This is a genomic window from Anaerolinea thermolimosa (assembly GCF_001050195.2).
GTDB classification, from domain to species: domain Bacteria; phylum Chloroflexota; class Anaerolineae; order Anaerolineales; family Anaerolineaceae; genus Anaerolinea; species Anaerolinea thermolimosa.
The window spans coordinates 1-57,671 of sequence record NZ_DF967970.1 but is presented as its reverse complement, the minus strand read 5'-3'; the positions used below and the strand labels follow the sequence as shown (position 1 = coordinate 57,671).

The window sequence follows — 57,671 nt, the reverse complement described above, 5'->3', positions numbered from 1 at the left end:
ACAACACGAGCTTTCCTTGCCCCCTCCGCTTTACCGACCCCAGCGGGGAAAACCCCTTCCTGCTGTTAGACGGTTTCGGCGGTTTGCTGGGTGGGGTGGCCTATGGGTATGGCGTTCAGGTCATCCGCAACCTCAACCAGGGGTTGTGCTTCTGGGATGCTCTCTCGTTCAACATTGACGCCGGGCAGGTGGCGCTCTATGCTGTGGTAGGCACGCTGCTCGGAGCCGGCTTGGGGGCAGGAGCCGCTGGCGTTTACCCCCTGCTTGTCCATCTGGGTACAGCAACCACCCTCACCACCACCCTCTCCGCAGATGGAGACCCAACCAATGAAGTGCGAACTGGCGTTAATGTGGTATATAGATTAGTGGAAAATGGTACTACCCGTTATGTCGGAATAACCAATGATTTTATGCGTCGAGCTACTCAACATCTAAGTGAGAGAGGGTGGATTATTCGCCCAATCCAGGGACTTGAGTATCTAAGTCGATTTGATGCCAGGGCTGTAGAACAGGTGCTCATAGAACATTATGGACTTCAAAACTTGTATAACAAAATCAACAGCATTTCCTCTACAAACCCTATTTACAATGCCGCAATACAAAGAGGTAAAGATATTTTGAATACCGTTGGTTTTTTCAAATAATCCTTAGGAGTTCCATGGTTAAGGTCGGCTCGATTTTCGAGATTCCTCTTTCCGGGCAACGCTTTGCGTATGGGCAGTACCTCTGTCGAGATAAAATGGGCCCCATCATTCAAGTTTTCAAGATCATTTCACCACAAAGACCTGGTTTAGAAGAAATTCTCTCTTCTGGTTTAATGTTCCCGCCTATCATTACTGGTTTATCTGCGGCAATAAAATCTGGTTTATGGACTGTTATCGGCTTCAAGAAAATAACCTCTTTTGAGTACCCAGGTTTTATTTCAACCTTTGAGAATGAACAAACTGGGGAAGCCACCATCTGGTATTACTGGGATGGAAAGCAATCCATCCGCCTTGGTCCCGTCTTGCCCGATGAATACAAAACCAAAGAATACCTGATGGTTTGGAGCCCTTATGATGTGGTGCATCGCATTGAAACCGGGGAATATCCTTTCCCTTACAAAGACCTGATCCTTTACAACAGGTTTACTCCCCGAAGTGCCAGGTCATAACTTGCTCCTTGAACAGCTGAAAGAGATGCACGATATGGACGCCATCGTGGACAACGATCCGGAAATATACAAGCACGTTGCCACAAACTGGAGAGAGGGCATCAGGGCTGTCCGTTTCATGTACGGCGCTGGGTAAAGAATCCCTTGAAGGGTTTGCAGGCAGAACAGACTGAAGCATGACAAGGAATGTTTGAAACAACACAAAAAATATCTTTTAGACTAATAGATGCACGAAACGAATAATCGGCAGACTCAAGATGGAAGCCCAGTGGACCAAGGGACACAAAACTACCGCCGGGTTGCTCCGCGGAAGCACGATTGCCTGTCAGTTCTGGGCATGAGCCCTCCTATAATCCCCTCTTCTACCCCGTCTTCTCTCTTCATTCCTTTTTTTGAAAATTCGCCCGCCAATTTTGTTACAGTCTCCAGTCTCAATACGACTTGTACGGCAAATTTTGTTGTTCTATAATCAAAAATGACAATATTTGGGGAATGCAATTTGATTATTGGTGTCAACGTATTTTCCACGCTTGTCATCATAATCATACTGTTACCTTTCCAGTCAAGCAGTTGTGTTGCTTGCGCAAAGTGTTTGCGTATATCAAATTTTGCGAGAGAGCATGCTTTTTTCGGTCAGTTATACGGTAAGAATGCTGTGTATCAGGAATCCGTATAATTATTAGTTGGCCAGCCCGTAAAAAGATAGTCTATGTGAGGATCTATGCAAGTCAATACTATTGCAGAGCAGTTGTTATTTACGACAGTAAGAATCGAGACTACAAACCCTGATGGAACAGGCACGGGGACAGCCTTTATTTTCAATTACCAACAAGAAGAAAAGCAATATCTATTTTTAGTGACGAACAAACACGTTATTCGGGGCGCAATAGATGGACGTTTCTTTTTTACCCTGAGTGATGGACAATCGCCTCAAATTGGTCAACGATTCGATATTCAGATGAACAAATTTGAACAACAGTGGTTCGGACATCCCGACCCAGAAATTGACGTTGCAGTTATGCCACTTGTCCCTGTCTTACAACAAATTCAAAAAAAGGGCAAAACGGTTTTTTACAAGTCAATAACTCACAATCTCATCCCTACCCCCGAGCAAATGAATGATTTAGACGCAATCGAGGAAGTAGTATTTATTGGTTATCCAAACGGGATTTTTGACTCAAAAAATCTAATGCCAGTTGTAAGGAGAGGTACGACAGCAACTCACCTCCAGCTTGACTATGAAGGAAAACCGTTATTTCTAATAGACGCATCCGTATTCCCAGGCTTAAGTGGAAGCCCTGTGCTTATTGTCAATACTGGCGGTTATTCACATAAAGGTGTATTTGAAGTCGGAAATCGAGTTTTATTTTTAGGCATAATTTCTAGCGTTGCGATTAGAGAAGAGCAAGGACAGATTGCATTTATATCTTCCCCTGTTTTCCAAGTCCCAATTGTCAGAACCCAACAAATGATTGATTTGGGAATTGTATATAAAGCATCAACCATCCTAGAGACAGTTAAAATACTGGTAGATAAATGGAGTAAATCTCAATAGCCAAGAGCGGGCTAACACAGCGTGCAGCGGACAGGGCTTCGCCCTGCGGGTACGGGGCGTGTCGCTGGCAGTGGTCCTGGTTTGCAAAGGGCTCTTGCCCGCCCACCCGCAAGTAACATAAACCTTTAGCCCACTTTCAGAAACCAGGAGGAATCTTGGTTAGAATCGAATCGCCCTGGCGCAAAGTCATCGTCTTTATCCTTTTGACATTCGCAATTAGCTCAATCTTCTATACTGCCATGTACCTTACAGGATCAGCGCGTGATGTTGGAGCCTTATGGATGTGGAGTCCAGCTATCGGTGCAATCCTAACGCTATGGTTATCCCGTGGAAGTATTCGCAATTTGGGCTGGGGTTTGGGCGAAAAGAAATATCTCATTTGGGGGCTGATTATCCCTCTAGTCTATACTGGCATCATTTACAGTTTTGCCTGGGCAACGAGCTTGGCTGGATTTCGCGCGCCTACCTTGGCATATATTCTGTTCCTGCCTGTTGGATTGGTTGCGGCTTGCCTTGCAGCATTAGGTGAAGAAATCGGTTGGCGTGGATTCCTGGTTCCAGAATTGTCCAGGGTGACGACATTTACGAAAACTGCGTTATTGACCTGGGCTGTTTGGTCCGTTTGGCATTACCCAGCCATAATCTTTGCCGATTATCATAGCCAAGCACCACGTTGGTTTGATTTAACGAGCTTGACAATTTCTGTTCTTGGCTTGAGTTTTTTTACCGCATGGTTGCGACTCAAATCAGGTAGTCTTTGGCCTGCGGTATTATGGCACGGCGCCCATAATCTGTTTATGCAAGGAGTGTTCATACACATGTCTACTGATACACCCCTTTCCAAATTCATCATTGATGATTTCGGGATCGGGCTGATGCTGTCAGCGCTTATATTAGGGTTTATTTGCTGGAAAAAGCGTTTCGAGTTGCCGAAATCCTTTCGCCCGCATTTGAAAGAAGTGGGCTAACACAGCGTGCACCAGACTGGTGGGAGTCTACGCGTTTTCAGGCAGTTTCTGTGGCTTGAAGTTGGTTCCGGTAAGATGGCGTTACCTCGTCCCACCCACCAGCCGGTAACGCAAGCTGTTAGTCGGGCTACTGACTCAAGTTGTGCAAGAGGAGAGTATGTTTGATTACATTCACCACGTGGCATATGTCGTCAGTGATATGGATGACGCTTTGCGTATCTTCCGTGACATCTTTGAACTTGAATTGAGTGACCGCCGCATGATTGAAGGCGAAACCAGTGTCGAAATGGCTGCATTCCGTTGTGGACCTACCATCATCGAGATACTACGCCCAATCAACCATCCAGCACTTACACAATTTCTAGAGGAGCATGGACCAGGCTTGCACCATGTTGGTTTTGCCATGAAGGATCTTCCAAGACGAGTTGAAGAATTGAAAGAAAAAGGAGTTTTTGTCAACGGTCCTTTTGTGGCGGGAACTGGTTGGAGAATTGCCTATTTTGACTTCGAAAAGAGTGATCTTGACTTGCTCAAGAGTTGCTACCACGGCGACCATCTTGCAGAGGCAGAATCTCGAGAAGAAAGCAAAGCATAAGTGAGCGCCCGCCTAACTGGCGGTTGCAGCCGACATGCTCCGCTCGATTCGTTCGCTCCGCGTGCGGTTGAACCGCAGACCGTTAAGCAAGAAACTTGTGTAGTAAAGATTTGGTTGAAACCAGTACTTTCCCCTTAAAAGTAATCGCGGCTTTTAATCGGTAACGGAGAAGGCATCCACTGGCCAGACCTGGGTGAAGACGTGAGCATCGGGCATCTTCTATTGGGCGTTCCATCCGGCGAATGCGCGACCTCGCTTCAACGCTGGTTAGAACAACGCCAGGCGCGCTAGCCACCACCCCACCGCCCCCACCACAAACCCCACAGACCCCGGCATTCTCCGTTCACCGTGCACGATCCGCCAGACCAGATACACCGCCCCTGCCCCCAGCCACGCCAGCAGATACAGGCGCGGATCAAAAAGTGCCATGGCTACCAGCCCCTTCATGTCCCCGCCGGGGAGCACTCCCGCCAGTGCCAAGGACGTCACAACTTCAATCAAATGGCTTCTGAAGCAGGCTGAAATAAAAAGTCCTCTCGTCGAGGGCTTGAATACCATCCCCTCAATGGGGGCCGCAGAACCTTTTTGGGGAGGTTAAATAAAAAGGCTCCTCGTCGAGGACTCGAATAGCATCCCCTCAATGGGGACCGCAGAACCTTTTTGGGGAGGTTAAATAAAAAGGCTCCTCGTCGAGGACTCGAATACCATCCCCTCAATGGGGGCCGCAGAACCTTTTGGGGGAGGTTAAATAAAAAGGCTCCTCGTCGAGGACTCGAACCTCGAACCTAGCGGTTAACAGCCGCCCGCTCTGCCGATTGAGCTAACGAGGAATGCGTTCCTATTATAGCCGGCTCGGGAAGTTTGTCAAGGTTGCGTGGATGAAAAAGATGGCCAGTATATCTCATCTGGCTGGTTTCGGCCCGTCCAAACTACCCGGCGACCTCACTTTTCAGGTTTATCTTCGTCGTCTTCGTCCTCTTCGGTGTCATCAATATGATCCAGGTCGAGATTCGCCAGAAAATCCTCGAACACCGAAAGGCGTTCCTCAGAGGCGCTTTCCACTTCCGGTTCTACCGGTTGAGCTGGACGTGGTGTGGGCGCCAGTGGGCCGCTCGCAGGCCGCTGCGAACGAAGATCATCCTCCGGTGTTACCCCGGCTTCATCCAGCACTTCCCGCGCCACCAGAATGGGCACCCTTGCGCGCACGGCCAGCGCCAGCGCATCCGAAGGACGTGAGTCAATATTGATCACCTGTCCATTCACTTCCACAACCAGGTTGCCGTAGAACACTTCCTCACGCAGGGCCACCACTTCTACCCGAAGCAACCGCCCGTTGAGCGCCGTCAGCACATTTTTAAGCAGATCATGGGTTTGCGGGCGGGCCAGTTCCACTTCCTGCAGCGCAATGGTGATCGATTCCGCTTCAAATGGCCCAATCCAGATCGTCAGATAGCGTTCGGCATTGACCTCACGCAGCACGACAATGCGCTGCTGATTGGTCAGGCTGACGCGCACACTGTCGATGACCATCTCCACCATTCGCGACATAGCCAACCTCCCCTCGGATTGTACTCATTTTTTAAACACACTCTTACCAATCCGAGGTTCAACTATTCTAACACGCAGCAAGACGAGATGCAACCAATCAGAGCAGCTGTTTTTCAGGGATCTCTCGCCGATGAATTGCAATGTTAAATCTTGAAGCGCCTCAGGTTTTTTTAAGGTATAATTTCCCCACCTCCACATTCCCTGTTTCGAGCAGTCCTCAAGAGCCAACCAACGTGGGGGCGAGGGATGGCCGGATAGCCCTTCCCAGGGCAGCGAACTGCGGTGAGGTCATGAAAGCAAGAATTTTAGTCGTTGAAGGCAAGCGTGCAGACCGCCCGTCTTTTGTCGCCGGTCTGATGCGAAAAGGATATCAGGTCGAAAGCGTTCCCAATGGCAGTGCTGCTCTGGGGCGTCTTGATTCTTACCAGCCCCACCTGGTGGTCATCGATGCCGCCTCCATGCGCACCAGCGGGAAACGCATCTGCCAGTCCATGCGTGCTCACGCTCCCAACATTCCCATCGCTCTCATTCTTTCTCCCGAACAGGTCAGCCTTTACCAGAACGAATCTCTGGCTGAAGTGATGCTGGTTTTACCCTTCACACTCCAGAAACTCATCAACCGCATTCGATCGCTTCTCCCCACCGAGACCAAAGACATCATCCGCGTCGGCGTTATTCAACTCGACCCCGTACAGCGCTGGGTGCGTGTGGGCTCTCGCCAGACCAGCCTCACCCCCCGCCTCGTTACCCTCCTGCGCATCCTCATGGAACACCCCGGAGAGGTCATCGAGCGCGAAACCCTCTTTCGCCAGGCCTGGGATACGGCCTACACTGAAGACACCCGCACGCTTGACGTACATATCAGCTGGCTCCGCCGCGCCCTCGAGCACGATTACCGCCACCCCAGGCTGATTAAAACCATTCGCGGGGTGGGCTACCGGCTCGATCCCGAGGAAGAACGCTGATCCGCTGATTCTCCCCTCAACTCTAAAATTTCTTAATTTTAGCCTGCAGATTCCCGCAGTCTAAAAACAGACACGCCAGGGGTTTCCCCCCTGGCGGTATACTTCTTTGAAAGAGGAAAGAGGCGTCCCGTGAGCTATTTCATCCAGCGGGCGATCACGTTCAGGAGAATGGTAAGCAACACACTGAGCAAAAGGGAAGCCAGGAGAGGAATCACACAGGTAAAACCGCTTCCCTGAATGCGTATGGTCCCGGGGAAATCTCCCCCCTGTGGGAGAAACCGCCCCATCAACCAGAGCAACCCTCCCATCAGCGCAATCCCGGCCCCCAGAAACAACAACCACCGACCAAGAACTTCCAGGTTCATCTCGCGGCGTCTCTACTTCATCCAGTCCCCGATTTCCACCCAGGCATATTCAAGGTGCTCCGCCAGGGTGCGCCCCAGCTTTCCGGCCTTGCGCCGCACGTAGCGCTGTGCGTATTCCATCATGGCCAGCCCACCAATTTCATTCAGGCGTGTGCCAATCTGCCTCGCGCGGATATTCCGGCATTGCATATTAAACCCAGAGCCGGGCCGCTCCGAAAGATAGTCGTCACGCAGGCCAATGGAAACCAGTTCGTCGAGTAACTTCTCTACCTCGACTTTATGATGAGAAGAATATGGTTTATTCAGTAGATCTGCCAGCCAGCTCATCGTCAAATACCTCTGAAAAAATTGTATCATAATTGCTCTTTCTCTTGAAATGCAGGTCCTCTGTACTTCTCTCTCGCTTCCCTTGACGAAACAGATATTACTAGTAAAATTGTCCAAATTTTCCGCCAGAGAAAAGGAGGATCTGCCATGAACACCTGCATGTGTACACGGTAAGGGTCGCTTCATCACCTCCGCGTCCTCCCACCTTTTTAATGTCCCCAAACAGCTTTCACGAGGTTCACGAAGCGCCCCATACAAGGTATCCACCCGGGCAGTGCCCGGCGTATGCTTCACTAACCCGGTAGCTGTTTTTTGTTTTTTAGAATCCAGCGTCCGTTATTCTATAATTTCTTCAGGAGAACTCCCATGTCTGTTACGGATGATGTCTTAAAGAACAACCAGCAGTACGCCCGCTCATTTAATCTGGGGAACCTTCCCACTCCACCGGCACGCAAGCTCGCCATCGTAGCCTGCATGGACGCCCGCCTCACAATTGAGGCACTCCTCGGCCTGAAAACCGGCGATGCTCATATCATCCGCAACGCTGGCGGCGTCGTCACCGAAGATGCACTGCGTTCTCTGATCATCTCTCACCACCTGTTGGGAACGCAGGAATTCATGATCATCAACCACACCGAATGTGGAATGCTGACCTTTCAGGACGCAGATCTGAAGGAAAAACTCCGTCACGCAACCCACACCAGTGTCGTAGCCCCGGAAACCTTCCATGCCTTCAGCGACCTGGAAACCAATGTGCGGGAGCAGATCGAAAAAGTGAAATCACACCCCTGGATTCCTTCCAGTATCCCCGTGCGCGGGTTCATTTATGACGTAAAAACAGGCTCTCTCACTGAAGTGCGTTAATCTCATTCCCCCCCAACCAGAATCATTCGGCGGAGCCTCCATCACATGGCTCCGCCGAATCGTTCCTGTTCCCTGGCAGGGTCAGGTTTTATTCCACCCCTGCTCGAGACGAGACCCCCTCCCCTCAGGGATTTCTGACGATACGCCCTTCGACCACCGGGGCAACCGGCGAATTGGCCGCCACATAATCAATGGAAATCTCCAGCAACCCATCTCCCGGGTTGAGAACATTGGCGCCCTGCCCCAGAATGGTATACCCATCCCCACCGCCAAACATAAAGTCGTTCGTCACCAGACGGACGGTATCCGTTGGGCCGACCGGGGTGAGCGGGCCCGATGGTCCGGCAGGCGCCTTCCAGATGCCATCGACCACCGGGGTCAACCCTTCGCAATGGAAGGCCACCTTAAGCCCCGAAACCTGCGGGAAGCGCCCCGTGGCAATCGCCGAATTGCAAACCGGCGAGAACCCGTTCAGGAAAGCCGTCTTCAGCTGTTCGCCTGTGTAGGTGGCTATGATGGTGCGGTTTCCAAAGGGAAGCACCGCAAACATCTCGCCCCAGGTGATCTCACAGGGGGCTTCACCCGCACTGGGCGGAGAACACACCAGGTCGGCACGCAATCCACCCGAATTGGTCAACGCCGCATCCACTGCCGGGTATTTGACCCGCATCGCATCGGCAATCAAATTCCCCATGGCCGATTCGTTCAGCCGGGTGGGGTCACGCCGGATATCGAAAGCCTGCCTGCCGATCACTTTATTGCGCAAAACAGCTGTCTCCGCGTTGGCGGCATCCACAATGGCCTGCACATCAGAGCGGGGTGTCACCCCCAGCGTGGTCGCCACGCGTGTAGCGCCCCCTGCCCAGAGAACATCTTCGCCCTGAATCAGCATCTGGAGGACAGAATAGGTTGCCCCGGCATTGAGCCCTTCAGCAACCAGAATATCTCCCACCATCAGGTTCGAGATCCGATGCGTATGCCCCGCCAGAATCACATCCACCGTCGTATCCTGAAGCAGGCTGGCAATATCTACAACCGGCCCTTCCCATAGGACGGCCGGAATGCCATCCACCGCATTGGAACCAAGCGCGGTACCTTCATGAATCACCACAATTTGTACCTTCACGCCTTTCTTGCGCAGGCGCTCCGATTCGGCCCGAATGCGCTCTGCCGCTGGCAGGAAGGTGAGCCCCCTGGTAGCATCTTTCGACACCAGCTCGGGGGTGTTTTCCAGCGCCGCACCGATCACCCCAACTTTGACCCCGTCGACCGTAAACACCTGGCTGGTCTTCACCCAGGAAGGGGCTTTACCGGTGGCTGTCTCAATAATATTGACGCCCAGGAAGGGGAACACCGCCCGCGCTTGATGTTGAAGCAGACGCGCCACCCCGTAATCGAACTCATGGTTTCCGTAAGCGGTGGCATCCAATCCCCAGGCATTCTCCACATCAATGGCAGGCATATCATCCAGCAGCCCTGAATTGGGCGGAGAAGCTCCCACATTGTCGCCTGCGGCGAGTAAAAGTGTATCTCCGGGTAAAGCCGCCGCTTCTTCATCAAAGCGGGTAGCCAGATAAGCCGCCCCACCGACCGAAATATTGCGCCCATCGATGGCCAGCGTGGTTGGATCAAGCTGGCCGTGAAAATCGTTCAGGCCAATCACCGAAACCTTCCTGTAGCGGCTGGCCCCATCCAGAATTTCCGTCAACACCCGCCCCTGCGCATGTTGCGGCATGGGAATATCCATCAGGAAGGCAATCGTCGGCGCCAGATCAATCGTGCGCAATCCGGCAAAGGTTCCTTTGCCAATCGCCTTGCCTCCTGCCAGGAAAGTTGCCCGCATATTCACATTCGCGTCCGGCACCTGAACATCGGGCACGTACCCATGCTGGCCAAAGAATGCTGAAAGCGCCACCAGGCTCCCCGGAGTGGCAGCGTCAAACTGGTATGGCGGATAAGCAAAGGCCACCACATCGCCCGTCCGGGTAGGATGAGCCATGTCGGCAAAAGTCCCCGGCCCATTGTGAATAAAACGCGCCTCAGCCCGGGTATATACCCGGTCGATGACCTTCCAGCCTTCCGGTGCGCCATCGCCTGTCCAATCGTTGGGATCGCTCAGGCTGGCAAAGGCCGCCTTAATGGCGGCTACCGTAGCCGCTTCATCGGTTGCGGCTACCTGTTGCAACCCTCCACCTGCAGGATCACGCCCGGCCAGATTGAGGTAAATTTGCACCGTTCCCCCGGCCCAGCAGGCTTTGGCCTTGCCGATCGTCTCACCTGAGGCTGGCCGGCAGTTCGAGGTCTGCGGTTTCGATAACAGGCCCAGATCCACCAGCACCTTACTGGCATCCACCGCCAGGAATTGAGGCGCAAAGCCATGGTCCGATGAGACAAAAACCGTGGTCTGTTTGGGCATCAGAGAGCGCACCAGTTTCAGAGTGGCATCAGCCCCCTGATACGCACGCTTCAGGAAGCCCTCCCGCTCGTTCACCCGCCCGTCAGGCGTCCCATTGACCTGAACATCATCATAGGCAGGGTTGGGCTGGCCATCAGGCAGTGCAGGTGTGACCAGCGAAAGGAACTGATGTTGAAATTCATCGGTGGTTGGATACCCTACCAGCACCAGGTCTGGTGCGTAATTGGTGAGAATGTACTCAATCAATGGGTGATAGGCGGTTTCCCAGTACAGGCCCTGCTCCACATAGGTTTCTTCAGAGACAATGCCTGCCTCCAGAACAGCATAATCGGCGGCAGTAGAGGTAGGGAACTTCTGAGCCACGAACTCGGCAAAATCGCCGCTAAAGCCGGGGTCTCCGGGCCAGTCGGGCCAGGAGGCAATGGCGCGCGTCACCGAGGTATGGAAGAGCCTCACCCTGCTCAAATCGGCGCTTAATTCTTCCACCTTGACGAGCATGCCCGCCGTCAGACCATCCAGCGCACCGCCCACCACTTTTACCTTGATATCTCCCCATTCTCCACAGGTGAGGTCGGCCACCGCAACAGCCCCATCCTTGCCAGGGCTGAAAAGAACCCGATCATAATTCGTAACCCCATCATCGGTAGCATCGTAAATATAGGCGTTCAGGCCATATTTATCCACCCCGAAATCCAGCACACGCATGTGCATCTCCATGGCGGGGCTGTACGAAACCGGCACGTTCACCCAGCCATCGGCAGGCGCGGGCGCGGCCCCGGCAAAGGGGGCCTGCCCGGCAAAGCCAGAAGGATGATCAAATTGCAAGCCGAAGGACGCCACAAAGGCCGCATTGTCGGTATCTGAGATGTAATTGGTTGCCACCCCTCTCCCGGAGAGAAAAACGCGATAATCCAGCGTGGGGCCGCGGATGACCGCATTGCGCCCTCCTGCCCACTCAATCTGGGCCACACGCTTCCCGCCGCGTTCGGCCGCCTGGGCAATCGTTTCTGCCTGAAGCACGCCATCATCGAAGGCCGCCGTGCGACTGCTGAAAGAAGCCCCATTTTTATGAAAGGTATTGTTCGTCGAGCCGGTGACACTCGCCCACGCGCCGGTAGCAAGGCTGTACCACCCGGCCCCCGTGTTGGACGGCGCCTGCGTCAAAAGTCCGCCATCTGCCGCTGAGGCACCCTTCCTGAGCAACTCACCCATCACCGGTAATAGCTTTTGCCCGGCATACTTCGCAACCAGATCCTGACGCAGTCCATCGGCGGCAAAAAAGATCAGGGTATCTGTGGCAGGCTGATGAAGCCTGGCCACGGGCACAGCCGGCCCCGCCGCCACCGAGAGCATTGAGGCGACCACTGCCAGAATCAACACCAGCCTGACCGCGAAACGAGTTCGAGGATAGAACTTCATACAACACTCCTTCATTTTCTGATTCTCTCCGCAGGAGAGTGGATCAATACCCGGAATTGAACGATTGAGCACCTCCCTTCGTGATAGATTTCACACCCTTAAACAAAAAAACCGGCCCCTGTGGCCGGTTTCGCTACTGGCTCCCCGCAGACACCCCCTTCCGGGTGAAGCGACCGAGATCTCATCTGCGGATCACTGCCTCCACGAAATCAATATAACATAAATCAACATTAAAAACAATTAATATCCCGCTTGGCTCTATTAACGCTTTTTGAAACCACAGAAGAACACCCCCATTTTATTCTTCACCTCCGTCTGGCGATTCATCCCCCGCCTCGTGCTTTTAAAGCCAGATTTGACTCATAAAATGCCCTTGACAGGGACTTAAATCATCATATAATCGATCTCGATGAAACTGGTAAATTTTGGTGTATTGAGAAGCATTGCGTGCATGTGTCCGTGGCGGGGCCCGGTGACCCTGCCTCGTTAAGCCATCGCACGTAAAGCAAGCAGTTTACCAGCAGGACGAAGGCAGCGGAACACGGCCCCGCAACATCTTTTGCGAGCGGCCTCAAAGGCTCCGCTGTTTTGTTTTCCTGCTGGTTTTCTTTTTAATCGGTTCAACTATTTACAAAGGAGATTTTCAACCATGCGTATCGCCAACGATGCCACCGAATTAATCGGCAACACCCCCCTGGTGCGCCTGAACCGCATCGCCCGCGAAGCCGGAGCGCGCGCTACCGTTGTCGCCAAACTGGAATATTACAACCCGGCCCATTCCGTCAAAGACCGCATTGGCGTTTCGATGATTAACGCCGCCGAAAAAGCCGGGCTGATCGGCCCGGATACCATCATTGTAGAGCCAACCAGTGGTAACACCGGTATCGCCCTGGCCTTTGTCTGCGCGGCTCGCGGTTACAAATGCGTCCTGGTGATGCCCGAAACCATGAGCAAAGAACGCCGCATGTTGCTTCGTGCCTACGGTGCCGAACTGATCCTCACCCCCGGCAGCGGCGGCATGGCGGCGGCCATTGCCAAAGCCGAAGAGCTGGTCGCCAGCGACCCCAAACGCTACTTCATGCCCCAGCAATTCAAAAACCCTGCCAACCCCGAAATTCACCGGAAGACTACCGCCGAAGAAATCTGGCGCGATACCGATGGCCAGGTAGATATCGTGGTTGCCGGGATCGGCACCGGCGGAACGATCACCGGCGTCGGTGAGGTGCTGAAGAGCCGTAAACCCTCCGTCAGGATGGTGGCCGTTGAACCCGACGCCTCACCCGTGCTCTCAGGCGGGCAGAAAGGCCCCCACCCCATCCAGGGTATCGGCGCGGGCTTCATCCCCGATGTGCTTAACACCCAGATTTATGATGAGATCGTGCGTGTCAAAGCTGAAGACGCCTTCTCGACCGCTCGCAGGATGGCCACGATGGAGGGGCTGCTGGTGGGAATCTCCTCAGGTGCCGCCACCTGGGCGGCTCTCCAGGTTGCCTCTCGCCCCGAAAATGAAGGGAAGCTCATCATCGTGATCATTCCCTCCTTCGGCGAACGTTACCTCTCCACCCAGCTCTTCGCCGATCTGGCCGATTGACCGCGCCGGTTACGGAGAACGACAACCTCAGGGAAAGGGAATGAAGATGAAATTCTTTTCTCTCATGAAAGAAGATATCCGCTCGGTCTTCGAGCGCGACCCCGCCGCGCGCAGCACCCTGGAAATCCTGCTCAGTTATCCGGGCCTTCACGCCGTCTGGGGGCACCGCATTGCCCACGGGCTGTGGAATCATGGCTTTAAATTGCTGGCGCGCTGGCTCTCTCATCTCATGCGCTTTTTAACCGGCATCGAGATTCACCCCGGCGCAAAAATCGGACGGCGCTTCTTCATTGACCACGGCATGGGCGTGGTGATCGGCGAAACCGCAGAGATCGGCGACGACGTCACCCTTTATCATGGCGTGACTCTGGGAGGCACCAGCCTGCAAAAAGGGAAGCGCCACCCCACTCTGGAAGACAACGTGGTGGTCGGAGCAGGGGCGAAAATCCTGGGGGCCATCACCGTGGGGGCTGGCAGCCGCATCGGTGCTAATGCGGTGGTGGTCAAACCCGTCCCGCCCAATTCTGTGGTGGTTGGAGTTCCCGGTCAGGTGGTGGTGCGCAGTCAACCTCGCCCGGCCAGCCCTGACCTCAACCACAATGTCATGCCCGATGCCATCGGCAACACGGTAGCCGCCCTGGTCGAGCGTGTGGAACAGCTGGAAACCCTGCTGAATGACCTGGTGCGCACCCCCATGCCCGCCGGATCCAGTGACCGCCTGGCCAGGCTCGAATCTGACCTGCGCATCCACATCCTCCAGCACCCGCACCTGCCCGGCAACGGCGGGCAAAAGAAGCCCCCACCCGAAGCGCATACCGATTCAACCCACGGCCACCTGCCGCATCAGATTCGTGAGGGGGTGTGGAGCGGCGAGGACTTCTCTATTTGACGCCAAAAACTTAAGGGCTGCCCGGCCGGGCAGCCCTTATCTTCTCTGCACACACCACACCCGGGCGCACTGGCTAGATGTGAATGGCGTGTCCCTCGGCCATTTCGGCGGCTTCCATGATCACCTCGCTCAGCGTCGGGTGGGCATGGATGTTGCGGGCGATCTCCGCAGTGGTCAATTCCATGCGCTGTGCCAGGGTCAGTTCTGGAAGCAATTCGGTTACCTCCGGGCCAATCATGTGCGCGCCGAGGATCTCGCCGTATCGGGCATCGGCGATAATCTTGACAAACCCCGCGTAATCTCCCAGGCCCAGCGCCTTACCGTTGGGCTGGAACGGGAACCGCCCCACCTTGATTTCATACCCGGCCTCCCTGGCCTGGGCTTCGGTATACCCGAAGGAAGCAATCTGCGGCTGGCAGTAGGTAGCGCGCGGCACCATGCGGTAATCAATGGTGGTGGTTTCAACCCCGGCGATGTTTTCGGCACAGATCACCCCCATCGCCGAGGCCACATGCGCCAGCAAGGTTTTGCCGGTCACATCGCCAATCGCCCAGATGCCCGGCACGTTCGTCGCCATACGCTCGTCCACCTGAACGAACCCCCGGCCATCCACCTGAACACCCACCTCTTCCAGACCCAGGTCTTTCGAATTGGGTTTGAACCCGATGGCCATGAGCGCCTGCTCAGCTTCAAGCACCTGCTCGCCCCCCTCTCCAGAAACGCGCACGCGCACACCATTCTCGGTGGTTTCCACCGCCATCACCCGGTGCCCCGCCAGCACCTGAATTTTCCGATCGCGGAAGGCTTTGCTCAATTCGGCGCTGATCTCTTCATCTTCCAGCGGCACAATGCGTGGGAGCATTTCGACAATGGTCACCGCCGATCCATACGCGCTCCAGATGGTGGCAAACTCAACCCCGATCGCCCCACCGCCAATGATGATGGCCGAGCGGGGGCACTTCTCCTGCAGGATGGCCTCGCGGTAGGTGAGCACCTTCTCTCCATCTACCGCCACACCGGGGATCGCCGCCGCCGAAGCCCCCGTGGCAAGGATGATGTTTTTCGCTTCAATGGTCGAAACCTTCCCCTCTCCATCGGTCACCTGAACGGTATTTGCCGTCATCAGGCGCGCAGTGCCCATAACCACGTCTATTTTGTTCTTCTTCATCAAAAAACCCACCCCGCGTGTGAGGCGGTCCGAAACCTGCCGGCTGCGCTTCACCGCCTTTGCATAATCCAGGGTAAGGTTCTCAAAAGAAAAGCCAAAATCCTTGCCGCGTTCGCGCAGAAGGTGCGCCACTTCGGCGTTGCGCAGCAACGCCTTGGAAGGGATGCACCCTACATTCAGGCAAACCCCTCCCAGCCACTGTTTATCAATAATTGCGGTCTTCAGACCCAGTTGAGCCGACCGGATGGCTGCAACATACCCTCCTGGCCCGGCCCCGATGACAACAACATCGTATGTGCTCATGGTGTCCTTCCTTTGACAGGCAATATAACTTTAGAGCAGCCGGAAAATCACCAGCTCTCCAGCGCTTCCACCACCTTCGCCAGAAAACCATCCGCGGTAAATCCATCTACCACCCGATGGTCGAAGGTGAGCGAGAGGTAAACCATCGGACGGACTGCGATCATGTCCTCGATCACCACCACCCGCTTCTTGATTGCGCCAACCCCTAGGATACCACACTGCGGCTGATTAATCACCGGTGTTGCAAAAAGACTGCCACTGGTGCCATGGTTGGTAAGTGTAAACGTGCCGCCGTGTACTTCATCAGGCTGAAGCCGCCGCAGACGGGTACGCTCGGCCAGGTCGTTAATGGTGCGCGCCAGCCCCAGCAGTGACAGACCATCAGCATTCTTGATCACCGGCACGATCAACCCCTGATCGCCCAGCGAAACCGCCATCCCGATATTAATCTGAGAATGAACCAGAATGCCCTCCTCCGTCCACGAAGAATTGACCACAGGGTAGGCTTTAAGCGCGGTGACGATCGCCGAAACAAAGTAAGCCGTAAAGGTCAGGCGCACTCCATCGCGGGCAAAGAGCTCCCGGTGCGCCGCGCGATGCGCCGTGGCACGCGTCATATCGGCCTCCATCATCGTCGTCACATGCGGAGCGTTACGCATACTGGCGGCCAGGTTTTCAGCGATAGCCTTACGCAACGGGTCAAGACGGATCAGCCGCCCCCTGGCGGGTTGCGGAGAGCTTTCCGCCGCTGTAACCGGCAACTCCACCGGCCGGAAGAGATCCCCATCAGCGGGGGTTTCCCAGGGAGCGGTCGGAGTTGCCGGGGCGGCCCGGTTCCGCTCCTCGATGTAAGACAACACATCTTTCTTGGTAATGCGCCCGCCTTCCCCTGTCCCCCGAACTTCGCGCAAATCCACCTGATGTTCACGCGCCAGGCGCGCCACCACCGGAGAAATAAAACCCAGTTTCCGCTTTTCCTTCGAGGTTGTGCCCTCCCGCGCGGGAGACAGAGCGGGTTTTTCTTCTCCAATGGCTTCACCCGGCTGACCAATCCAGGCCAGCACTGTGCCCGCCCGCACAGTCTCCCCCTCTGGCACCAGAATGCGCAGCAGAGTCCCCGCCGCCGGGCTTGGAATTTCAGTATCCACCTTATCGGTATTCACCGCCAGTAACGGCTCAAAACGCTCCACCGCTGAGCCTTCAGCTTTGAGCCACTGCATCACTGTCCCCTCGACCACCGATTCACCAAGTTGAGGCATGATCACCTGAACAGGCATACGCAACTCCACAGTTAAAATCTTTCACACCATCAATAAGCGGCCAGAGAGCGAATCTCGCGTAAAATTCGCTCCGGATTAAGCATGAACCACTCCTGCATGGAAGGGCTGAAAGGCACTGCGGGAACATCCGGCCCGCACAGCCGTCGCACAGGGGCATCCAGATCGGTAAAAGCCTCGCTGGCGATAATCGCGGCAATTTCTGCCCCGTAGCCACCGGTAAGGGTGTCTTCGTGAACGATCAGGGCCTTGCCGGTCTTCCTGACCGAGGCCAGAATCGTCTCGCGATCCACCGGTAAAAGCGTGCGCAGGTCAACCACTTCCACCGAAATTCCCTCAGCGGCGGCCTGCACTGCGGCCTCCAGGGCATAATGGTGCATCATCCCGTAAGCAAACAGGCTCAGGTCGTGCCCTTCACGGCTGACCTGCGCCGGGCCGATGGGCACAGTGTAATCACCGGGGGGCACCTCACCCCGGATGAGCCGGTAACCTTTCTTCGGCTCGAAAAAAAGCACCGGGTTGGGGTCGCGCACCGCCGATTTAAGCAGCCCTTTAGCGTCATAAGGATTGGATGGAATGACCACTTTCAACCCCGGAACGTGGGTAAAAAAAGCCTCCACACTCTGCGAATGATACAACCCTCCCCCTACTCCGCCTCCGTAAGGCGCTCTGATCACCATGGGAACCGTCCATTCGCCGTTGGTACGGTAGCACATGCGCGCAACTTCACTGATCAGCTGGTTGAATGCCGGGTAGATAAAGTCGGCGAACTGGATTTCGCACACGGGGCGTAACCCGTAGAGGGCGGCCCCCACCCCTACACCGACAATAGAAGCCTCAGCCAGGGGAGAATCGAACACCCGCAACGCCCCATATTTTTCATACAGCCCCTGAGTGGCCCGGAACACCCCCCCGCGCTTGCCCACATCTTCTCCAATCACCAGCACGCGGTCGTCACGCGCCAGTTCCTCATCCAGCGCCTGCCGGATCGCTTCGATGAGGGTGATTTCAGGCATGACGCACCTCCTCAGCATACACCGGGAAGGCTCCTTCTTCGCCAGGCGGGTAGGGCGTAGCCTCAGCCTGAGCCGCGGCCTCATCAATGATCTGCCGGGCGCGTTCTTCCATGGCATCCACGGCCTGCGGGGTAAGCACCCCCTCTCGTTCCAGCGTGTTCCGCGTTCGGAGCAGTCCGTCATCCTTCTTGTGAGCTTCCACTTCCTCACGCGAGCGATAAGTGCGGTCGTCATCATCTGAAGAGTGCGGGGTGATCCGGTACACACACGTTTCAATCAGAACAGGCCCATGCCCGGCACGGGCGTCTTCCACGGCCTTTTGAAAAGCCGTCAGGCAGGCAAAGGCATCCATGCCATCCACACTGACCCCGGGCAAACCCAGGCCGCGCGCCTTCTCAGCCACACTGTTCACCGCCATTTGCAGGGATACCGGCTCAGAAATGGCATACTGGTTGTTTTGCACATTAAAAACGACTGGCAGGCGGTGAATGGCCGCCCAGTTTACCGCCTCATACCATTCACCCTGCGATGTTCCCCCTTCGCCCACCGTGGTCAGCACCACTTTATCTTCTTTCCGCATCTTGATTCCCATCGCAATCCCTACGGCATGCAGTGTTTGCGTGGAAACCGGCGATGACAAACTGACCACATTCATGGAACGCATACTCCAGTGATTGGGCATCTGCCGTGCGCCGGAGCCTGGCTCTCCGCGCCGGCCCATCAACCCGAGGAAGAAATCCAGAGGGGTGTATCCCAGCGCCAGCATCAACGCCAGATCACGGTAATAAGGCACCACCCAGTCGTATCCGCGCCGAATGGCAAAAGCCGCCCCAACCTGGGCGGCTTCATGCCCGATACCGGAGACGTGAAAGGTGATCTTTCCCTGCCGATGAAGCATCCAGGCACGCTCATCCAGGCGGCGTGCAAGCAACATCGTCCAGAACATCTCCCGCTTGATCTCGGCAGTAACCTCCATGGCAACCTCCCGAATGGTTTTCGAGCTACCCTATCCAGAGCGGTAAGCTCCGATTAAGCAACACCGGAAGCTGCCCATGGGTGCACTTTTTATTCGTATTTGACGACCTTCACCCCCTCAATTTCACTGATCTTTGCCGAAAGCTGTTCCAGCGCCTCACTGCCGTGCACTTTGACCACTGCATCTATCCGCACCCGCTGCCGGCTGACGTTGCGCCGCAAACGGAAGTGATCTACCTCCAGTGAGTTCTGCCGGATCAAATCGCGCACCTGCTGTACCACCCCCGCGCGGTCGATTGCATAGACCGAAAACTGAGCCGAGATGTTCGGAATGATCATTCGGTTTTCCACACGTGTGAGCACGATGAGCACCACCAGCAAAAGGGCCGTCACCCCGGCGGCCGCCAGAAGATAACCCGCCCCCACCGCCAGCCCCACCACGGCCATCGTCCATAAAGAAGCCGCCGTGGTCAGCCCTTTGACGGTCGGGCCGAAACGCAAAATCGCCCCAGCCCCCAGGAAGCCGATCCCCGAAAGCACCTGAGCCGCCAGGCGGGCAGGGTCTCCATTGGGCACCAGTCCCCGAAATTGCATCGCCAGGTTAATGGAAAGCACCATCGCCAGGGTGGAGCCGCACACCAGCACAATATGCGTGCGTAACCCCGCCGGTTGACTCTGCCGTTCACGCTCGAGTCCCACCAGCATCCCCAGCCCGGCGGCAATGAGAATGCGAAGGAGGATCTCACCATCCGTAATCATGCTGCACCTCCAGAGCTCTTGTAAATGAAAGATCAAGATAATGACCGCGCCCTCAAAAAACACCCATCCCAAAATAGACAATGGATGTATGATAAATATACCTTACCCTGCAATCCTGCGCGGGGTTCTTAGGGTAGAGGGATATCCTGGCCTTTTTCTGGAGGAATGAATGGAAAAGCGTTACCGTGCGTTGCGTATCATCGGCTCAGCGTACAAGATCCTTGGAGCCATCGTTCTGGTGATCACCATCGTGGGTGCATTGGGCATCTGCCTGGCCGGCATTGTGGGCGGCACCGCCCTGCGCGATTTTTCCCGCGAGTTTGGCCCCGGCATGCGTAGCATGGGGGTTCTCGGCGGTGCCATCGGGGGCATCCTTTCTGCCCTGATCACCCTGGTCTTCGGCGGGGTCGGCGGCCTGACGGTCTACGCCACCGGTGAAGCGATTTACCTGCTGATTGATATTGAGGAAAATACCCGCGCCACCCGGCTGGCCCACCAGCAGCCACCTTACCAGCCCGCAGTGCCTCCCGCGACTCCACCGGAGGTCAAAAACCCAGTTCCTTGAGGATTTCGGCTTCCGATTTTTTACCCGGGGCGCGCTGACCGAACAATTCTACCCAGAATTGCTCATCGTAACGGCGCGAACGCACCGGGATAGGCATGGGCACACCCCACCCCAGCAGAAGCACCTCTTCTTTGGGTTGCAGGCGTGCCAGCATACCCCGCAGGGCATCTTTTCCGGCCAGGCCGGAGAGAACCGCCTGAATATCCAGATCGTCACCCAGCCAGCCCGAAATCCGCGTGCCGAGCTGTGACATGACCTCATCGTAAATCTGCGATGGCCGCTGATCGATGATCAACAGGGTGACGTAATATTTGCGCATCTCACGGGCAATGGTGCTGAAGGCCGTCTGCGCCGCCACTTCACGGTTGAGAAGTTTGTGCGCTTCTTCAACCACGATCACAAGAGGGCGGGGCTTCAGCTCGGGTTTTCCCTCGCGCAGGTAGTCACCGGTCTTCTTCTCCCAGGCAGCACGAATACGCCGGGTGAGGATATTGGCCACCAGCAGATAGTCCAGATCGGTTTCGAACCGCCCAAAAGAAAGCACCACGTGCTGGCCGGCTTCCAGGGCTTTGATAATTTCACCCACGGTGTCGGCGGCAGGGCGCTCAACGATATACTCCCGTTCGAACACCCGCCCCAGCTTGCCATACAGGCCCTCAGCCGCGGCGGGGTGCACCCCTGCCCGCTGAGCCCAGGCGGCCACACTGTCGGACGCATCCACAAGTTTGCCCTCCTCGTTCTCCACCTTGGCGCCGTAACGCATCTTTTTAAACTCATGGAACCAGCGGGGGCCAAACTCTCGTTCCAGGGCCGCCAGAGTGGCGGGGGTGGTTTCTTTAAGGTTAAGTTCGCGGGTGAGCATTTCAATATCGGCGGGGTCAATGTCGTTCTCGGCAATTTCCAGGTTGAAATCTGGCTGTACCCCGCGAAAATCACTCGTCCGCCCCAGCCCCACCAGCCGCACCCGCGAACGGAATTTCGACTTAAGCCCCGGCAGAGTCACATTCCGATCCGAGTCGTGCACATCGGGGCCATACTCGTTGTGCATATCAAAAATCAACGCTCCGGCCACGTTATGGTAGATCAGCCCTGCCAGTACAATCCGGGTAAGGAAAGACTTTCCCGTGCCGGTAGCGCCAAAAATACCCGCCGAGCGCTGCACCAGCTTGTCCAGATCAATACACACGGGGTGCCCCTGTTCACGGGTGTAGCCGATGACGTAATTTCCCTTTTCCCTGGGGTCACCAAAAATTTGCGCCACATCGCCCAGATCTGCCAGGCGCACACGGGCATGGTGCGCAGGGATGGTTTTGATGGGCACCGGATGTTCAAAGAGAGGCTCCCCCACCTGCGGACTGTGCACCATCAGTGCCGGGAGCACCTCCAGGTTGGTATACAGGGTTTGCCCGTGCAGGAGCGCGGCCATACCGGCGGGCAGGCGTTCTTCGCTTTGCTCGTCGGCAAAACGCGGGTCGGTGGCACCCAGCTGTAAATCGGTCACCAGGCCGTAAAAGAGCCAGTCACCGCTCTCGGTAACGACAAACGCGCCTTCCTGAACCGTATGCGCTGGCACCGTGAGACGCACCCGCAGGTTTTCCTTGAGCCCGCCGCCGACGATATACCCGATCACCTGCCCATTTTGGAGATTACCACTCAATTGGACTCGTTCCATGCTTCCCTCTCATTCCTCCATGACTTCAGAAAGCGCTCCCAGCACGCTCATCAGCGTGGGGTAATCGTCCCGTAACAGGGTGATCAGTTCCTGCACGGCCTGATTGCGCCACTCGGGACGCCCCGCGGCAGATTGTGCCCGCTGGGCCTGGTTTACATGGGCGGCCAGCAGTTCGCCCACGGGGACTTCTCCGGCCATGGCAAGAATATGCCTGAAGTACCCAAAACGCCCCACTGCGGTAAACGCGGCCACCTCCGCCTCGGTGCACGGGTATATTGCATCCAGACTGAGCGGTGGACGCGGCGGAAGGAGATGCCAGATGCGCCTGTTCTCCTGATACCCCACATGCAACACCGAAAACTCCACCGGCACATTCCGGTTCAGGCGGTTATCGGCCAGCACTTCCGGAGATACCTGTTCAGCAGTCACCAGTTGCCTCACCAGGCCGTCATCATCGATATGGATGTCATAGACCATCCCGAAAATCTGATATTCCTCCCCCGTGAAGGGAATACGCACCAGGCTCCCAAAAGCCGGTGCCCCTGCCTGAGAGACCCGGCAACCCACCACACAGAACCGGGTGCTGGCGCGCAGTAATCGACCCATCTCGTATGCGTTCATGCGTTGATCCGTGTCCTTCCCTGCAATTCTTTGGCCCACTGCTTGTTCGATGGATTCTCCGGCTCCACTCCCTGACGTCGGAGTTCGGCCTGGATCATGCGTTCGATCTCCTCAATTTCATCCGGGTGCACCACGGCCACCTCATGCGCCCGATGCAAAAGATACGGGTAGGGGCGCGCCCCCAGTTGAGCCGATTGCTCCACCAGCACCTCCTGAAGCAGGTTGAGCAGCACGGGTTCCTCCGCCACCCAGCGGGGAACTTCAACCCGGGCAATTTGCGCATGTCCCGCGCGCCCCACATTGAGATAAAAACAGTAGAGCGCCAGCTTATCGGTGAAAGGGTTGGGTTCTGGCAGGCGCATGGCCAGCACTGCCGAACGCTCCCCCGGCCCCAGCAGGCGAGCGAATAAATCGCGGTCGCGCACCGGCCAGAGCGGGCGTTCACGCCCGGCTTCACCCAGCTTATTTTCGCGCGCCAGCAACGCCAGCTCTAACAACCCCACCAGATAATCACTGCGCGGTTTATCCACATAACCGGCGGCGGCCGTTCGTGGCGCGGCCAGTTCCCGCAACACCCCCAGGTATTCCTTTAGTTTTTCTTCGAAAAACTTGCTTTCCTGCCCCTGCCCGAACAACTGCAGGGGGCCATCGGTCAGGGTAACCACCAGCTGTCCTGCCTGGCTGTGGGGATGCGCCAGCTCCATTAAGAGCCTTCGCTCTTCCAGGTCGCGCCAGATCGCCACATCCGCATCCGACATCGGTCGCCGGTCAATGGTGCAATCCTCGCCAAAACGCAGGCTGGTATGGATTTGCTCCCGCGGTGGCTCGCCTGGTCGAAAGCAAACCGCCCCCACATTGATGGCAATAAACTCCACTGCGCCATGCCGCCCCGGGTTGATCTGAGACCCATCCGCGGCCAGCAGGACACGTGGTTGCCCCGATACCGTCAGCGGGGCCGCCGTGTCCAACGGCTCAGCACCGGCCAGTGCACACCGCAGGCCAGGGTTGAAGCGCCCCCCGCGTTCGGCCAGAGTGTTCAGGTACTCACCCTCTCCGGCCAGCTCATGGAGCAATTGCCAGGCCTGCTCACGGAGTGCCTCTAACCACGCCTGGCGCAACCGCGCCTTTTGCCCCATGTTCCGAATCTGTTCCAACGCCTGCTGATAATGGATGGGCATATCTCACCTAGAACATTTGTTTCTTCCATTATACTGTAATTCTATTCTGTTATTCGTTCAAAATAATCGTCTCAATGGGAACTTTTAGCCATTGGGTGCGTCTTACCTGCAGAATAACCTACTACCACAGGAGACCTGTTATGAAACACAACCGTTTATCCGTACTTCTCTTCCTCGGACTGATCCTGGTTCTGGCCCTCTCGGCCTGCCAGGCGGCGCCTATCACAACCTCCAGGGATTCCAGCATTCCTTACCCCCGGCAACTCAATGTTTCTGGCAACGGGAAGGTCTACCTCGCCCCTGATGTGGCGTATGTGAATGTCGGTGTACACAGCCAGGCCGAGAACGTGACCGACGCTCTGAATCAGAACAACGCCAAAGCCCAGGCCATCGCCAATACCCTGAAAGAACTGGGCATCGACGAAAAAGACATTCAGACCTCTGCCTTCAATATCTTCCCTCAACAGCAATTCGATAACGAAGGCAAGCTCACCGGCACGATCTACATGGTCGATAACGTGGTCAATGTGACCGTGCGTGACCTGAGCATCCTGGGCAAGTTACTCGACGCCGCCGTCCGTTCAGGCGCCAACACCATCAACAGCATCAACTTTGATGTGCTCGATAAAACCGCCGCCATTACCGAAGCGCGCAAGCTGGCCGTAGAAGACGCCCAGCGGCAGGCGCAGGAACTGGCCGCTGCCGCCGGGGTGCAACTGGGCGATCTGATCTCGATGAATAGCTATGCCAGCTCTGGCCCGGCTGTCATGTACGACATGAAAGGCGGGGTTGGGGCCAGCGGGCAGGTGCCCGTCAGCGCCGGGCAGTTACAGATCAGCGTGGATGTCAACCTCAGCTACGAGATTAAGTAACCACTCCCTTCTCGGCTCACCCACTCCCCCGGGCATATCGGCCCGGGGGGTTTTTTTACGTCCCTTCGAAGAGCATCTCCAGGGTGGTGAAGTCTGTCCGCGAAGTCAGGTCAATGCTGATCGGTGTGACCGAAATCACCCGGTCAAACACCAGCGCATAAATATCCGAATCGGGCTCCAGCGAGGTTTCATCCACCTGCACCCTGGCCGAGACGAACCCTCGTTCCTGCCAGCCTCCCTCACGGATCAGGTAGGGCATGTAATACCGCTGGCGTGACTGCCTTGTCACCCGCCAGGGAGTCTGCGGGGTAGCATCTGCGGGAATATCCACCTTAAGCAGATCCACATCGGCAGGCAGGGAGCGTGAGAGCATCGCGCGGGCAAAACGCGCGGTAAAATCCGCCGCTACACTGAAGTCCAGGTCGTGATAGGCGTACCAGTCTTCGCTGAAGATCTGCAAAGAAACCGCCAGCGCCGGCACACCCAGCGCAGCAGCCTCCATTGCCGCCCCCACCGTCCCCGAAATTGTCACGCCACTGCCCACATTCTCACCGTAATTAATCCCCGACACCACCAGGTCAGGCCGGCGCGGCAGAATCTCCAGAAGAGCGTGTAATACTGCCTGAGCAGGGGTGCCGCCCACCGCGTAGGCCTCCACGTCCTCCAGCGAGTCGAGCGTCACCCGTTCGATCTTCCCGTCTGTCGTCACCGGCAGGCTGCGCCCGGCACTGGTTTGCTGTTCGCGGGGAGCAGCCACCACCAACCGGCCCAGTTCCCGCAGAGAACGGGCGGCGGCGGCAATTCCCGGAGATTGAATGCCATCATCATTGGTAAGAAGGATCAACTTTTCCTGTTCCGTCATCGTTTCTAAAACCTCATTCATCGCAGGCCAGCCCGTTATGATCGGGGTCAAGCCCGGTATTCCGGTAATCTCCACAGGCGTTGTAACAGGCCTGTGCCGCCGATTGACTGGAAAAATCAGCACAGGTATAGCGCACGGTGCAATCGCACCCCGACTCAGAGAGGGTGCCCCCCGGAAGCATCGGGGTGCCCTCGGCCAGCCCCCAGTAGCCAAGCTTCTCCTGCCGTGCCAGGGCCTCTGCGGCTAACAACACCGCCTGGCAGGTCTGCGCTGGCGGAGAAAACCCCGGCAGGGCCAGCCCTCGCCGAATCAGCTCAAAATTGACCAGCACATCTCCCACCAGCACATAACGCAGGCGGTTCCCCCGCTCGTCCAGATCTACAAGATCAGAGACCAGTGTCACCCTTTGCCCTTCAACCAGCTGGCGGTTGAAGGCCGCGGAAGCCTGGCCATCGCCCACCGGGTCTACCCCCAGATAGCGCACAAAATACCGCCGTCCACCTTCCTTGACCTCAATGACAGACCCGCTCACCACCGCGCTCACCTGTCCCTCAGTACGCGGCGCATCAGGCGCCAGGCAACTTAACGGATTGAGAGGAGTGGGCGAAGGCGTAACCGTCGGCCAGGGACTGGGGGTGGGCGTTTCGGAAGGTGTCAGGGTTGGCCATGGCGTGACCGAAGGGGGCAGGGAGGCTGATGGCGTCGGGGAAGCCCCTTCGGTTGAAGCGCCTACCCCTGATTGTATCCAGAAGAACACCCCTCCCAGGCCGCCAAGCGCCAGCAAAAACACCAGCAGAAGCAATGCGTCTTGCGCTCCATGCACTTTTGGATGAGAAGACATAGGCGCATTATACCAAGCTGCTGCATCCGCGCGCATTCCGGTTTACAATAGAAGGCAGACCATCCGCATGTACTTCAGAAGGAGGATTCCACCATGTTTGTTGGAGAACGCATGTCTCACCCTGTGCTGACCATCACCCCGGACGTGCCGGTGCAGGATGCGCTCGCCCGGATGCGGAAAGATAAAGTGCGCCGCTATCCTGTGCTCGATAAACGCGGCAAATTGATCGGCATTGTGACCGACTCAGACCTGATGAACGCCTCACCCTCAGAAGCCACCACGCTCAGCGTCTGGGAGATCAATTATCTTCTTTCAAAAATCACCGTGGAACGGGTCATGACCCGCGAAGTGATCACCACCACCGAAGACACCACCGTCGAAGAAGCCGCCAGCCTGATGGCCGATAAAAAAATCGGCGGGTTGCCGGTGATGCGCGGAGAACGCCTGGTAGGGATGATCACCGAAACCGACATCTTCAAAATCTTCCTGGAAATGCTCGGCGCCCGCTCTGCAGGTGTGCGCATCACGGTAGAAGTGCCCGACACTCCCGGCAAGCTCTATGAACTGGCGGGCGCCATTTACCGGCTGGGCGGCAATATTCACGGCATGGGAGCCATCCAGGGAGAGAGCAGCCAGACGCGCACCCTCACCTTCAAAGTGGCCGACGTGCCCCTGGATGAACTCAAACAGGCCTTCGAGCCCCTTGTAGAAAAAATCATCGATATTCGCCAGGAAACAGGCACCGTCTGAATCACACCGGAGTAAAAAAGGCGGGCAGGGGTTTCCCTGCCCGCCTTAGGTTCAGCGCCGTTCAGCCCTCGTATCAGGGCAGAGGGCCAATGACATCAAAGGTGCGCCGAATTTCATCCAGAGCGGCCAGATCGGCATCGCTCATGATATTCACCATAAGGGTGACCAGGAAGGCCGTCTTATTTTGCTGGGGGCGAGCCGAAAGCAACACTACCGTATTGGTAGTCCCCGCGCACTTTTCAAAGACATCATACGCACCCTCAAAAGCACTGTCTTTGTAATCATAGCGACCGGCATAGTCACAATCGGCCCTGAGGCCGTCACGATACAGGTCAAGAATCTGAATATACCCCCCCAGTTTGGCCAGGTCATCCGAAACAGCAAAGAAGACACCCGGTTCATCCCAGGCGTTATTGAAGTTGTACAGACTTGCCGCCGCGGTAATGCTGGCGCCGATAATTTCACCATCCAGCACCCACGCACTGCCATCCACCTCACTCCACGTCGCCGGAATGTTCACCTGGATCGAATTGTAATCATCCTGCACGGTAACAAACCCGCTGTAGTTCTCTGTAGTACTCTCCGTCTGGCCGCCCAGTTCACCGGCGAAGGAAAAACTTGTCTCCAGGGGCTTGCCGTTCAGCTGGCCCGCCAGATACTCACTGGAGGCAAAACGCAGCACCTCGATGGAAATGGTGTCGGTTTCATTGCGGGTACGTAGAATGCCACAGTAATCTTTCATCGAGCCATCCGTGGCCAGGATCAACCCTTCCATGGTGGTGATAATGTCGCCGCCTTTGACCCCCGCCTTATCCGCCGGAGAACCCGATTTCACCGAAGACACCCAGATTCCGGAGAGGGAACCATCTTCCGAGGTCACCGCCTGGCCGTTAACCCCGATGGATTCAAAATCGCCTTCTTTGAGCTTCTCGACGACCGACATGGCTTCCTGAGCGCGGATGGCAAAGTTCTGGTCGTATCGATCGTTGCCAGCATAATTGATTCCCACCACCTTCCCGGTGGCATCGACCAGCGGGCCGCCTGAATTTCCTCCGCGAATGCGCGCGTCATGCTCGATCACTGCCGGAACCGAAGCCCAGTAGCTCTCGCCATTGGCCCTGGCTTTGGAGACAATCCCCTTGGTGAGGGTGTATTCCGGGTCGCCCAGGGGGAATCCCGCCGCATAAACCTCAAGGCCGGGCTCCACCGAGCCGGTATATATCTCCAGATAAGGATACCCCTCACCCTCAATGTCGATCAACGCCAGATCCCAGCATTCCGAAACGCCAAGCACCTTTGCCGAACGCGGCTCACGCTCACCGCCTACCCAGACCTTTAACAGCGCGGCGCCTGTGACCACATGGTTATTGGTCACCGCCAGCCCCGAGGGGTCGATGATAAAGCCCGTTCCCCGCCCGGCGGCATTGTAAACGGTGCCCACCTGAGGGTCTACAAAAGTTCCCTGAGCTTCGATCTGAACCGTGGCCTTTTTAACCTGCTCAAGGCTCGAAACCACATTAGAAACCGTAGCTGTGGGCTCCGGGGTGCTGGTCGCAACCGGGGCCGGGGTCTCCGTAGGCTGAGAACCTCCGCCCCCTGTAAACGCACAGGCCATGCTCACCATCGCCAGAATCAGCAGTCCAACTATCCATGGATGGCGTTTCATAAATCAAGCTCTCCTTTTTATAAAATAATAAGAGGAAAATCACCCGCTGATCTGACTGTGAGGGACGGCTTTCGGCAGAGAAACCCGACCTTTTCAGCATATCAGCCTGACCCTTTTAATGATTTTATCATAATGGAGATTGCTAAACTCCATAATTACCTTGCTTTTGCCTTACAATCGCCGGTAAAAAAGCGCCCTTCAGGAAGGATACTCCCCCTCTTACTTGCCTGAAAAAGTCAACTCGCTTTTCTTGGGCACTTTTTTATCTTCGTCTTCTTCGCGCTTCTTTTTCTTCTCATAATACCCGTAAGGCAGGTAATAACGATACCCGCCATAATACCCGATGCGCTTTAATGGAATGCGGTTCAGCACCACACCGATGATCTTTCCACCCGCCATGGCAATCCGCTCTTTCATCACCCGCGCCATTTCCCGGCTGGTATAGCCAGGACGGATAACAGTAATCACGCCATCCACTTTGGCGGCAAAGATCATCGCATCTGAGACCAGGAAGGGCGAGCTATCGATCAAAATAATATCCGCCAGGGGTTTTAATTCACACAGAAGATTTTCCACCTTCTCGGCCGTGAGCAGCAGATCGGGGAGCACGGCTTCATCGCCTACGGTGATCAGCCGCAGACCGCCGCCGTCCCAGGTGCGAAGCGCCTTCTCCACACTGAGCTTGCCTTGCAGAACATCGGTCAACCCACGACGGTCTGAAATGTCAAAGAACTCATGCAACGAAGGCTTCCGCAAATCGCCATCCACCAGAATGACCCTTTTCCCGCCCTGTGAGAAGCTCACCGCGAGGTTGGCCGCCACCGAGGTTTTCCCGTCTCCGGTATCAGGACTGGTGATCAGCAACGCCAGGGGGCCGTTATCCAGGTTTTGCAGTTCAATGTTCGCGCGCAGGGTTCGGAAGGCTTCTGCCATGAGTGAACGGGGATGCCTGGCCACATAGAGGCTGGCATTGGCTTTGCGCCCCAGGTCAGAGATATACCCCACGATAGGAGCGTCTATCAACCGGGCCAGCTCTTCCGGGTTCTGAATGGCTTCATCGAGATACTCCAGCAAATAGGCACAGCCTGCTCCCAGAACCAGCCCCGCCATGCCACACAGAGCGATGATCAGATAACGATTGGGACCGGTCGGTCTGACGGGCAGCGAAGCTGGCTCAATGACCTGCAAGATATTGGTGATGTTCTCCTTACTGCTGGAAAGCAGATTAGCGTAGTTGGTGCGCAACAGGCTGAGCTTATCCTCCAGGGTACGCAACTCGGCCTTGGCCTGTTCTATCTCGTGGGCACTGGTCAGCCCTCCCAGAGAATCCTGCCTGGCAACCAGTTCTTTCTCGGTCGCCACGATCTGCTCCTGAAGCTTCTGGAGCTGCTCCTGTATGAAAGCCTCATTATTCGAATTTACTTCCTTACTGCCCGGACTGACCAGAATCAACTGGTTGGCCAGCTCAGACGCCACATGCATGGCGCGCTCCGGGCTGGTATCAATCACGTCAATCTCGATGAACTGGCCATTTCCAAACGTCTTGACCACATACTTGGGCAACCAGGTCATTCCCAGAGCTTTTTTCACTCCCTCCTGCACTGGCTCGCGATAGGCCATATCGGAATACAAACTGCTCAACTGCTGATTGAGCCAGAAATCGTTGCTCGAGGGGTTGGCTTCCAAAAGTGTCCGCCCGATCATCAGCGTGGTACGTGCCGTGTATACCGCGGGTTGATCACGCAGGATGAAATAGGCTGTGCCGGTTGCCAGCGCCGCAGCTGCCAGGAGGAGCCACCACCATTTAAAGATCGGAGCCAGGTAGGGACGAATATCCATAGGAATTACCTTTGCCGGTTGAAAATCTGGAATGTGAGAAACACCGCCACCGTTGTGAGCAGAGAAAGATCATCCTCAGTGAACTGGCTGGTATCGTTTCGCGCCAGAGTCAACACACCGGTCACCCGGTTGCGCGCAATGAGAGGAACACTGATCACCGAACGTGATCCATGCCGGCCAATTTCCCAGGCTCGCGGCAGCCAGCGCGGGTCATTCTGCGTATCAGGAACCAGCGCCGATGCCTGATTTTTGATCACCCAGCCAGCCAGGCCCTCTTTGAATACATCCACCAGTTGTTGTTTGATGCCAGGCTGTACCTTGCCCGCATATGCCAGAATGCCATCGGTAATATTGCCATTTTCATCCACCACCAGGAAACTCCCACTTGTAGCCCCGATGCTTTCCACCGTCAGTTGAAGGATACGTTGCAACAGATCATAAACTTCGGTGTAGTTGTTCATTTCCTGACTGATGGCATTCAAGAGATCGTAAGTATTGCGGATGGGCCTGCTATCCACCCTGGAAGCAGCCAAGCGGTTAGAGGCGCCAAACAGAGCCGCCAGCTGTTCAATGAACGGTTTGGATTGAGTCATCTCCCGAATGGTGGAAATGACCATGTGCTCAATCATCAGATGAATATCCTCCACCTGTTCAATACGGTTGGAAGGCACATGTACATGGAGTTTCACCATTCCGCCCAGCTTACCACCGTTGAACCCTGTTAACCCGATTGTAAAGGCATTGGCCATGTTGGCAAGCTCTACTGCTTTGAGCACATTGGGCGAGTTCCCGCTGGCCGAAATGGCAATCACCACATCGTCTTCCCGCACCAGCCCGGCCAGCTGTTGAGAAAAGATCATCTCATAGCCTTCATCATTGGCATAGGCTGTAATCGAAGCCACATTGTCGGTCAGGCCGATCACCCGAAAATGAGGCAATCCCGAAACGCGTGTGTTTTTAGCCAGGTCACACACAAAATGAGAAGCCGTGGTGGCACTCCCGCCATTGCCCATCACAAAAACCTGGTGGTCATGCAATCGCGCTCTGACGAGCACGTCTACCATCTCCTGAATAGCCGTCATGGGGATGAGGTCGAGGGTCTGATGCAAATCATTAATATATTTCCGGATGTTGTCCATATGACTCCTCCCTTAAACATCAACGTCGATAATTAAAGATGACTTTCACGCCATCCCGCTCCAGGCGGAATGGCAATTCCTGAAGATGGCCCATAGCGTGGCGCACAGCATCCTGGCGCTCTCGCGGGCAATACAACAAAAGAAAACCCCCGCCCCCTGCTCCAGTGATTTTACCACCCAGGGCGCCGGCCTTTCTGGCCGTGTCGTACAGGGCATCAATCTCACCATTGCTGATGCGGCTGGCCAGTTTCTTTTTTAATTTCCAGGCCTGGTCAAGCATACTCCCGATGGCGTCCAGATTACCATGTTCCAGTTCTTTTCTTGCCAGACAGGCCATTTCTCTCATTTCACGTAACACCTGAAGCCGGTCCTGGATGTTCGCCTTCTGCTCGGTGAGGATCGAATCGGCCTGCCGCCCCACACCGGTGTAGAACAGAAGGAAGTTTTCGTCCAGTTGCCGTTTCAGGTCTGCCGAGATAGGAATCCTCGTTCCAATCACCTGTCCATCGGGGCGGAATTCAAAGAAACGCAACCCGCCATAAGCAATCGCGTACTGATCCTGCACCCCGATGGGCTTCTGTAGACGTTCAATTTCAATCTGACAGGCCTCACGCGCCAGCTGTTCGGCAGTTACCGTCTCACCCAGGTAGGTGTACATGGCCAGCAACGCTCCAGCCGTGACGGCGCTCGAAGACCCCAGCCCCGAGCCCGCTGAAGGAATGTCTCCCATGGTGGTAATCTCCACCCCCTGGCTGATCCCTGTGAGGCGCAATGCCTCGCGGATCAACTCATGTTTGAGTTCATCCACCGTGTCCACCATTTCGGTCTGGGTATACCCCACGCGTAGCTTGGCATCGAACCGGTTCTTGATCGTCACAAAAATGTACTTATCAATCGTCGAGGTCAGCACACATCCCCCCTCCTGCCGGTAAAAATCAGGGAAGTCGGTACCGCCTCCGAAGAAACTAATGCGCAAGGGCGCCTGTACGATGATCATAAGCCTCTTTTCACAAAACTCAGTAAGCCCCTCTCCCTTTGATGACCGCCGGGATGGTGCGTAAAAGCAATTGCAGATCAAGCCAGACCGTCCAGTTGCGGATGTAATACATATCCAGCCTGACGCGCTCATCGTAACTGACGTCTGACCGCCCGCTCACCTGCCACAGGCCGGTAATGCCCGGGCGCACAGTCAGCAGGTTGATGCCATACTTTCGATACTCGTTGATCTCCGCCGGAGAGATCATCCGCGGCCCAACGATGGACATTTCGTGCCGCAGTACGTTGAATAACTGAGGAAGCTCGTCCAAGCTGAACTTCCGCAGGAATTTACCCACCCGCGTGACCCGCGGATCATCCTTGAGCTTATGCGTGCGCGCCAGTTCTTCCTTGAGCTCAGGATATTGTTCCAGAATTTCGTCCCCGTTGACGTACATGGTGCGGAACTTGAAGGCATCGAAGGTTTTACCATTGACCCCCATCACCCGTCGGCGGTGGATCACCGGGCCGGGAGAATCGAGCTTAATCAACAGGGCAATGATCCCCATCACTGGAAGCAATGGGATCATCAGCAACAGCGCGATACTGTAATCCATGAGGTTCTTAAGCACCCTGTCGACCCCGGTTAGCCTTACCTTATTCACCTTTACCAGAGGTACACTGGCAATTTCGGTCACATCCAGCCCGGTTGTAATAATTTCATACAGACCGGAAGAAAGGCGCAGGTTCACTCCGCTTCCCACTCCGTATTTCTTGAACAGGTCGAGCAGGTCTTCCCTCGAAATGGCACTGGTGGCCACCACCAGCTCTTCGATGCCAAAGCGGCGTACCAGTTCATCCAGGGCGGGCGTCCCGCCAAGGTAAGGCAGAGGATGAGCCCCCATAGACCCTTCGGCAGGGGGATGGTTATCTACATACCCCAGCACATTCAGGCCAGAATACTTCCAATCCGAAAGCTGCTCGGCCAGCAACTGCCCCTCTTCGTTCGCCCCGATGATCAGCGCCGGAGCAATGAAGAACCCTTTTTCACGAAAGATGCGGATAAGCCGCCGCACCAGGAAACGCCCACCGCTGGTGAAGAGGAACGCCAGAAGCCATGAGGCCACCAGCCAGCCGCGCGCCACCACGAAATCTGGCCCTAAAAACCCCACCACAATCACCAGCAGCATTCCCGTCAACGTGGCAGAAAAGATGCGTGCGTACTCGCGCGTGCCCGAGAGCAGATATTGCCGGTTATAAAGCCCGAAAAAGGCGTAGAGAAGCAGCCAGCCCGGGATCAAAACATAGACAAGGTGGATGTAAAACTCATAATTCGGAACGACCTCCAGCCGAAAGAGCGGGAAGCCCAGATTGAACCGGACAAAATAAGCCACTCTGAACGCCAGGCCGACCGACAGAAAATCCAGCAGAATCAGAGCCAGCACAAAAAGCTTCCACTGGTGGGCATGCACCAGCGATTGCTTGGCCTGTGAGATGCGACTCTGCACCGTTTCATACTCAAAAGGGAAAGCCCTTGTATTAGACAATCTCATCGTAGACCTCCTCCAGCCGCTCAATCACCTTCGGCCAGGGATGATTCTCTTCAACATAGCAACGGCCGGTCCGGGCAATCTGTTCGCGATAGGCCGGATCCTCGAGAAGACGGATCACCAACGCAGCGAACTCCTGCGGCGTATCGGCGATGAGCACCTCTCTACCGGCTTCCACCGCCAGGGCTGAAACCGCCCTGGATGTGGTGACCACCGGCAATCCGCAGGCCATGGCCTCCAGCACTTTATTTTGAATTCCTGCCCCATATTGAATGGGCGCAACAGCCACCGTAGCCCGATGTAAATACGGGCGAATATCAGCCACCGTACCCGTTACTTCCACTGCAGGATGGCGTGCCAGTGCCCGCACTTCGGCAGTGGGGTCTTTTCCGACGATCACCAGGCGCACTTCAGGGTGACGCTGCCAGATCAGCGGCAGGACTTCTTCAACAAAGGTTACCGCCATGGTGACATTAGCGTGGTAACTCATCTTGCCGCTGATCACCAGCGTGGCAGGGTCTCTGGGAACATCGCCGTTCTGCGGCGTGTAATACTCCAGATCCACCCCGTTGGGAATTACCCGCACATGAGACGATAGCGCCCCTCCGCGCATAAGCCCCACCAGTGCCTCGCGGTCATGCGAAGAGGTGACCAGCACCCGGTCAAACTGGCCCGTCAGCCAGCCCTCATATCGGGGGGTGCGCCCGAGTTCAAAATGAGTGAGCCAGCGGCTCAGCAGGCGCCGACTCTGGCCCGCCGCCTGCCTGAAGAGCAGGGTGATGCAATCCACGCTATCCCAGACCACCGGCAGGCGCCGGGAGGATGCCGAAGAGGCCGCTTTGATGTTCATCAGATCAAGCCCGTAACGCGCACCGCGCAGGTGCTCAACATGCACCAGATCGAACCCCCCATCTTTTTGAATTAGCTCTCGCGCCAGCTGGCTCAACGCAGGTTGCCAGCAATACATCGCCTGAAGAGGCGTGCTGGTCGGCAGTGCCAGAAGGCTGTTGGCCATGGATCGCCACCGGGGCAGCGGCAGGGCATAAACCTCGCGGCAAAACGAGCGCAGGGCTTTCACATCGTCCCTCTCCGCCAGTGAGGTGTACAGCGTCAGCAGGGTGATCTCATGACCGCGCGCCGCCAGATAACGGATGAGGTTATAGGGGCGAACCCTGATCAGGCTGGGGACGTAAGGAACGATGAATAAAATCTTCATGGTCAACTCATCTTCACTTTCACCGGGCCTTACCGCTTACGCAGGAAGGCAATCAACACCACCCCGGCCAGGAAAAGAACCGAAGGAATCACTGCTTTAACCACCACCGCCAGATAATCCTGCTCTGCATAAAGCACATTTCCCCCCGGTGCATTCTCGGTAGCACGCAGGGTTGGGTTCAACGGGAAATTAACCTCCGAAGGCGTGACCTCTGGCGAGGGCGGCGGAGGAGAAACCTCCAGTGTAGGCGTGGGAGAAACCGGAGTAAAGGTCGGAATTATCTGAGCGGGTTCACTGGCCGCAGCAGACACTCCCCGCGCATACCACACCCGATAACGCCCCTTATCCGATTCCCAGATATGGGCTTCATCCCGTACAAACCACACCACATTAATCTGATTGCCCTGACTGATCGCCACCCGCGGCCATTCGGGCACATCCTTCTCATATTCCGCAATCGTGGTTGGCGAAGACCAGGTTTGACCATCCCAGACCACATCAAGGACATCTACCGTCTTTGAATCGATGGCCTTTCGGCCTACAAAGATGAGGTGAAGGTTACCCGCGCTATCGCTGGCCATCGAATAGGTATCGAGATTGGATTTATAAACCGCCGCCGCCCCCCATACGCCGGAAATCTGTGCCGGGGCCGACCAGGTTCTTCCGGCATCCTCTGAGACGGAATACATCAGCCAGTCATACGGCAACGCCCAGAACACCACCACCAGACGCTTCTCGCGATCAATGCCCAGGGTGATATTTTTTAAATTGGGATTTTCGATGACCGAAAAGGCTGTAGCTTTTGTCCAGGTCACCCCACCATCGTAGGAAGCGGCGTACTTAACCGTGGTTGGGTCAGGAAGCTGCCCCAGGCCACCTCCCTGCCCGCCTTCCCATACCACATGGAGCTGGTCTTTGGAGTCAATGATCAAGGTGGGCTTGGCCACCCCATCCTGTTCCAGCGAGATATCCACCGCCGGAGACCAGGTTTCTCCGGCATCTGCCGACTGGCGATAATACAGATGATAACAACCCATGCAGGCCACACTGGAAGCATTCTCGGTATACACCAGGTGAATAACCCCCTTGCTGTCTATGGCCATACGAGAAAAATAAGCCACCTGCTGCCCGCTAAGCACCTGACGATCTGTCCATGCTGCTGCTGAACCGGCATTCCAGATGGGTGCGCGCGAATAATACAGGGTTTTCGTGTCCACAAAAGTAAGGTGCAGATACCCACGCGGGTCTACCAGCATGGCCGGGCGGGTGGCGGCACTGCCGCTCTCCTGTGCCACAGCCGCTACATCATTGGGCGGACTCCACACCTCGCCATTGACCGAGCTGGTATAGACCACCGCATCGAAACCGGGCACCCCGGAGGCCCAGGCCACATGAACCCTGCCGGAGCGGTCTGCGGTAATATCCGGAAACCAGGAAAACGAGCCGGCTGGCGAGAGGGGAATGGCCGTTCCCCAGCTGACAGTTTGCCCCATCGAACGGCCAGATACACTTCCCAGCAGCAACACCCCAAGCAAAAAGGCCAGACAGACCAGCCCAACCCGGAAGATTCTGAAATGCTTCATCGAATGCTTACCTTCCTGTAACACCAAAGCCATCGACCCCAATCCATAACTTCTCCCCGTTGTACAAAGGCAGAACCGCCAGTTGATCCCCACCGCTCAGTTCAACCCACGCTACCCGTTCAGGGGTGCGGTTGAAGGGTTCAAGTTCTGCATCGAAGAGAATAACCTTCTCCCCTGCGTCCGAGATTCCCACGAGCTGTCTCGTTTGATTTTCAGACAGGCCTTCATCGACTTCCCATTTCGCCCCCACATCGAAATGAAAGACCCGATACTCCGGCAGGTAAAACTCCACATGGTGCCAGTTCGTGGCCAGAATGGATGAACTTTCGGGCGGGAAACTCTGCCGGATAGCCCGAAAACGTTCCAGAAAATAGCGGTCGTTGTTCTGCAAAGTTTGCCGGGTGAGTAATCGCTGGGTGCCTGCCCCGAGCGGATATTCAGGCAATAGAGCAAAGATCGAACCGCTGATCGCCACCAGTAAAACGACTCCTGCCCAAAAAAAGGGGGGCTGGCGGCACAACCATCTGTCCAGTGCCGCCGCGCTGAGCAGCAAAAGCGCTGGAAGAAAAACAAACACCAGCCCCTGTTGCCCCATGTGAACCACCAGATAAAACAAACCGGCGGGCAAAACCCAGAGGGCCAGAAAAACAGACCTTTCACCCGGGCGGGGCAACCTCCTGGCTCGCAAGGTACGAACCAGCACGGCCAGCACCGGTATACATAATATATTCCATCCGTAGCCAGAATAGAGTATCAATTTGATTGCATTTCTCCGCACTCCTCCCCAGCCTGCTCCCATAAAAATAGAGGTCGTCTTCTGAAAGCGATCTGTAAACGCTCCTACAATCCGCAGATATTCCTGCAGCCCACCACTGAGTTGAATGAGTGGAACAAACCAGGCCAGGCACAGCACCGCCCCCAGCGCAGCCGCCACCGCCAGCCGCTTCAGACCGAGTTTCCGCACGGCAAAAAGCGCCAGCGGCCCCAGAAAAACCAGCGTCTGCTGCCGCACCCCTCCGGCGATCGCCATCCCGATCACCACCGGAAAAATCAACCCGCGCTCTCCCCGCATCACTCGCAACAACCCCAGGCTGATCCAGATGACGAACATGGCATCCAGGGTGTGTGGCAGGGCAATCTCTCCATAAAACCAGAAGAGCGGAGAAGCCGCCAGAAACAGGGCAGCCGCCCATCCCGTCCGCGAGTTATACAGCTCCTTACCCAGAAAGTACATTCCCAGCACCGCAAACACACTCGCCAGAATACTGAGGCTGACCATGGTGGTTTGGGCATCGTGAAATACCCCATCTACCAAGCGGCACAGCCACACATAGACAATGTAACCGGGCGGCTGGGGCTGTTCTCTGGCCAGGTTAAATTCCTTCATCGCGTATGCAAAATTCACCGAATCCCAGTGATAAAGCACCTCACTGCGGAAGGGCAGCCGGGTGGCAAGCACCAGCAGTACCAGCCCGGCCAGGCCCAGGCCCTGGCGAAGCCGCATCGAGGGGTTCATGGCTGCACCTCAAAGATCGTAACCAGCGGGTTCTCATAAACAATAATTAATTCTTCTCCCCCTGGCGGCACCTGCCCCACCTCCCGTTCCGCCGGGCCCCAGAAGATGTAATCCACGCTGGCCGATTCGAAGACACTCCTTTGCTCCGCGGGAGATAACTTTCCTGCGAAAAACTGCTCGACCTGCCGTGAACGGGTATAAAAATCAACCGTTTGCGCCCAGTGCGCCAGGAAAGCGTGTGCCCCGGTCAGCGCCGGCACATACTGACCGATGGTGAGAGAGCTCAAGACCACATCCTCCGCTCTTGTGTTCTGTTCAAGCCAATGCAGTGCGGCCAGCTCCTCGTTGTAAAGGTAATACGGATAGGTGTGGCGATTTAAGTCGATAAAGCGCCAGGCCCACAGATACAGGTTGGTCGGCAACACCAGAGCGATCAACCCGGCAGCCGCCCAGCGGCTGATCCTGCCCGGATCGATTTTTACACCCCGGCGGCGTTGTGCCAGCACTTTCTCAAGCCAGGGAACAACATACCGGAACAACCCGGTCGTCGCCAGGATAGAAAAAGGCACCTGCCAGCCGTTGAGCAGATGAATCTGGTAATCTACTGGCAGATAAACCAGAAGAAAACTCACCCAAAACCAGCCGCGCAGGAAAAGGTCAGGGTCGCTAAGCCCTCTCAACTTCAAGGGGTTTTCCCGCAAGACCGTATACAACGCCAGCAAGAAGCCTGCCCCTAACAGAATGGGCAGATGAAGCAGGTTGGGGGTATACACCCCGGCATTGGCAAACTGCCGGAGCACTTCTTTCCAGATCGGATCGAGTGAGGTCAGCGCCACCGAATACAACGCCGGCCAGACCGAAAGCAGCCCGATGATCAGCCCGCTGGTGATTAAATACTTCGGCAACCGCCGGTCGCGCAGGGTGAGGAGCACGGCATAGGCAAAAAGCACCCCGTAAATCGAGACCAGATCGTAGGCGTGTTGCCAGCCCAGGAACTGGGCAAAAAGCCCCGCACCTACGGCATAGCGCAGCTGACCGCGCGCCTGACCACGTAAAACCAGCTCAAAAACGAAGATATACCAGAGCGCGGCAATAAAGTGAGGGTACCCCAGCATGCCCAGAAAAGTATTGGATTCGGCCACATAGACATCGAGCGGGTAAAGCAGATCACCGCCGTTCAGGTATTTAATCACCACCCACACCCACCCCAGGCCTGAGGTGAACGTGATCAGCAGAAAGGCCGTGCGGCGGTGCAAATCCTCCTTCAGAAAGAAGCGGCACAGGCGGTAAGCCAGGATGAGGAAGACAACGGTCGATACAACCCGCAGCACCTGAAACATGGCCGCATACCCCAACCCGAAGAGCTTCCCCAGCCTGCCCATGACCCACCAGAGCAGGTTGAAGAACAACGGACGATTCACTTCGGGGGTCATTTTGTTGGCCGCAAGGTTGGCGTGGGTCAGTTCACGCATCCACGAGAAATACTGGGCGTGGTCGGGCACATCCAGCATGATTCCCATATAAGTCTTTCCGGGCGGGGTGCTCAGGAAAGCAAACAGATAGGGAATACTCGTTACCACCAGAACCAGAACAATCACCATACTCACAAAGCCGACTTCGGTACGCGCCCAGGCCAATGCCCTGCGCGCCATCCAGGGCTTCCTTTCAGAAGGGACGGCGATATTCTTTTCGATGTTCATCCTTGTTCTCGTTTATTCTGAAGATTCAGGAGCAACCTTTCGAGATTGCCACCACCAGATTCCCCCCAGCACCACCAGAAGGCCCATCCACGGTAACAGACTGGCCGCCCCCTGCCATCCAAGCACCGTGCCCACATTACGGGCAATGTTCCCTGCCTGCCAGTTGGGCCAGGCATATTCCAGCAAAGGATTGTGAAGCGTATCCGATGGAAAAGCCTGCCCCGCCAGAGTTAACCCCCAGGTTGCCGCCAGCGATCCCAGCCCCAGCACCATGACCACACCCCGAAACCATCTATGCCGCCAGCCAGCCGCCAGCCCAAACCCCAGCCCCAGCCCCAGGAAAGGAACTGCAGGCAAAATGTACCGCGGTCCGACGGCAAAACCTCCCCACCACATGATCGAAGAGGCATTGAACAGAAACATCAGCCCCACACTCGCCAGGCTCACCCACCATTCAGCCCGATACTGCCTGCTCCGCCACCAGGAGACAAAGCCTGGCAGACTGAGCAGAAGGAGTGGCGAGAAAAAGAACAGCCCGCGAAACGGACTGAAGGTGATTCCCCAGAGAGCCTCAGGGTGAGGCATCGTCAGACTCATAAAACCAGTCTGGTGCTGGGTTTCCCATAACTCAGAGTAACCATAACCGAGCCTGAAAGGCCCCCCAAAAACTGCCTGGTTATAGGCCATCAACCCCCCGCCGATCAGCAGGGCCGGCAAAGCCGCCCAGATCAGCCGCGGCCATACCCGCCTCTGAACAAGCCGCCAGCCAAGATACACTGCCAGAACGCCCGCAATGAGGATGACCGGGTACTCGGTGATCACCGCATAACCGAGCAGAAAGCCAGTCCCGAGCAGATTCCGTAATCGTTCGGGGTGCTCACCCCGAATGAGAAAGAAGGCACCCAGGAGCAAAGCGGCGCTTAAAACATGCCCGTAGAAGGCATTGCCGTAGGCAAACATCGGAGAAAGCAGCCCTACCCCAAGTACAGCCCCCAGACTGAACCCCCGTTTAATCTTCATCGAGAGCAGAACCCGGTAGAGTAAGACTCCCAGAGTTACTGCCGCCAGCGTTGAAATGCACAGGGTAAGTACCACCTGAGCAAGAGCAAAACGCACTTTTGCGGCGTAAACGCCCGAGCCACCCTCACGCAAGGTTGCCTGAAACGCCTCACTCGCGGCCAGTCTTTCGACCAGGCGATTAACGATCGGCGTATCGAGCACAGACTTCAGGGCTGCATATACCGGAATGCCCAGAAAGGCCGTGCCGGGGGGCTTGTCACTGTAATAATGTTCGCCTACCCGTGCATAATCCACAGTGTTGGCCACATAAGGATCAATGGCAAAGGTGCCATCTTCCACAACCGCCACCACCATGTCAAGACGGGAATTCTGGTTGGGGTCAGCCCAGCGCGGAAAAAAGTAGGCATAGCTGACGAACAAAATCAGAGCCAGGAAAAGCGAATCCAGGCGAAGGTAAACAGAGGGCCGTTGGTACATTAAAAAGTTCCTTCCAGGATTTATCGCGGCCTGCTAAAGATTTTCCAGAAGGCTGTGAATCCGCGCCGAGAAGGCTTCCATCGTATAAAAACGCTCATACTGCCTGCGGGCATTACGCCCCAGCCGGGCTCTTTCTTCGGGGTTGTTCAGCAAAAAGGCGATGGCCTCATGAAGCTCAGAGACATTCCCCGGGCTGACCAGCAAACCGGTCTGGCCATCTTCAATGTAATCCTCTGAACCCGGAAGACGGGTAACAATGATCGCCTTCCCGGCGGCCATTGCATTCAGAATAGCGATAAGTCCGGCAGCAAAAGGGACGTCTTTCAGCGGAATAACCGTAAAAAGCGACCCCTTGATAAGGTTCCAGTACTCATCCAGAGGCACCATTCCCAGCCGATGGACATTTTGCCGTGCAGGTAGCCCCACAGTATCTTTTAACGAAGCATTGATTATAAGCGAACATTCTATCCCATCCATGGCCTGAACCAGCGTGGGATAATCGCGGTATGAACGGCCGCCCGAATAAATATACTCATTAGGGAAACGCTCCGAAGAGCTTTTGACCTGCTGAATATCATAGGCACCCAGAGGGCAAAATACCACTCGCTCCGGGTTCATTTTCAACGTACCAGGCAGATATTCTGCCTCCCGGTGTGTGAAGACAACCATCCGGTCAACAAAGCGCATGGCAAAGCGGATTAATCCCGGGACAACCGTGGCCAGGCCACGATGGCTGTACCCTACAACAACCATTTTGGGCACCTGCCGGTGAAAAAGGCCGCGTAAACAGGCCAGCGCCAGCCCATTTTTTCCTTCCCAGGCCAGAATTCTGTCACAGGGGTGATTCCGCATCCATGCCCATGCCCGCACTCCCAGCCAGACAAAAGCCGGATAGTAACCAAGCACCTTCCCCGGGCCCGGGAGCCAGTTCAGCGCGGGCTGCGCCACGATAAAGTCAACCCGATCGTTGCATTCGGGCAGGTCGTTCCATAACCAGTGGTCCCCCAACCCCGGTTTGAAATCCACCAGGCAAAGTATGTTCATTGGTTGTCTCGCGATTCGAATGAGGAAAAAAATCAAAATAATTCAGACAGGGTAAAAATTTTCTCAACGCTTCGGCTCATGGTCATGCTTGTGGTCACCAGCTGATAGGCATTTTCAGCAATCGCCCGGCGCTCTTCTTCGTGCTCACAGTAATAACAGATGGTTTCCACAAGCTGATCCACCTCTGCACAAACGTAGTTCTGACCGGCTACATACTCAGGATTATGTGGCAAAAAAGGTTCCGAGATCACCAGCGAGCGATTCCCTGCCGCCAGATGGAACTTCCAGATGAAATTGTAATCATCCCAGTAAGGTTTTAAATTGAGAGTTACTTTTGAGCGATTGAGATACTCGATTCTCTGCCTGCCGAACACATACGGGTGTTCCACCCCATCCACCACCACCATCTTCTTCCCGTACCGCTCCAGCCGGGTGCGAATGGTCTGTACCAGCTCGTTTCGTCTCCTGTTCCGGGGTTTTCCCATCCAGAACACATCAATATCCCGTTCTACTTTCAAATCATCATAATCACTTCGGCAGGTGCCCCAGGGCACATACGCCGCAGGCAACCCCAGGCGCTTTTCTTTTTCGACATAAATCGTTGAGCAATCAAACAGGTGTTTCAACAGCCCTTTCTGATAGGCGTGTAAATAATCACCAATATAGCGGAAGCGATGGAAACGGCGATCGAACAGTCTGAGCACCCCTGATCGGTACCGCTTGGCCGCTTTCCCGATCATAGATCGCACCATTCCTCCCCACTTCATCACCCAGAGCGGAAAGCGCAAGTCGGGGATACCCTCTGTATTCCAGTGAATGAAGAGGGGCCGTTTTCGGGGTGGAAGCGCCTCAAGCGATTCGAGAAGCTGATGAAAGTCATGGAAAAATCCCAGGGAGAAGATCATCCTCGCCTGTTCCGGAACAGGATCTCCCGGGTGAAAGAAAACACAGCGGCACCCGTGCTCCTCAATGTGTTCTTTCATCCACCCCCGGGAACCCCCTTCCCAGTCTATGACCGCAACAACATGATCAGTGTGCATGATCCCCCTTTGGCCGCACAAAACAAAGAAGCGCGTCAATTACCTGTTCCTGCTCAGGCTTGCTCAAATGAGGGCCTATGGGAAGGCTCAACACGGTATCTGCCAGCGCTTCACTGATCGGGAAACTGCCCCGCGTGAACGGTGCATCCTGATAGGCCCCTGAGCGATGCGGTGGAATGGGATAATGGATAAGAGTATCCACCTGATGTTCCCGGAGATGCGCCTGCAGAGCATCACGCCTGGGATGACGAATGACAAACAGATGCCAGCAGGGAACCGCCCATACAGGGACGTATGGGAGCTCCAGATCCGGGATCTCTTTCAACCGTTCAAGGTACTCGCTGACCCGAGAAGCCCTGCGGGCATTCCACGCATCCAGGTATTTCAACTTTACCCGCAAAAAAGCCGCCTGAAGCGGATCGAGCCGCGAATTGAACCCCTTAACCTCATTGAAGTATTTCACCCGTGAGCCATAATTGCGCAGGGTGCGCACGCGATCCGCCAGCTCATCCTCGTTGGTGGTAACCGCTCCACCGTCTCCAAACGCACCCAGGTTCTTCCCCGGGTAGAAACTCCATCCGGCAGCATCTCCAAGAGCGCCCGTTTTGCGCCCCTTATACAGCGCGCCATGCGCCTGAGCCGCGTCTTCAATCACCTTTAAGTGATACCGGGAGGCAATCTCCCGGATAGGGTCCATATCCGCGGGCATCCCGTATAAATGCACCGGCAGAATGGCGCGCGTCCTGGGCGAAATGGCCGCTTCGATTTTGCCAGGATCCAGATTGCGGTTAAGCGGGTCTGGTTCTACAGGCACCGGGGTTGCCCCGGCATAAGAGACCGCCAGCCAGGTGGCAATGTACGTGTTGGCCGGGACAATCACCTCATCGCCAGCCCCAATGCCATACCCCCGTAAGATCAAATGGAGCGCTTCCAGCCCGTTGCCCACCCCTATACAATGCTTCACCCCTAAATAAGCCGCAAACTCTGCCTCAAACGCTGCAAGTTCCTCACTCAAAATGTACCAGCCCGAATCCATCACCCGACGGTAAGCGGCATCCAGTTCATCCTTGAGCTCCACATAGGTTGCTTTCAAATCAAGGAAAGGTACTCTCATATTCAGTGACCAGCCGGAGAAATTCCCTGTAATCGCGAATGTATTCCGCAGGATCGTATCTTTCAGAGGCAAGCACCATCAACACTGCATCATCGGTAAACCGATGCATCGTATCCCAGATCAGCGGGGGAAGGTATAATCCCCGATTCGGACGGTCCAGCACCACATCGGCACGGTTTCGGCCATCATCTACCGTGATCACGCAGGCTCCCTTCACACACACCAGAAATTGTTCCAGCCTGCGATGAGAATGTTCCCCACGAACGTTTTGCCCGGGCACATCATAAATCCAGAAACAACGCGCCGGGACGAACGGAAGGTCTTTTTCGAATTCCACTACCGAAAGATTCCCCCGCGGGTCTTCAATCCGTGGCAGTTCTACCAAACGCACCCCCCGAACCCCAACCTCCACAGATGAAAGGAACTTTTCCTCGAGCATCCTTTCTCCTTTGGTCGTATACAGCTCAAATCCGGCCATGGTTATCCCCCAGCTCGATTTTCAATTAACTATTCTTTAATGATGGTCACTTTGTAACATTAAATGAGTAATGTTGTCAATAAAAGCAGAACAAACCTCGCTTTTTTTAAGATTTCCGGGATGAAAAAATCAGGGTCCGGCCGGGGTGAGCGCTATTACCGCCCCATCCACACTTTTCCAGTAGATATTTCCCCCGCTGATCACCACACTCCGCACCGGGGTCGTCCAGTATTGATCGTAAATTCTCTTCTCCGAAACATAAATATAAAAACCCGGGTCAACTGCAAACCCCTCTCCCGGCGAACTCATTCCCCCCGGGCAAAAATGAGCCGAGCGCCCGGCACACACCCCCGGCGCCAGAGTGTTCAACACCGGGGTTAACTCGCGGGTGATGATGGGGTTAGCGTAACTTTCTCCCAACCCCGCAGACCGGTCGATCACCTTCAAGGCTCCCAGCAACTGCCAGTGGGCGTAGAAGATCATATCTCCCGCCATGGCCAGCGGGCTTTGTTCATCGGTCGGCAGACGCATGTTCCCCTGATCTTTATGATCCTGCACGAACCGGATGACTCCCGTGGTTAAATCCATCTCGCCCAGGGTAGTATCGGAGCGACTGTCGCAGTAAGAAGGCGGGCAAGACTGTCGATTCCGCCAGAGCAGGATGGCCACTTCTGTTCCATCCGCCAGCGGCCTGAGCACCACCTGCGGCGGGGTCGATTCCAGATCACCCCCGTTGCCGATGGCTCCGAGCATCACCGGTGCCACAAACCGCGGCGTGCCATCTGCCAGGTTGAGCACAAAAAGGGACTGGTATTCCGGGTTCTGCGTGAGGAATTCACGGATTCCCTCTACGGTTGAAGGCGCCCCGCCATCAGGCTGCCAGATTTTCTCCCAGTTCAGATAAGAACGCACGATCACCACGTCATTTCGATCCGACACCACGGGAAACGTATCGGCAAAGACCGTCTTACGGATCGGGTCTACATCGGCGTTGACGGTTACCCGCCACAGCCGTTTTCCAGTGTCCGCACTGAGGGCATGCACCGTGCGGTCCTCCGCCAGGACGAGCACCATCCCCCCGTGATTCTCAGAGAAAGCTGGCGAAGCGATCAGTGCTGCCCCGGCATCGTAAGCCCAGCGCTGTGCCAGCGTGGATGAGTCGAGAGCATACATCACCCCGCTCTGCGAACCCACAAACACGCTGTCACCTGCCAGCAAGGGGGCCATATCTATCGCCCCATGCAAATCAACCATCCGCTTGAGTTCCCCCGTACGGGCATCCAGCAGGGTGAACTTCCCGTTCTGTGCCCCAAAATACACACACCCCGTGCTGGCGCTGTAAGCCCCGGCGTTGACGATCGCCCCTCCCAGGCTCTCCGAAGTCCACACGGTTTGCCCCGTTTCTTCAGAAATGGCCCTCACCCGTCCGTCGGTGTGCCCCACATAAAGCCTGCCATCACCGCTCACCGGCTGTACCCCCTGTGGGAGGCTGAGATGATCTGGCGCCGGTTCGCCATCTCCGCTGTCGGCGGGCCCATTCCAGATCCAGCGCACCTTCCAGGGCCAGGTCACTTCGGCAGGATAAAATGAAGTACGCCGGGGATCATGTCCAAGCTGGGGCCATCCCTGCAAGGCATCCTCTTCCGCCCTTTCGGGAGGCGAGCAGGACGGAGTGCCGCTCAACGCTTCCGGGGTGAGCGCAGGCCGGGCATCGGCAGTCACCTCGGGGGTAAGAGAAGGCCCGGCAGAGACGCCAGACGTCGCCGTGAGCGTGGGCTCTAAAGAGGCCGTGGGAGATTCCATCCCGCCGACAGTTTCCGCAGTTGCGCCTGGCTGTGGAGGCGCCTGAGAAGGGATGCCCCCCGTGCAGGCGGCCATCCACAGCACCCCGACCGCCAGAATCACCCCCCTGGAAAACCAGCGAGTCATCCTCAAAAGCAAGGCTCCTTCCTCATCGGCTGCATTGCGCTCACTCCTCTTCGGTAAAACGCATGCCGTAATACCGCAGCATAAAGAGGCGCAATGCCGTATGCACCCGGTCGGACAGGTATTTCGTCCGCATGGTTGAAAGGTCGAAACTCATTCCCTCATCCGGGGGAACCCAGCCAGGTCGGTTGACCAGATAAATGCGCTTCTCTCCGCCTTCCGCCAGAGCCAGCGGTGCAGGCTCCCCGGCGGCAGAGATCAGCACAACCCGGTAAGGAATACCCCGCCAGCGAAAGCGAAGTTCGTCTTTCCCCTGTTCGATAGCCTGGAGGGGAAGGCCCATTTCTCGGTGAAGGCCCACCTCAACAAAATCACTCAGCACCCGCCGTAACGCCTGGTCAACGTATCCTGGCGTGGGCTTTCGCAGGGTGCGCTCCAGCGGATAGGTTACCCGTGCCGGGTTCCCTTCAACCACCGACCCCTCTGGAATGGACGTGGAAACCACAGAACGAGAGTTGACGAATGAATGATCGCCGATTTCCACTCCCGGGTGGATAAAAACTCCCGCCGCGCACCACACCCGCCGCCCAAGGTGTACCCCTGCCCGCCTCACCCAGTACCCTTCGGTGTAGGGGAAGAAAGAGGCATGGGTGAAGATCATACTGCGTGGCCCCAGTGCTGATTCATCGCCAATTTCCACATCTTCATCCACATTGATCAAAGACTGCGGGCCAATGTAGCATCCTCTGCCAGCGCGCAGTGACGCTGAGCCATACACCAGGCTGAAACTGCTCACCTCTGTATACGGCCCAAGACGCACATCTCCGAGCACGTGAATCAGCGTCAGCGGGCGGATTGCGGCATGGTCACCCAGCTCAATGTGTTTCCCGCTGACCGCAGAAAACCAGCCAATCTCCACCCTGCGCCCAATTTTTGCCCCATAAAGCCAGCGCAACAGCCACTTTTTCATGAAAGGCGGAGCCATGAAAACCAGGCCTAATCGCAGCATGTTCCACATTGTCTAAAACCTGCCCGGGGGATCTCCCCCTGTTTAGAGATATCGAAGAATACGGTAGCGCTTCCGCAGGGAGCGATAGGCCGAAGCAATCGGGAGCATGAGCGCCAGCCCCAGCCCCCAGAAGAGAAACACCTGCACTATCCCCGGCAGCGGAAGAGCCGCCGCCAGGGCCGCTTTGCTGAGAAGGCTGTACACGACGATGTGCACAACAAAGAAAAACAGCGAAACCTGCCCGAACAGCACCAGCCACTTCAGTGGCGGCTTCTCCAGCCAGGCCGGGCGGGCTGAAAAGAACGCAAAGATCATCGCCGCCAGCCCCAGGTTGAACGCGAGATAGGTCAGGCTGGGCGGGGTTTTACTCATGATCAGAAAGAAATACCAGGGTTGAGCGCTCGAATAGGGGGTCAGGTCGCCAAAATGGCCCATCAACCGCAAAATCAGCCAGAGCCCCCACAACCCGGCCCCTCCCCACAGCAAAGTGCGTCCCTTCGCCGCCCCCGGGTTAAGGATACTTTTGGCCAGAGCATACCCCAGGCCCATCAGGCTGCCCCAGCCCAGCAGTGAAAACTCCACCGCCGGCCAGGTTCTGGTGCTGTAAGAGAAAACCAGCGCCAGCCAGAAATGATCCGTCTGGCTGTATTGAGCGGCGAGAAAAGGCAGGGCCAACTGGTAACCCACAAGCATCAACAGTGAAACTCCCCCCACCACACCCACCGGCAAAAGGCGAAGGAGACTTAAACCGATCAGGCTGAGGCCGATGCTGAGCAAGACATGCGTGTATGGGCCCTTCCCATTCCAGAAAACCTGGCAGATTGTTAAATCCAGGATCAGGATCAACACCGCACGGATCAGCAAAAAACGGCTGATCTGCCAGTCTGTTTCACCTTTTTTCTTGCGGCTGGTTTCCAGCAGCATCACACTCACCCCGCTCAAAAGCCAGAAGACAGGCGCGGCAATGTTGGTAAACAACCCGGCCACCCAGTGAGGCCAGCTTTCCAGAATGGCTGGCTGACCGCCGTACGTCTCGGCCTGCAGTCCCACGCGCAGGAACGAGGCAATATGGTCGAGGGCCATGGCGATCATCGCCACGCCGCGCAGCGCGTCAATGGGCAAAACCCGCTGTGCCGAGGCTGTGAGGGTTGCCGCCTGCCGGAAGCGTTCCAGAGTCAGGGTATTCACACCGGGTTCCATGGTGGCTTCAAGATTTTGTTTTTCCACCTGAAGCGGAGAAGAATTCATCCTGTCAGGCCTTCCTTCAGCCCCTGGCTGATCTGTAAAATCTGCCGATAACGCCCCGCCCAGTGCCGGGCAATCTCCAGCGGAGTGGCAAACCAGTAATCCCCCCGTTCCCGAAGGTAATACAACAAATCCTGGTACGTCTGCCGCCAGCCGGGGAATAAGTGGTCGTCATAGACATAGTCGTGCACGTCTACGGTCAGGCAGCCACCCTGCCGGGCCACTTGCTCGGCGAGCAATTTCAAAGTGTCAAGGCGGGTGGGCCGCACCTGATTATACGCGTGAAACTGGAAGAGCTGATCATCCATCCAGGCTGGCGGCAGTTGTAAAGTGGCCAGTTCACGCCGCAGACGCGGGTGGAACGGGAAAAAGGGATGCAAAAGTCCGCGCCGCCAGCCCAGGAAGTGATCAAAGATCAGAGAGGAATCGTACACCAGCCCGATTTGCTCGTGCATCCAGAGGGTTTCTTCGGGCATCTGGGGATCAAGATGCCAGTAATGGTGCCGGTTGCCATAAACCGGCCCTCCGCTTACCTCTTCGAGATACTGCTTTTCCTGTCTGAAGTGCTCCAGGCTCTGATAGGCCCGGTAACTGGCGTGCAGGCCGATCTCCACCCCCGCCTGCCGCAAAAAGCGAAAGAGCTGGCGGAACTTGCCCGCCGAGATGTCATAAAAAGGGTCAGGCAGGCCCGCCGCATACTGGAGCAGTGAGCCTTTGTGCGGCACAAAGTAGAATGCCGAACGCAGGCCCAGGTTTTTCTCCATAGACACCCAGTCCTCAAAATGCCAGTGATGATGCTGACCCGAAAAAACTTCAAAGGCTGGCTTCATCCCTTGAGCACCCCAGCGGGCCAGTTTACGGGCCGGCTCCAGCAGGCGGTTGACCTCGGGGTAATCCACATCGTGCCCGGCCACCACGGCGGCCTTCCGGCCTTCAGGCCAGCGGGGAACCGGCGGCCGAAAACCAAGACCGATCAGGGTTTCCTCCAGCCACACAGCGATCTGGCTGGCCAGAGCCATCAGCAACACGCCTTCCCGAAAGAACGCCGCCTCCTCCAGGTGATGAAACCCGTGGCGATCTCTGGGGAAAAAACGTTCTTCCTGCCCGGTGGCCAGCCAGAAGATATCAAACACCACGTCCCGTCGGCAGATCAACCGGCCGTCAACGAACTCTTTCCACGGCCCCTGTGGGTCTTCTCCTGCATACCGCGGAAAGGCCACACCGTTTTCCCGGCTCACCCCTCTCAGGTGGAGCACCTCTGGCCTGAGCCAGGCAGAAGGGTTCGCCAGAATGACCAGCCTGGCTGAAGGAACATCTTCGGCCCGGCAAACCCAGGCAATGTCGCAGGGTGCGCCGGGGGGCACCTCCTCCCAGGCCCAGCCGCAGGTACTCAACAGCCACCGCCAGGCCCAGTGAACCTCAGGGGCATGAGACCGCCCAAGCTGAGAGTCTATGAAAATCCGTAAAACAGGGGGTGCATCAGAGAAGTTATTCAATCGCTATGCCCCTTTCATGGGTTCCTGACCACCAGCGGAAGGAAAAGCAGGTAAGACTTCACCTCAACCTCGGTTGTACCGGTGTCTGAGGCGCCGTCATCGTCGCTCACACGCACCCCCACCGTGTACGTGCCCTTCTGGCTGAAGGTGCAAACCCCGGTGTTCCCGCTCTGAGGCCCCACCTCGTAAACCCCATTGTTGTCACAATCAAATTCGTAGCTCAGCGTATCACCTGCATAGCTCGAAACCGTGACCACAATTTGAACCGGCTGATAGGTTAAGACCGGGCCATTGTTGGAGATTTCCGTGATCTCCGGCGCAATATTGTTCACCGTCACGCTGTTCGAATAACTCGTTTCTCCTCCGTCTTTGTCGATGATCTTTCCGCGAACAGTGAGGTTGCCAGCATCCCCCATGGTACAGGAGACACTGCTTGCCGAACCGGGCGTGCCGAACGTCCCCGTCCCGCAGTCGAAGGCATACGTGAACCCCGCCGTCATGTCGGCACTCGAAGGGTCAGACGGCGAGGTGAGCGATAGCGTCACTGAACCCCCTTCATCCACCGTCGTGGCCGAAACGCCAAAGCTCGCCGTCGGCGCCACGTTCACCACCGTCACCGTGGCCGAGTAGGTGTTCACCCCCCCATCCTTGTCCCGAATCCTCCCACGCACCGTGAACGTGCCGTTGTCCGTCGTCCCACAGCTCGTGCTGTTCGAGCCGCTGTACGACCCGAACGTCCCCGTCCCGCAGTCGAAGGCATACGTGAACCCCGCCGTCATGTCGGCACTCGAAGGGTCATACGGCGAGGTAAGCGAAAGCGTCACCGAACCCCCTTCATCCACCGTCGTGGCCGAAACGCCAAAGCTCGCCGTCGGCGCCACGTTCACCACCGTCACCGTGGCCGAGTAGGTGTTCACCCCCCCATCCTTGTCTCGAATCCTCCCACGCACCGTGAACGTGCCGTTGTCCGTCGTCCCACAGCTCGTGCTGTTCGAGCCGCTGTACGACCCGAACGTCCCCGTCCCACAGTCGAAGGCATACGTGAACCCCGCCGTCATGTCGGCACTCGAAGGGTCAGACGGCGAGGTAAGCGAAAGCGTTACCGAGCCCCCTTCATCCACCGTCGTGGCCGAAACGCCAAAGCTCGCCGTCGGCGCCACGTTCACCACCGTCACCGTGGCCCCTGCCGTGGTGCTCTGGCTGGTGCCATCGGTCACCCGCACCGTCACGGGGTAGCTTCCGTTATCGTCCCGGCTGAAGGACACCGTCTGCCCGGAAGTTTCAAACGTACCGTTATTGTCCAGATCCCAGGCATACGAAACCCCCGTACCATTCGGATCGCTGCCTGAAGCCGTCAGATTGATCGAGCTCCCCTCATCGACGCTGTACGGCCCACCGGCACTGGCTGAAGGGGGCAGATCGCGCACCGTGACACTGGCATTACCGGTGAGCGTCCCCCCGCCGCTCAGGTTTACCGTGGCCGTTACCGCATTCGAGGTGGTTCCGGCGGGCAGCGGGGCGGTGAACTGCCCCGTGGCAGGGTTGATGCTCCCCACACTGCTCGACCAGCTAACGGTGAGGCCGGTCACCTCACGATTATTTGCATCACGGGCCGTGGCCGTGAAGGTCTGCGTGGCGCCGGGATCAAGGGTAACCGAGGCCGGGCTCACCTCCAGGCCTGTCGGCCCGAAGTAGTTAAAGGTGATCTGCTGCAATTCGGCAGTTTCGATGAGGCTGGAGGAGGTGTAGTTCAGGCGGTACTGCAGGTAGCGCCCGCTGGGGCTATCAGAAGTGTCCGAGGAACCCGCGCTGGCATCGATCGGCGAAGACCAGTTCGACCAGCTCGCGTTATCCAGTGAGGTGCGCCTCTGAATGGTCAGACCACTGCCCGAAGGGACAGAGGCATCCCACGCGACGTCCGAGAAGTTCACCACCCCCCCGGCATCATAGACACAGGAAGTGTAACTGCCGCTGGCCGGGTACTGCCCGCCGCGAATCCAGTCCACCTGCATGGGGGACAGCCCCGGAGGTTCTTCCAATGGCTCCAGATAACCCGATGGGTTCAAATGAAATAGTAAAATCCGCGCATAGAGGGTATCTCCATTGGAAACCATTTCAGGAAGGGTCGAGACCAGGCTCCCATCAATGTAGTAACTGGTATCCACCGCCCCCCACTCTATACGGAAGATATGCCACTGGGTGAGATCAGGATCGGGAATATCGTCATCTACCCAGGGGTTAGTGCCATCGGCCAGGCGAACTTTTAGATTGTTCGACCCCCCATTTTCCGTAAGGAATAAACGCAGGGCTGTGTCCGCAGTAATGGGATTCGTGTCACCATCTTGCACCCATGGCCGAAGGTTGCGGTAGTAGCCGATATCAATGTTTGCCGCATTTCCGGGGGTGGATAAGTTACCAGGGTTTGCCCGAATCAACGCCCGTGCCTCCACAAAACGCCCCGACTGGTTAAAGGATGTGAGTGAGTGAAGGTAATTGCCGTCCAGCGTCACAACCCCCCCCGAAACCACGGGATATACATCGTACCAGTCATAGAAATAACCCTCCTCCCAGAGGGTGGTATTCACGTCATTCCCATCAAAATAATCTTCCAGCGAGGCGCGCAGGCGCACCTCTCCATCGGGGTTCATCCCGGTCACAGTAACCCCGTCAAGGGTGGCGCAGGCCTGGTTGAAATCTTCCAGCGTGGTATACGTCACCGAACCGCTCGTTCCTCCGGGGCCGGCCGCTTGCGCCACCTGCATGCCCGCGCTTCCCGGCAGCACGGCTATCAGCCCCTGCAACAGTAAAGCCAGGATCATCGAAAGCGAGAACGACCGCTTCCATGAACGATAGGGGGAACTTCTCCCTGTGGAACTATGGTGCAAAAATGGATGATTCATCCAAGCCTCCCTCAAAACTGAACCCCGTTGGCTCTTTTCGAGCCCCTTCTCCTGCTCTGAAAACCCCGTCAGCGCTTCAGTGCTCAACGATGGGCTTTCAACCACTGCAACAAATGCTGAGCCGCCTCTGTGGAAAACCGCAGAGGCCATCGCGGATCTGACCAGTCCATCGGGCCATGAGACACATCAAACAGGGTGTGTTCGGTATTCGGAACGATCGCATACGCCGCCCCTTCTCCGCGCTCCCGTTGATAGGCCAGCACAGCCTCTTCAGTAATCGCGCTCAGGTTCACCTCCTGCGCCGAAACGAGGATGAAAAGTGGACACTCGATGGGTAAAATCTCTGCTCCCTCCAGCAGACTGGACAGCAGCACCACCCCACGCACGGGGTGAATGTCCTGAAACTCCTGAAAATGACCCGCAACGATTTGCGTTCCCACACTCTGGGCAACGATAAAAACCCGTTCCGGGTCGAACCCTTCCTGATTTACCGCCGCCCGGTAAGCGGCCAGGGCATCCTCCTCTTCACAACAGCCATACGTCCCGCTGCTCTCACCATTGCCACGCTTATCGAAGCGAAACACAGCGTAACCTTCAGGCACCAGCAATGCCGCCAGGTATTGATAAGCGTCCCGATCCACCGGGCCAGAGTGGTGAAGGATGAACACCAGAGGTGGGTTTAACCAACCGGGCGGCAAGTCCAGCTGACCGGCCAGCACTGTGCCATCACCGCTCTGAAAGCGCACCTCCCTGACCCTGGATTCAAAAGGGATGAAAAGAAAAGGCTTTTCCTCCGCCGACCGCTCGTTCTGTTTTACGGTACAGGCGGTCAGCCAGATCATTGCCGGGAAGGCCAGCATCAGTGCAGCCACCAGCCTGCACTTCAGCATGATCGCTTTCATAAAAAACGCAGGCCTCAGCCGCTCTCCCCGTAGCGCACGTCAATCTGGTGTCTGCCTCCGCGCAACAGCACCTGGCCGAATTCCATCCCGGCCTGCGTGACGGTGGTAAAAGCCACCTCCACTCCCCCCACCTGTATCTGCTGCAACCGGGCTCCTCCCCGGTGCAGAGGGAAGAGGATGGCCACTTCGGCGGGTAAGGCATCGGCCAGCTCCAGCGAGAAACTCCCCCCTGGAACATCAGCCTGCCAGCCGCTCATCCGGGCCTGCTGACGGGCTTCAGCAAAGCGGTACCACGCCTCCGCGGTCCAGATCGGCAACCCCCGTTCAACCGCCGCCTTCAGCGAACCCTCCATGAAACGCCGCGCGTTTGAAGCAAAAGGCTCCTCGAAGGCAAACGGATCCACATGGAACTGCGCCGCCACCGCCGCGCCCACGGCAGAAGCCCGCCGGAGCAGACTTTCAGCCACGCCCACCGCCTGATCGGCGTTCAAACCTGCCCAGCCGCCGCCCCAGGGCATTTTCATCAGGTGCTCGTCCACCAGCTGGGTCACCTGCTGGTAAATCGTCAACAGGCGGCCCTCTTCGTCCACAAACTTCATCGGCAGGCCGCTCCCGTTGAAAAACCCGTACACCCACTCGCCCGACGCCTTCTGGAAAGCCGTGCCGTAATGGTAAAAATCCATATTCATGCCGATGCCAAAGGCGGCCTGCACGCGGGCCGTCTCTACCCATCCGCTCCAGAGAATGCGGTGAGTGCGCGCCGTGGGGGGCACCGGCCCGTATCCGTATCCCAGAAAACTCTTCAGGTAGGCGCGCCAGCCGGCCTCTAGCCCCTCTTCCACGTAGGGGTGCACCCCAAATTCATGCCCTCTCTGGCGCCAGCCGGCCACCTGAGCCGGGGTGGGGAAGTTTATCCCGCGAGATACAACCGCCCCCAGCGCCGGCACCTCCGCCAGTTCAGCCCGCCCACGCTGGATAACCCGCCGCCACTTTGGCCCCATCGGCGGGGTATGATACACACTCATCCTCCCCCCAAAACGCTCGGCCAGGGACAACACCTCCTCAATCACCTGAGGCGTATTCTGATGCGAATCGCCGGTAGCGATTAACAGGCCGGGGCTGCCTGCCGGAAAGTAATGCAAACGCGGCAGGGGTAATCGCTCCATCACCATCATGGTCAACATCCGGCCCAGCAGGCGCATCTGCTCATCGGCATGGGGGATATCCAGCCTTTCCAGGTCCATCCAGCCCACGAAGGCATCCACCGCACGAATTCCCGCGCGTCCGTCACGTTCCTGGTTGGCCCAGGCCGGGTTTCCCTGCCGGCTGAGCGCCACACTGCGGGGTAAATCCAAAGCCCAGGCCGCCGCCCGCCCCCTGCCCAGCGCGCGAACCGTCACGGCCGGTTGTGGCGTCGGCCGGGCAGAATCATCGGCCAGCCAGGCGATCACCTCACACCCTGCCGGGCGAAAGAGGTCTGCCTCGCCATGGAAAAGGAGAGGGGCACTTTCCATCCCCGTCGTCCACGGATGATCCAGATTGACCTGGAGATACCCCCCATCATAGACGCCGCCCAACCGCTCCAGGCCCAGCAGTGCGTCCCATACCCGGTCAGGTTTGAAGATCACCAGCTGACCACCTGCACTCACGTAGGCGGTGAGCTTCTCAACCCCAGCCCGGTCAGGTGCACCCCCGGCGAGCAAAATGGCCGCAAAATTTTCCAGCGGGGTCTCGCCCAGTGCGTCCCAGGTCAGGCTGGCAAACCACGGCAGGCCCTCTGCCCGGAGCATCTCACCCAGATATTCTCCAGAGAAGGTATCTGCGCCATCCCCGTGCAGAATAAGAAGTGGCCCCCCGCTGGAAGAGGATTCGCTCTCAGCCCGGTAAGCAGGCCGCGGCTCAGGCAGAGCATCCAGGGCATTCCAACCGGCATAACCGGCCAGTGAGGCCGCCGCCAGGCCGCCGCCCGCCATCCCGGCGATCTGTAAAAAACGCCGTCGCGAAAGCTTACCTGAAATCTTCATCGTCTGCTTCTCGGATGATGACGTATATCGCGGATGATGTAGAAGGCCAGGCCAAAGATCAGCAGTGTGAACAACCCGATGAATATCATCCCCGTCTGGTTCAAGATCGCAGGGAGAAAGATGCGATTCTCACCCGGCGGCGGTGGAAGTGCCGTACGCGTTGAAACTGGCGTGGGTGTGGGTGTGAAGGATGGCGTGCGAGATGGGGTGACCGTGAAAGTTAGGGTGAAAGTAGCCGTGCGGGTAGGAGTAAAAGTGGGTGTGCGGGTGGGGGTAAAAGTAGCCGTGTGGGCGAGAT

The 57,671-nt window shown here is 56.6% G+C and carries 49 protein-coding genes and 1 tRNA gene (1 of these 50 running past the window's edge); 13 read left to right on the top strand and 37 right to left on the bottom strand.

Going from position 1 to position 57,671, the window contains the following annotated elements; translation table 11 throughout:
• From ATHL_RS18385 to ATHL_RS18360, 5 genes are all read left to right on the top strand, one after another.
• A protein-coding gene (locus tag ATHL_RS18385; protein ID WP_062196639.1) for a GIY-YIG nuclease family protein crosses the window boundary here: on the top strand, positions 1 to 644 show its 3' portion. 13 nt of this gene lie to the left of the window's left edge; only the last 644 of its 657 coding nucleotides appear in the window; its start codon lies beyond the left edge, outside the window; it ends in the stop codon at positions 642 to 644.
• Positions 645 to 658: 14 nt separating this feature from the next.
• The gene (locus ATHL_RS18380; protein ID WP_062196637.1) at positions 659 to 1,153 is read left to right on the top strand and encodes an Imm26 family immunity protein; all 495 of its coding nucleotides are present in this window, start codon (positions 659 to 661) and stop codon (positions 1,151 to 1,153) included.
• 721 nt (positions 1,154 to 1,874) lie between these two features.
• A complete protein-coding gene (locus ATHL_RS18370) occupies positions 1,875 to 2,708 on the top strand; it encodes a trypsin-like peptidase domain-containing protein (protein ID WP_062196633.1) in 834 nt (277 codons plus the stop codon).
• Between the two features lie 155 nt (positions 2,709 to 2,863).
• Positions 2,864 to 3,676, top strand: a complete 813-nt coding sequence (locus tag ATHL_RS18365) for a CPBP family intramembrane glutamic endopeptidase (RefSeq protein WP_062196631.1) — start codon at positions 2,864 to 2,866, stop codon at positions 3,674 to 3,676.
• A gap of 157 nt (positions 3,677 to 3,833) precedes the next feature.
• The gene (locus ATHL_RS18360; protein WP_062196630.1) at positions 3,834 to 4,271 is read left to right on the top strand and encodes a VOC family protein; all 438 of its coding nucleotides are present in this window, start codon (positions 3,834 to 3,836) and stop codon (positions 4,269 to 4,271) included.
• A gap of 267 nt (positions 4,272 to 4,538) precedes the next feature.
• On the opposite strand, the gene ATHL_RS18355 is transcribed toward ATHL_RS18360, so the two are convergent.
• The 3 genes from ATHL_RS18355 to ATHL_RS18345 all read right to left on the bottom strand — a co-directional run bounded on the left by ATHL_RS18355 (position 4,539) and on the right by ATHL_RS18345 (position 5,819).
• Positions 4,539 to 4,760: a hypothetical protein gene (locus ATHL_RS18355; RefSeq protein WP_162787815.1), complete on the bottom strand. Its 222-nt coding sequence runs from the start codon at positions 4,758 to 4,760 to the stop codon at positions 4,539 to 4,541.
• A gap of 268 nt (positions 4,761 to 5,028) precedes the next feature.
• Positions 5,029 to 5,101: transfer RNA gene (locus tag ATHL_RS18350), tRNA-Asn, on the bottom strand.
• A gap of 112 nt (positions 5,102 to 5,213) precedes the next feature.
• Positions 5,214 to 5,819: a bifunctional nuclease family protein gene (locus tag ATHL_RS18345; RefSeq protein ID WP_062196627.1), complete on the bottom strand. Its 606-nt coding sequence runs from the start codon at positions 5,817 to 5,819 to the stop codon at positions 5,214 to 5,216.
• A gap of 290 nt (positions 5,820 to 6,109) precedes the next feature.
• On the opposite strand from ATHL_RS18345, the gene ATHL_RS18340 reads away from it, so the two are divergent.
• Positions 6,110 to 6,784, top strand: coding sequence for a response regulator transcription factor (locus tag ATHL_RS18340; protein WP_162787814.1), 675 nt, complete (start codon positions 6,110 to 6,112; stop codon positions 6,782 to 6,784).
• A gap of 134 nt (positions 6,785 to 6,918) precedes the next feature.
• On the opposite strand, the gene ATHL_RS18335 is transcribed toward ATHL_RS18340, so the two are convergent.
• Together ATHL_RS18335 and ATHL_RS18330 are read right to left on the bottom strand one after the other, a co-directional pair.
• Positions 6,919 to 7,149 (bottom strand): DUF2905 family protein, encoded by a 231-nt coding sequence (locus ATHL_RS18335; protein ID WP_062196623.1) that lies wholly within the window; start codon positions 7,147 to 7,149, stop codon positions 6,919 to 6,921.
• Between the two features lie 12 nt (positions 7,150 to 7,161).
• Positions 7,162 to 7,476 carry a hypothetical protein gene (locus ATHL_RS18330; protein ID WP_162787813.1) on the bottom strand — a complete coding sequence of 105 codons (315 nt, stop codon included), beginning with the start codon at positions 7,474 to 7,476 and terminating at the stop codon, positions 7,162 to 7,164.
• Between the two features lie 366 nt (positions 7,477 to 7,842).
• Here ATHL_RS18330 and ATHL_RS18325 point away from each other — a divergent pair, with 366 nt between their 5' ends.
• Positions 7,843 to 8,340, top strand: coding sequence for a beta-class carbonic anhydrase (locus ATHL_RS18325; RefSeq protein ID WP_062196619.1), 498 nt, complete (start codon positions 7,843 to 7,845; stop codon positions 8,338 to 8,340).
• A gap of 124 nt (positions 8,341 to 8,464) precedes the next feature.
• On the opposite strand, the gene ATHL_RS18320 is transcribed toward ATHL_RS18325, so the two are convergent.
• Positions 8,465 to 12,175: a 5'-nucleotidase C-terminal domain-containing protein gene (locus ATHL_RS18320; RefSeq protein ID WP_062196617.1), complete on the bottom strand. Its 3,711-nt coding sequence runs from the start codon at positions 12,173 to 12,175 to the stop codon at positions 8,465 to 8,467.
• Positions 12,176 to 12,824: 649 nt separating this feature from the next.
• On the opposite strand from ATHL_RS18320, the gene cysK reads away from it, so the two are divergent.
• On the top strand, positions 12,825 to 13,766 hold the full coding sequence (cysK, locus tag ATHL_RS18315) for a cysteine synthase A (protein WP_062196615.1): 942 nt from the start codon (positions 12,825 to 12,827) through the stop codon (positions 13,764 to 13,766).
• A gap of 40 nt (positions 13,767 to 13,806) precedes the next feature.
• Complete coding sequence (gene cysE, locus ATHL_RS19785) at positions 13,807 to 14,655, top strand: serine O-acetyltransferase (RefSeq protein WP_062196613.1); 849 nt, start codon at positions 13,807 to 13,809, stop codon at positions 14,653 to 14,655.
• A 73-nt stretch (positions 14,656 to 14,728) separates the two neighbouring features.
• On the opposite strand, the gene lpdA is transcribed toward cysE, so the two are convergent.
• From lpdA to ATHL_RS18285, 5 genes are all read right to left on the bottom strand, one after another.
• A complete protein-coding gene (gene lpdA / locus ATHL_RS18305; protein WP_062196612.1) occupies positions 14,729 to 16,126 on the bottom strand; it encodes a dihydrolipoyl dehydrogenase in 1,398 nt (465 codons plus the stop codon).
• A 47-nt stretch (positions 16,127 to 16,173) separates the two neighbouring features.
• Positions 16,174 to 17,403 (bottom strand): dihydrolipoamide acetyltransferase family protein, encoded by a 1,230-nt coding sequence (locus ATHL_RS18300; RefSeq protein WP_062196610.1) that lies wholly within the window; start codon positions 17,401 to 17,403, stop codon positions 16,174 to 16,176.
• A 32-nt stretch (positions 17,404 to 17,435) separates the two neighbouring features.
• Positions 17,436 to 18,419, bottom strand: a complete 984-nt coding sequence (locus ATHL_RS18295; protein ID WP_062196608.1) for an alpha-ketoacid dehydrogenase subunit beta — start codon at positions 18,417 to 18,419, stop codon at positions 17,436 to 17,438.
• On the bottom strand, positions 18,412 to 19,395 hold the full coding sequence (locus ATHL_RS18290; protein WP_062196607.1) for a thiamine pyrophosphate-dependent dehydrogenase E1 component subunit alpha: 984 nt from the start codon (positions 19,393 to 19,395) through the stop codon (positions 18,412 to 18,414). Before ATHL_RS18290 ends, ATHL_RS18295 begins: the two co-directional genes overlap by 8 nt.
• Before the next feature lie 89 nt (positions 19,396 to 19,484).
• Positions 19,485 to 20,153 (bottom strand): MgtC/SapB family protein, encoded by a 669-nt coding sequence (locus ATHL_RS18285; protein WP_062196605.1) that lies wholly within the window; start codon positions 20,151 to 20,153, stop codon positions 19,485 to 19,487.
• A 169-nt stretch (positions 20,154 to 20,322) separates the two neighbouring features.
• Between ATHL_RS18285 and ATHL_RS18280 the strand changes: the two genes are divergently transcribed.
• Positions 20,323 to 20,718: a hypothetical protein gene (locus tag ATHL_RS18280; RefSeq protein WP_062196603.1), complete on the top strand. Its 396-nt coding sequence runs from the start codon at positions 20,323 to 20,325 to the stop codon at positions 20,716 to 20,718.
• Here the strand turns inward: ATHL_RS18280 and ATHL_RS18275 are convergent.
• From ATHL_RS18275 to ATHL_RS18265, 3 genes are read right to left on the bottom strand one after another with little or no spacing between them, the layout of a single operon-like run.
• A complete protein-coding gene (locus ATHL_RS18275) occupies positions 20,699 to 22,390 on the bottom strand; it encodes an ATP-binding protein (RefSeq protein WP_062196601.1) in 1,692 nt (563 codons plus the stop codon). The two genes, ATHL_RS18280 and ATHL_RS18275, sit on opposite strands and share 20 nt — an antisense overlap.
• A gap of 9 nt (positions 22,391 to 22,399) precedes the next feature.
• Complete coding sequence (locus ATHL_RS18270) at positions 22,400 to 23,011, bottom strand: hypothetical protein (RefSeq protein ID WP_062196599.1); 612 nt, start codon at positions 23,009 to 23,011, stop codon at positions 22,400 to 22,402.
• Positions 23,008 to 24,189 (bottom strand): DNA double-strand break repair nuclease NurA, encoded by a 1,182-nt coding sequence (locus ATHL_RS18265; RefSeq protein ID WP_062196598.1) that lies wholly within the window; start codon positions 24,187 to 24,189, stop codon positions 23,008 to 23,010. Before ATHL_RS18265 ends, ATHL_RS18270 begins: the two co-directional genes overlap by 4 nt.
• Before the next feature lie 140 nt (positions 24,190 to 24,329).
• Here ATHL_RS18265 and ATHL_RS18260 point away from each other — a divergent pair, with 140 nt between their 5' ends.
• Positions 24,330 to 25,061: an SIMPL domain-containing protein gene (locus tag ATHL_RS18260; protein ID WP_062196593.1), complete on the top strand. Its 732-nt coding sequence runs from the start codon at positions 24,330 to 24,332 to the stop codon at positions 25,059 to 25,061.
• A gap of 55 nt (positions 25,062 to 25,116) precedes the next feature.
• Here the strand turns inward: ATHL_RS18260 and surE are convergent, their stop codons facing one another.
• A complete protein-coding gene (gene surE, locus ATHL_RS18255; protein WP_084001733.1) occupies positions 25,117 to 25,944 on the bottom strand; it encodes a 5'/3'-nucleotidase SurE in 828 nt (275 codons plus the stop codon).
• On the bottom strand, positions 25,937 to 26,764 hold the full coding sequence (locus ATHL_RS18250; protein ID WP_062196589.1) for a thermonuclease family protein: 828 nt from the start codon (positions 26,762 to 26,764) through the stop codon (positions 25,937 to 25,939). Before ATHL_RS18250 ends, surE begins: the two co-directional genes overlap by 8 nt.
• A 93-nt stretch (positions 26,765 to 26,857) precedes the next feature.
• Between ATHL_RS18250 and ATHL_RS18245 the strand changes: the two genes are divergently transcribed.
• A complete protein-coding gene (locus ATHL_RS18245; protein WP_062196587.1) occupies positions 26,858 to 27,514 on the top strand; it encodes a CBS and ACT domain-containing protein in 657 nt (218 codons plus the stop codon).
• A gap of 73 nt (positions 27,515 to 27,587) precedes the next feature.
• Here the strand turns inward: ATHL_RS18245 and ATHL_RS18240 are convergent, their stop codons facing one another.
• The 21 genes from ATHL_RS18240 to ATHL_RS18140 all read right to left on the bottom strand — a co-directional run bounded on the left by ATHL_RS18240 (position 27,588) and on the right by ATHL_RS18140 (position 57,373).
• A complete protein-coding gene (locus tag ATHL_RS18240; protein WP_062196585.1) occupies positions 27,588 to 29,180 on the bottom strand; it encodes a S1C family serine protease in 1,593 nt (530 codons plus the stop codon).
• Between the two features lie 219 nt (positions 29,181 to 29,399).
• Entirely contained in the window at positions 29,400 to 31,019 is a 1,620-nt protein-coding gene (locus ATHL_RS18235) for a tyrosine-protein kinase domain-containing protein (RefSeq protein ID WP_062196583.1), read from the bottom strand.
• A 5-nt stretch (positions 31,020 to 31,024) separates the two neighbouring features.
• Complete coding sequence (locus ATHL_RS18230) at positions 31,025 to 32,158, bottom strand: GAF domain-containing protein (RefSeq protein WP_062196582.1); 1,134 nt, start codon at positions 32,156 to 32,158, stop codon at positions 31,025 to 31,027.
• Between the two features lie 19 nt (positions 32,159 to 32,177).
• On the bottom strand, positions 32,178 to 33,155 hold the full coding sequence (locus tag ATHL_RS18225; RefSeq protein WP_062196580.1) for a GHMP family kinase ATP-binding protein: 978 nt from the start codon (positions 33,153 to 33,155) through the stop codon (positions 32,178 to 32,180).
• 19 nt (positions 33,156 to 33,174) lie between these two features.
• Positions 33,175 to 34,686 carry a sugar transferase gene (locus ATHL_RS18220; RefSeq protein WP_084001731.1) on the bottom strand — a complete coding sequence of 504 codons (1,512 nt, stop codon included), beginning with the start codon at positions 34,684 to 34,686 and terminating at the stop codon, positions 33,175 to 33,177.
• On the bottom strand, positions 34,673 to 35,899 hold the full coding sequence (locus tag ATHL_RS18215; protein WP_062196578.1) for a glycosyltransferase: 1,227 nt from the start codon (positions 35,897 to 35,899) through the stop codon (positions 34,673 to 34,675). Before ATHL_RS18215 ends, ATHL_RS18220 begins: the two co-directional genes overlap by 14 nt.
• A gap of 29 nt (positions 35,900 to 35,928) precedes the next feature.
• Positions 35,929 to 37,482 (bottom strand): sialidase family protein, encoded by a 1,554-nt coding sequence (locus tag ATHL_RS18210; RefSeq protein ID WP_062196576.1) that lies wholly within the window; start codon positions 37,480 to 37,482, stop codon positions 35,929 to 35,931.
• Positions 37,483 to 37,489: 7 nt separating this feature from the next.
• Entirely contained in the window at positions 37,490 to 38,998 is a 1,509-nt protein-coding gene (locus ATHL_RS18205) for a glycosyltransferase family 39 protein (RefSeq protein WP_062196574.1), read from the bottom strand.
• Positions 38,995 to 40,698 carry a hypothetical protein gene (locus ATHL_RS18200; protein WP_162787812.1) on the bottom strand — a complete coding sequence of 568 codons (1,704 nt, stop codon included), beginning with the start codon at positions 40,696 to 40,698 and terminating at the stop codon, positions 38,995 to 38,997. Before ATHL_RS18200 ends, ATHL_RS18205 begins: the two co-directional genes overlap by 4 nt.
• Positions 40,699 to 40,710: 12 nt before the next feature.
• Entirely contained in the window at positions 40,711 to 42,195 is a 1,485-nt protein-coding gene (locus ATHL_RS18195; RefSeq protein ID WP_062196570.1) for a hypothetical protein, read from the bottom strand.
• Positions 42,196 to 42,228: 33 nt separating this feature from the next.
• Positions 42,229 to 43,239, bottom strand: a complete 1,011-nt coding sequence (locus ATHL_RS18190; RefSeq protein ID WP_062196568.1) for a glycosyltransferase family 4 protein — start codon at positions 43,237 to 43,239, stop codon at positions 42,229 to 42,231.
• A gap of 32 nt (positions 43,240 to 43,271) precedes the next feature.
• A complete protein-coding gene (locus ATHL_RS18185; protein WP_062196567.1) occupies positions 43,272 to 44,279 on the bottom strand; it encodes a glycosyltransferase family protein in 1,008 nt (335 codons plus the stop codon).
• Positions 44,269 to 45,393: a DegT/DnrJ/EryC1/StrS family aminotransferase gene (locus ATHL_RS18180; protein WP_062196565.1), complete on the bottom strand. Its 1,125-nt coding sequence runs from the start codon at positions 45,391 to 45,393 to the stop codon at positions 44,269 to 44,271. Before ATHL_RS18180 ends, ATHL_RS18185 begins: the two co-directional genes overlap by 11 nt.
• Entirely contained in the window at positions 45,374 to 45,832 is a 459-nt protein-coding gene (locus ATHL_RS18175; RefSeq protein WP_162787811.1) for a sugar 3,4-ketoisomerase, read from the bottom strand. Before ATHL_RS18175 ends, ATHL_RS18180 begins: the two co-directional genes overlap by 20 nt.
• Before the next feature lie 168 nt (positions 45,833 to 46,000).
• A complete protein-coding gene (locus tag ATHL_RS18170) occupies positions 46,001 to 47,800 on the bottom strand; it encodes an outer membrane protein assembly factor BamB family protein (protein WP_062196562.1) in 1,800 nt (599 codons plus the stop codon).
• 40 nt (positions 47,801 to 47,840) lie between these two features.
• Positions 47,841 to 48,767 (bottom strand): acyltransferase, encoded by a 927-nt coding sequence (locus tag ATHL_RS18165; protein WP_236822422.1) that lies wholly within the window; start codon positions 48,765 to 48,767, stop codon positions 47,841 to 47,843.
• Between the two features lie 81 nt (positions 48,768 to 48,848).
• Positions 48,849 to 50,054 carry an acyltransferase family protein gene (locus ATHL_RS18160; protein WP_062196559.1) on the bottom strand — a complete coding sequence of 402 codons (1,206 nt, stop codon included), beginning with the start codon at positions 50,052 to 50,054 and terminating at the stop codon, positions 48,849 to 48,851.
• Positions 50,051 to 51,547, bottom strand: a complete 1,497-nt coding sequence (locus ATHL_RS18155; RefSeq protein WP_062196557.1) for a polysaccharide deacetylase family protein — start codon at positions 51,545 to 51,547, stop codon at positions 50,051 to 50,053. The genes ATHL_RS18160 and ATHL_RS18155 overlap by 4 nt, the downstream gene beginning before the upstream one ends.
• 14 nt (positions 51,548 to 51,561) lie before the next feature.
• On the bottom strand, positions 51,562 to 54,447 hold the full coding sequence (locus ATHL_RS18150) for a PKD domain-containing protein (protein ID WP_162787810.1): 2,886 nt from the start codon (positions 54,445 to 54,447) through the stop codon (positions 51,562 to 51,564).
• Between the two features lie 83 nt (positions 54,448 to 54,530).
• Entirely contained in the window at positions 54,531 to 55,349 is an 819-nt protein-coding gene (locus ATHL_RS18145) for an alpha/beta hydrolase family protein (RefSeq protein ID WP_062196554.1), read from the bottom strand.
• Between the two features lie 14 nt (positions 55,350 to 55,363).
• Entirely contained in the window at positions 55,364 to 57,373 is a 2,010-nt protein-coding gene (locus ATHL_RS18140) for a type 1 glutamine amidotransferase family protein (RefSeq protein WP_062196552.1), read from the bottom strand.
• 14 nt (positions 57,374 to 57,387) lie between these two features.
• On the opposite strand from ATHL_RS18140, the gene ATHL_RS19055 reads away from it, so the two are divergent.
• Positions 57,388 to 57,537 (top strand): hypothetical protein, encoded by a 150-nt coding sequence (locus tag ATHL_RS19055; protein WP_162787809.1) that lies wholly within the window; start codon positions 57,388 to 57,390, stop codon positions 57,535 to 57,537.
• Positions 57,538 to 57,671: the final 134 nt, after the last annotated feature.

Excerpts from the sequence above, each read along its gene's own strand:
- ATHL_RS18380 (WP_062196637.1), top strand. The coding sequence starts at position 659 with ATGGTTAAGGTCGGCTCGATTTTCGAGATTCCTCTTTCCGGGCAACGC.
- ATHL_RS18370 (WP_062196633.1), top strand. The coding sequence starts at position 1,875 with ATGCAAGTCAATACTATTGCAGAGCAGTTGTTATTTACGACAGTAAGA.
- ATHL_RS18360 (WP_062196630.1), top strand. The coding sequence starts at position 3,834 with ATGTTTGATTACATTCACCACGTGGCATATGTCGTCAGTGATATGGAT.
- ATHL_RS18345 (WP_062196627.1), bottom strand. The coding sequence starts at position 5,819 with ATGTCGCGAATGGTGGAGATGGTCATCGACAGTGTGCGCGTCAGCCTG.
- ATHL_RS18340 (WP_162787814.1), top strand. The coding sequence starts at position 6,110 with ATGAAAGCAAGAATTTTAGTCGTTGAAGGCAAGCGTGCAGACCGCCCG.
- ATHL_RS18335 (WP_062196623.1), bottom strand. The coding sequence starts at position 7,149 with ATGAACCTGGAAGTTCTTGGTCGGTGGTTGTTGTTTCTGGGGGCCGGG.
- ATHL_RS18330 (WP_162787813.1), bottom strand. The coding sequence starts at position 7,476 with ATGAGCTGGCTGGCAGATCTACTGAATAAACCATATTCTTCTCATCAT.
- ATHL_RS18325 (WP_062196619.1), top strand. The coding sequence starts at position 7,843 with ATGTCTGTTACGGATGATGTCTTAAAGAACAACCAGCAGTACGCCCGC.
- ATHL_RS18320 (WP_062196617.1), bottom strand. The coding sequence starts at position 12,175 with ATGAAGTTCTATCCTCGAACTCGTTTCGCGGTCAGGCTGGTGTTGATT.
- cysK (WP_062196615.1), top strand. The coding sequence starts at position 12,825 with ATGCGTATCGCCAACGATGCCACCGAATTAATCGGCAACACCCCCCTG.
- cysE (WP_062196613.1), top strand. The coding sequence starts at position 13,807 with ATGAAGATGAAATTCTTTTCTCTCATGAAAGAAGATATCCGCTCGGTC.
- lpdA (WP_062196612.1), bottom strand. The coding sequence starts at position 16,126 with ATGAGCACATACGATGTTGTTGTCATCGGGGCCGGGCCAGGAGGGTAT.
- ATHL_RS18300 (WP_062196610.1), bottom strand. The coding sequence starts at position 17,403 with ATGCCTGTTCAGGTGATCATGCCTCAACTTGGTGAATCGGTGGTCGAG.
- ATHL_RS18295 (WP_062196608.1), bottom strand. The coding sequence starts at position 18,419 with ATGCCTGAAATCACCCTCATCGAAGCGATCCGGCAGGCGCTGGATGAG.
- ATHL_RS18290 (WP_062196607.1), bottom strand. The coding sequence starts at position 19,395 with ATGGAGGTTACTGCCGAGATCAAGCGGGAGATGTTCTGGACGATGTTG.
- ATHL_RS18285 (WP_062196605.1), bottom strand. The coding sequence starts at position 20,153 with ATGATTACGGATGGTGAGATCCTCCTTCGCATTCTCATTGCCGCCGGG.
- ATHL_RS18280 (WP_062196603.1), top strand. The coding sequence starts at position 20,323 with ATGGAAAAGCGTTACCGTGCGTTGCGTATCATCGGCTCAGCGTACAAG.
- ATHL_RS18275 (WP_062196601.1), bottom strand. The coding sequence starts at position 22,390 with ATGGAACGAGTCCAATTGAGTGGTAATCTCCAAAATGGGCAGGTGATC.
- ATHL_RS18270 (WP_062196599.1), bottom strand. The coding sequence starts at position 23,011 with ATGAACGCATACGAGATGGGTCGATTACTGCGCGCCAGCACCCGGTTC.
- ATHL_RS18265 (WP_062196598.1), bottom strand. The coding sequence starts at position 24,189 with ATGCCCATCCATTATCAGCAGGCGTTGGAACAGATTCGGAACATGGGG.
- ATHL_RS18260 (WP_062196593.1), top strand. The coding sequence starts at position 24,330 with ATGAAACACAACCGTTTATCCGTACTTCTCTTCCTCGGACTGATCCTG.
- surE (WP_084001733.1), bottom strand. The coding sequence starts at position 25,944 with ATGAATGAGGTTTTAGAAACGATGACGGAACAGGAAAAGTTGATCCTT.
- ATHL_RS18250 (WP_062196589.1), bottom strand. The coding sequence starts at position 26,764 with ATGTCTTCTCATCCAAAAGTGCATGGAGCGCAAGACGCATTGCTTCTG.
- ATHL_RS18245 (WP_062196587.1), top strand. The coding sequence starts at position 26,858 with ATGTTTGTTGGAGAACGCATGTCTCACCCTGTGCTGACCATCACCCCG.
- ATHL_RS18240 (WP_062196585.1), bottom strand. The coding sequence starts at position 29,180 with ATGAAACGCCATCCATGGATAGTTGGACTGCTGATTCTGGCGATGGTG.
- ATHL_RS18235 (WP_062196583.1), bottom strand. The coding sequence starts at position 31,019 with ATGGATATTCGTCCCTACCTGGCTCCGATCTTTAAATGGTGGTGGCTC.
- ATHL_RS18230 (WP_062196582.1), bottom strand. The coding sequence starts at position 32,158 with ATGGACAACATCCGGAAATATATTAATGATTTGCATCAGACCCTCGAC.
- ATHL_RS18225 (WP_062196580.1), bottom strand. The coding sequence starts at position 33,155 with ATGATCATCGTACAGGCGCCCTTGCGCATTAGTTTCTTCGGAGGCGGT.
- ATHL_RS18220 (WP_084001731.1), bottom strand. The coding sequence starts at position 34,686 with ATGAGATTGTCTAATACAAGGGCTTTCCCTTTTGAGTATGAAACGGTG.
- ATHL_RS18215 (WP_062196578.1), bottom strand. The coding sequence starts at position 35,899 with ATGAAGATTTTATTCATCGTTCCTTACGTCCCCAGCCTGATCAGGGTT.
- ATHL_RS18210 (WP_062196576.1), bottom strand. The coding sequence starts at position 37,482 with ATGAAGCATTTCAGAATCTTCCGGGTTGGGCTGGTCTGTCTGGCCTTT.
- ATHL_RS18205 (WP_062196574.1), bottom strand. The coding sequence starts at position 38,998 with ATGAACCCCTCGATGCGGCTTCGCCAGGGCCTGGGCCTGGCCGGGCTG.
- ATHL_RS18200 (WP_162787812.1), bottom strand. The coding sequence starts at position 40,698 with ATGAACATCGAAAAGAATATCGCCGTCCCTTCTGAAAGGAAGCCCTGG.
- ATHL_RS18195 (WP_062196570.1), bottom strand. The coding sequence starts at position 42,195 with ATGTACCAACGGCCCTCTGTTTACCTTCGCCTGGATTCGCTTTTCCTG.
- ATHL_RS18190 (WP_062196568.1), bottom strand. The coding sequence starts at position 43,239 with ATGAACATACTTTGCCTGGTGGATTTCAAACCGGGGTTGGGGGACCAC.
- ATHL_RS18185 (WP_062196567.1), bottom strand. The coding sequence starts at position 44,279 with ATGCACACTGATCATGTTGTTGCGGTCATAGACTGGGAAGGGGGTTCC.
- ATHL_RS18180 (WP_062196565.1), bottom strand. The coding sequence starts at position 45,393 with ATGAGAGTACCTTTCCTTGATTTGAAAGCAACCTATGTGGAGCTCAAG.
- ATHL_RS18175 (WP_162787811.1), bottom strand. The coding sequence starts at position 45,832 with ATGCTCGAGGAAAAGTTCCTTTCATCTGTGGAGGTTGGGGTTCGGGGG.
- ATHL_RS18170 (WP_062196562.1), bottom strand. The coding sequence starts at position 47,800 with ATGACTCGCTGGTTTTCCAGGGGGGTGATTCTGGCGGTCGGGGTGCTG.
- ATHL_RS18165 (WP_236822422.1), bottom strand. The coding sequence starts at position 48,767 with ATGAAAAAGTGGCTGTTGCGCTGGCTTTATGGGGCAAAAATTGGGCGC.
- ATHL_RS18160 (WP_062196559.1), bottom strand. The coding sequence starts at position 50,054 with ATGAATTCTTCTCCGCTTCAGGTGGAAAAACAAAATCTTGAAGCCACC.
- ATHL_RS18150 (WP_162787810.1), bottom strand. The coding sequence starts at position 54,447 with ATGAATCATCCATTTTTGCACCATAGTTCCACAGGGAGAAGTTCCCCC.
- ATHL_RS18145 (WP_062196554.1), bottom strand. The coding sequence starts at position 55,349 with ATGAAAGCGATCATGCTGAAGTGCAGGCTGGTGGCTGCACTGATGCTG.
- ATHL_RS18140 (WP_062196552.1), bottom strand. The coding sequence starts at position 57,373 with ATGAAGATTTCAGGTAAGCTTTCGCGACGGCGTTTTTTACAGATCGCC.
- ATHL_RS19055 (WP_162787809.1), top strand. The coding sequence starts at position 57,388 with ATGATGACGTATATCGCGGATGATGTAGAAGGCCAGGCCAAAGATCAG.